Source organism: Streptococcus sp. 2022WUSS083, assembly GCF_044427155.1.
In the GTDB taxonomy this organism is placed as follows: domain Bacteria; phylum Bacillota; class Bacilli; order Lactobacillales; family Streptococcaceae; genus Streptococcus; species Streptococcus hashimotonensis.
In genome coordinates this window covers 115344-173014 of the sequence record NZ_JAOTGK010000003.1, presented here as the reverse complement: position 1 = coordinate 173014, position 57671 = coordinate 115344, and the positions used below count along the sequence as shown (strand labels likewise).

The 57671-nt window shown below is 40.5% G+C and carries 61 protein-coding genes and 1 other annotated feature (1 of these 62 only partly in view); of the genes, 12 read left to right on the top strand and 49 right to left on the bottom strand.

The window, feature by feature from the left end; all coding sequences use genetic code 11:
* The first annotated feature begins 29 nt into the window (after positions 1–29).
* The 4 genes from ODU41_RS04855 to xerS all read left to right on the top strand — a co-directional run bounded on the left by ODU41_RS04855 (position 30) and on the right by xerS (position 3267).
* Entirely contained in the window at positions 30–698 is a 669-nt protein-coding gene (locus ODU41_RS04855; RefSeq protein ID WP_105179813.1) for a SatD family protein, read from the top strand.
* Between the two features lie 3 nt (positions 699–701).
* Complete coding sequence (locus ODU41_RS04850) at positions 702–1442, top strand: DUF3307 domain-containing protein (RefSeq protein ID WP_024385217.1); 741 nt, start codon at positions 702–704, stop codon at positions 1440–1442.
* A 65-nt stretch (positions 1443–1507) separates the two neighbouring features.
* Entirely contained in the window at positions 1508–2029 is a 522-nt protein-coding gene (locus ODU41_RS04845) for an AAA family ATPase (protein ID WP_398578718.1), read from the top strand.
* Positions 2030–2196: 167 nt separating this feature from the next.
* On the top strand, positions 2197–3267 hold the full coding sequence (gene xerS / locus ODU41_RS04840; protein ID WP_398578717.1) for a tyrosine recombinase XerS: 1071 nt from the start codon (positions 2197–2199) through the stop codon (positions 3265–3267).
* A gap of 63 nt (positions 3268–3330) precedes the next feature.
* On the opposite strand, the gene ODU41_RS04835 is transcribed toward xerS, so the two are convergent.
* From ODU41_RS04835 to ODU41_RS04715, 25 genes are all read right to left on the bottom strand, one after another.
* Entirely contained in the window at positions 3331–4839 is a 1509-nt protein-coding gene (locus ODU41_RS04835) for a phosphomannomutase/phosphoglucomutase (protein WP_398578716.1), read from the bottom strand.
* Between the two features lie 75 nt (positions 4840–4914).
* Entirely contained in the window at positions 4915–5856 is a 942-nt protein-coding gene (locus tag ODU41_RS04830) for a sensor histidine kinase (RefSeq protein WP_257384414.1), read from the bottom strand.
* Entirely contained in the window at positions 5853–6518 is a 666-nt protein-coding gene (locus tag ODU41_RS04825; RefSeq protein ID WP_170241218.1) for a response regulator transcription factor, read from the bottom strand. Before ODU41_RS04825 ends, ODU41_RS04830 begins: the two co-directional genes overlap by 4 nt.
* A gap of 41 nt (positions 6519–6559) precedes the next feature.
* On the bottom strand, positions 6560–6826 hold the full coding sequence (locus ODU41_RS04820; RefSeq protein WP_024418294.1) for a type II toxin-antitoxin system RelE/ParE family toxin: 267 nt from the start codon (positions 6824–6826) through the stop codon (positions 6560–6562).
* Positions 6816–7055, bottom strand: a complete 240-nt coding sequence (gene relB / locus ODU41_RS04815) for a type II toxin-antitoxin system RelB family antitoxin (protein ID WP_024394016.1) — start codon at positions 7053–7055, stop codon at positions 6816–6818. The genes ODU41_RS04820 and relB overlap by 11 nt, the downstream gene beginning before the upstream one ends.
* A 91-nt stretch (positions 7056–7146) precedes the next feature.
* A complete protein-coding gene (locus ODU41_RS04810; RefSeq protein WP_398578715.1) occupies positions 7147–9153 on the bottom strand; it encodes an ABC transporter permease in 2007 nt (668 codons plus the stop codon).
* On the bottom strand, positions 9154–9906 hold the full coding sequence (locus ODU41_RS04805; protein WP_024410062.1) for an ABC transporter ATP-binding protein: 753 nt from the start codon (positions 9904–9906) through the stop codon (positions 9154–9156).
* 135 nt (positions 9907–10041) lie between these two features.
* Positions 10042–10776 (bottom strand): ABC transporter permease, encoded by a 735-nt coding sequence (locus ODU41_RS04800; protein WP_011922410.1) that lies wholly within the window; start codon positions 10774–10776, stop codon positions 10042–10044.
* A 1-nt stretch (position 10777) separates the two neighbouring features.
* Positions 10778–11524 (bottom strand): ABC transporter permease, encoded by a 747-nt coding sequence (locus ODU41_RS04795; protein ID WP_011922411.1) that lies wholly within the window; start codon positions 11522–11524, stop codon positions 10778–10780.
* A 1-nt stretch (position 11525) separates the two neighbouring features.
* Complete coding sequence (locus tag ODU41_RS04790; protein ID WP_011922412.1) at positions 11526–12428, bottom strand: ABC transporter ATP-binding protein; 903 nt, start codon at positions 12426–12428, stop codon at positions 11526–11528.
* 8 nt (positions 12429–12436) lie between these two features.
* On the bottom strand, positions 12437–12826 hold the full coding sequence (locus tag ODU41_RS04785; protein ID WP_394735542.1) for a NisI/SpaI family lantibiotic immunity lipoprotein: 390 nt from the start codon (positions 12824–12826) through the stop codon (positions 12437–12439).
* A gap of 12 nt (positions 12827–12838) precedes the next feature.
* Positions 12839–12979: a hypothetical protein gene (locus ODU41_RS04780; RefSeq protein WP_398578714.1), complete on the bottom strand. Its 141-nt coding sequence runs from the start codon at positions 12977–12979 to the stop codon at positions 12839–12841.
* A 98-nt stretch (positions 12980–13077) separates the two neighbouring features.
* Positions 13078–13812: a TraX family protein gene (locus tag ODU41_RS04775; RefSeq protein ID WP_105135339.1), complete on the bottom strand. Its 735-nt coding sequence runs from the start codon at positions 13810–13812 to the stop codon at positions 13078–13080.
* A gap of 12 nt (positions 13813–13824) precedes the next feature.
* Entirely contained in the window at positions 13825–13962 is a 138-nt protein-coding gene (locus tag ODU41_RS04770) for a hypothetical protein (protein WP_172015819.1), read from the bottom strand.
* A 138-nt stretch (positions 13963–14100) separates the two neighbouring features.
* Complete coding sequence (locus ODU41_RS04765; RefSeq protein ID WP_398578713.1) at positions 14101–15267, bottom strand: acetyl-CoA carboxylase biotin carboxylase subunit family protein; 1167 nt, start codon at positions 15265–15267, stop codon at positions 14101–14103.
* Positions 15268–15287: 20 nt separating this feature from the next.
* Entirely contained in the window at positions 15288–16034 is a 747-nt protein-coding gene (locus ODU41_RS04760) for an esterase family protein (protein ID WP_398578712.1), read from the bottom strand.
* 27 nt (positions 16035–16061) lie between these two features.
* Positions 16062–16886, bottom strand: coding sequence for an alpha/beta hydrolase (locus ODU41_RS04755; protein ID WP_398578711.1), 825 nt, complete (start codon positions 16884–16886; stop codon positions 16062–16064).
* A gap of 91 nt (positions 16887–16977) precedes the next feature.
* Positions 16978–18006, bottom strand: a complete 1029-nt coding sequence (locus ODU41_RS04750) for a DNA glycosylase AlkZ-like family protein (protein ID WP_398578710.1) — start codon at positions 18004–18006, stop codon at positions 16978–16980.
* Between the two features lie 77 nt (positions 18007–18083).
* The gene (trmFO, locus tag ODU41_RS04745; RefSeq protein ID WP_074391120.1) at positions 18084–19418 is read right to left on the bottom strand and encodes a methylenetetrahydrofolate--tRNA-(uracil(54)-C(5))-methyltransferase (FADH(2)-oxidizing) TrmFO; all 1335 of its coding nucleotides are present in this window, start codon (positions 19416–19418) and stop codon (positions 18084–18086) included.
* Between the two features lie 195 nt (positions 19419–19613).
* Positions 19614–20363: an HAD family hydrolase gene (locus ODU41_RS04740; RefSeq protein WP_257384420.1), complete on the bottom strand. Its 750-nt coding sequence runs from the start codon at positions 20361–20363 to the stop codon at positions 19614–19616.
* A gap of 124 nt (positions 20364–20487) precedes the next feature.
* Complete coding sequence (gene rplL, locus ODU41_RS04735) at positions 20488–20853, bottom strand: 50S ribosomal protein L7/L12 (protein WP_002936483.1); 366 nt, start codon at positions 20851–20853, stop codon at positions 20488–20490.
* Positions 20854–20918: 65 nt separating this feature from the next.
* Positions 20919–21413, bottom strand: a complete 495-nt coding sequence (gene rplJ, locus ODU41_RS04730) for a 50S ribosomal protein L10 (protein ID WP_002936486.1) — start codon at positions 21411–21413, stop codon at positions 20919–20921.
* A gap of 26 nt (positions 21414–21439) precedes the next feature.
* Positions 21440–21574 (bottom strand) — a sequence feature (ribosomal protein L10 leader region).
* Positions 21575–21980: 406 nt separating this feature from the next.
* Positions 21981–24074, bottom strand: a complete 2094-nt coding sequence (gene topA, locus ODU41_RS04725; RefSeq protein WP_105135470.1) for a type I DNA topoisomerase — start codon at positions 24072–24074, stop codon at positions 21981–21983.
* Positions 24075–24166: 92 nt separating this feature from the next.
* Positions 24167–25009, bottom strand: a complete 843-nt coding sequence (dprA, locus tag ODU41_RS04720) for a DNA-processing protein DprA (protein WP_398578709.1) — start codon at positions 25007–25009, stop codon at positions 24167–24169.
* A gap of 60 nt (positions 25010–25069) precedes the next feature.
* Positions 25070–25627 carry a sugar O-acetyltransferase gene (locus ODU41_RS04715; RefSeq protein WP_074391053.1) on the bottom strand — a complete coding sequence of 186 codons (558 nt, stop codon included), beginning with the start codon at positions 25625–25627 and terminating at the stop codon, positions 25070–25072.
* Positions 25628–25756: 129 nt separating this feature from the next.
* Between ODU41_RS04715 and ODU41_RS04710 the strand changes: the two genes are divergently transcribed.
* From ODU41_RS04710 to ODU41_RS04700, 3 genes are all read left to right on the top strand, one after another.
* Positions 25757–26068, top strand: coding sequence for a rhodanese-like domain-containing protein (locus ODU41_RS04710; RefSeq protein ID WP_074391054.1), 312 nt, complete (start codon positions 25757–25759; stop codon positions 26066–26068).
* Positions 26069–26164: 96 nt separating this feature from the next.
* Positions 26165–26716, top strand: a complete 552-nt coding sequence (locus tag ODU41_RS04705; RefSeq protein ID WP_398578708.1) for a DUF1836 domain-containing protein — start codon at positions 26165–26167, stop codon at positions 26714–26716.
* Positions 26706–27356 (top strand): hemolysin III family protein, encoded by a 651-nt coding sequence (locus ODU41_RS04700; protein WP_398578707.1) that lies wholly within the window; start codon positions 26706–26708, stop codon positions 27354–27356. The genes ODU41_RS04705 and ODU41_RS04700 overlap by 11 nt, the downstream gene beginning before the upstream one ends.
* Before the next feature lie 32 nt (positions 27357–27388).
* Here the strand turns inward: ODU41_RS04700 and ODU41_RS04695 are convergent, their stop codons facing one another.
* The 14 genes from ODU41_RS04695 to ODU41_RS04630 all read right to left on the bottom strand — a co-directional run bounded on the left by ODU41_RS04695 (position 27389) and on the right by ODU41_RS04630 (position 40627).
* Complete coding sequence (locus tag ODU41_RS04695; protein ID WP_398578706.1) at positions 27389–28399, bottom strand: YdcF family protein; 1011 nt, start codon at positions 28397–28399, stop codon at positions 27389–27391.
* A 2-nt stretch (positions 28400–28401) separates the two neighbouring features.
* Positions 28402–29175 carry a ribonuclease HII gene (locus ODU41_RS04690; protein ID WP_398578705.1) on the bottom strand — a complete coding sequence of 258 codons (774 nt, stop codon included), beginning with the start codon at positions 29173–29175 and terminating at the stop codon, positions 28402–28404.
* Positions 29162–30013: a ribosome biogenesis GTPase YlqF gene (gene ylqF / locus ODU41_RS04685; protein ID WP_398578704.1), complete on the bottom strand. Its 852-nt coding sequence runs from the start codon at positions 30011–30013 to the stop codon at positions 29162–29164. Before ylqF ends, ODU41_RS04690 begins: the two co-directional genes overlap by 14 nt.
* A gap of 99 nt (positions 30014–30112) precedes the next feature.
* A complete protein-coding gene (locus ODU41_RS04680) occupies positions 30113–30601 on the bottom strand; it encodes a YkgJ family cysteine cluster protein (protein ID WP_002936504.1) in 489 nt (162 codons plus the stop codon).
* Between the two features lie 333 nt (positions 30602–30934).
* Positions 30935–31609: a nucleoside triphosphate pyrophosphatase gene (locus ODU41_RS04675; protein ID WP_074391058.1), complete on the bottom strand. Its 675-nt coding sequence runs from the start codon at positions 31607–31609 to the stop codon at positions 30935–30937.
* 51 nt (positions 31610–31660) lie between these two features.
* Complete coding sequence (gene nt5e / locus ODU41_RS04670; protein WP_032532402.1) at positions 31661–33775, bottom strand: cell surface ecto-5'-nucleotidase Nt5e; 2115 nt, start codon at positions 33773–33775, stop codon at positions 31661–31663.
* A gap of 130 nt (positions 33776–33905) precedes the next feature.
* Positions 33906–35177 (bottom strand): dihydroorotase, encoded by a 1272-nt coding sequence (locus tag ODU41_RS04665; RefSeq protein WP_074391059.1) that lies wholly within the window; start codon positions 35175–35177, stop codon positions 33906–33908.
* A 39-nt stretch (positions 35178–35216) separates the two neighbouring features.
* Entirely contained in the window at positions 35217–35870 is a 654-nt protein-coding gene (locus ODU41_RS04660; protein ID WP_044677273.1) for a uracil-DNA glycosylase, read from the bottom strand.
* A gap of 9 nt (positions 35871–35879) precedes the next feature.
* Entirely contained in the window at positions 35880–36806 is a 927-nt protein-coding gene (locus tag ODU41_RS04655; RefSeq protein ID WP_398578703.1) for a glycosyltransferase family 2 protein, read from the bottom strand.
* A 108-nt stretch (positions 36807–36914) separates the two neighbouring features.
* Positions 36915–37547: an orotate phosphoribosyltransferase gene (gene pyrE, locus ODU41_RS04650; protein WP_014637891.1), complete on the bottom strand. Its 633-nt coding sequence runs from the start codon at positions 37545–37547 to the stop codon at positions 36915–36917.
* A gap of 137 nt (positions 37548–37684) precedes the next feature.
* Positions 37685–38011 (bottom strand): inorganic diphosphatase, encoded by a 327-nt coding sequence (locus ODU41_RS04645; RefSeq protein WP_015646807.1) that lies wholly within the window; start codon positions 38009–38011, stop codon positions 37685–37687.
* Positions 38004–38699: an orotidine-5'-phosphate decarboxylase gene (pyrF, locus tag ODU41_RS04640; protein WP_398578702.1), complete on the bottom strand. Its 696-nt coding sequence runs from the start codon at positions 38697–38699 to the stop codon at positions 38004–38006. Before pyrF ends, ODU41_RS04645 begins: the two co-directional genes overlap by 8 nt.
* A 164-nt stretch (positions 38700–38863) precedes the next feature.
* On the bottom strand, positions 38864–39805 hold the full coding sequence (locus ODU41_RS04635) for a dihydroorotate dehydrogenase (RefSeq protein WP_170239698.1): 942 nt from the start codon (positions 39803–39805) through the stop codon (positions 38864–38866).
* Positions 39806–39814: 9 nt separating this feature from the next.
* Entirely contained in the window at positions 39815–40627 is an 813-nt protein-coding gene (locus ODU41_RS04630; protein WP_212752470.1) for a dihydroorotate dehydrogenase electron transfer subunit, read from the bottom strand.
* 174 nt (positions 40628–40801) lie between these two features.
* Between ODU41_RS04630 and ODU41_RS04625 the strand changes: the two genes are divergently transcribed.
* The 5 genes from ODU41_RS04625 (at position 40802) to glgB (ending at position 47497) form a co-directional block, all read left to right on the top strand.
* Entirely contained in the window at positions 40802–41713 is a 912-nt protein-coding gene (locus tag ODU41_RS04625) for a LysR family transcriptional regulator (RefSeq protein ID WP_012775137.1), read from the top strand.
* Between the two features lie 163 nt (positions 41714–41876).
* On the top strand, positions 41877–43004 hold the full coding sequence (locus ODU41_RS04620) for a glucose-1-phosphate adenylyltransferase (RefSeq protein ID WP_024390031.1): 1128 nt from the start codon (positions 41877–41879) through the stop codon (positions 43002–43004).
* 12 nt (positions 43005–43016) lie between these two features.
* Entirely contained in the window at positions 43017–44132 is a 1116-nt protein-coding gene (gene glgD, locus ODU41_RS04615; protein ID WP_011922501.1) for a glucose-1-phosphate adenylyltransferase subunit GlgD, read from the top strand.
* A gap of 8 nt (positions 44133–44140) precedes the next feature.
* Positions 44141–45586, top strand: a complete 1446-nt coding sequence (gene glgA / locus ODU41_RS04610; RefSeq protein WP_044681675.1) for a glycogen synthase GlgA — start codon at positions 44141–44143, stop codon at positions 45584–45586.
* A 72-nt stretch (positions 45587–45658) separates the two neighbouring features.
* Positions 45659–47497, top strand: a complete 1839-nt coding sequence (gene glgB, locus ODU41_RS04605) for a 1,4-alpha-glucan branching protein GlgB (protein ID WP_044683246.1) — start codon at positions 45659–45661, stop codon at positions 47495–47497.
* A gap of 126 nt (positions 47498–47623) precedes the next feature.
* Here glgB and ODU41_RS04600 read toward each other — a convergent pair whose 3' ends face one another.
* From ODU41_RS04600 to ODU41_RS04555, 10 genes are all read right to left on the bottom strand, one after another.
* Positions 47624–48424 carry a transporter substrate-binding domain-containing protein gene (locus ODU41_RS04600; protein ID WP_014637883.1) on the bottom strand — a complete coding sequence of 267 codons (801 nt, stop codon included), beginning with the start codon at positions 48422–48424 and terminating at the stop codon, positions 47624–47626.
* A 171-nt stretch (positions 48425–48595) separates the two neighbouring features.
* Positions 48596–49405: a transporter substrate-binding domain-containing protein gene (locus ODU41_RS04595; protein ID WP_079267863.1), complete on the bottom strand. Its 810-nt coding sequence runs from the start codon at positions 49403–49405 to the stop codon at positions 48596–48598.
* Between the two features lie 579 nt (positions 49406–49984).
* Complete coding sequence (gene nifJ / locus ODU41_RS04590; protein ID WP_398578701.1) at positions 49985–53614, bottom strand: pyruvate:ferredoxin (flavodoxin) oxidoreductase; 3630 nt, start codon at positions 53612–53614, stop codon at positions 49985–49987.
* A gap of 82 nt (positions 53615–53696) precedes the next feature.
* Positions 53697–53975, bottom strand: a complete 279-nt coding sequence (eutM, locus tag ODU41_RS04585; RefSeq protein ID WP_024400635.1) for an ethanolamine utilization microcompartment protein EutM — start codon at positions 53973–53975, stop codon at positions 53697–53699.
* Between the two features lie 34 nt (positions 53976–54009).
* Positions 54010–54282, bottom strand: coding sequence for an ethanolamine utilization microcompartment protein EutM (gene eutM, locus ODU41_RS04580; RefSeq protein ID WP_029171727.1), 273 nt, complete (start codon positions 54280–54282; stop codon positions 54010–54012).
* 35 nt (positions 54283–54317) lie between these two features.
* Complete coding sequence (locus ODU41_RS04575; protein WP_024390038.1) at positions 54318–54590, bottom strand: BMC domain-containing protein; 273 nt, start codon at positions 54588–54590, stop codon at positions 54318–54320.
* Positions 54591–54604: 14 nt separating this feature from the next.
* Positions 54605–55297 carry a phosphate propanoyltransferase gene (gene pduL, locus ODU41_RS04570; RefSeq protein WP_024390039.1) on the bottom strand — a complete coding sequence of 231 codons (693 nt, stop codon included), beginning with the start codon at positions 55295–55297 and terminating at the stop codon, positions 54605–54607.
* An 11-nt stretch (positions 55298–55308) separates the two neighbouring features.
* On the bottom strand, positions 55309–56946 hold the full coding sequence (locus ODU41_RS04565; protein WP_398578700.1) for an acetaldehyde dehydrogenase (acetylating): 1638 nt from the start codon (positions 56944–56946) through the stop codon (positions 55309–55311).
* Positions 56947–56966: 20 nt separating this feature from the next.
* On the bottom strand, positions 56967–57593 hold the full coding sequence (locus ODU41_RS04560) for a BMC domain-containing protein (protein ID WP_398578699.1): 627 nt from the start codon (positions 57591–57593) through the stop codon (positions 56967–56969).
* Positions 57594–57611: 18 nt separating this feature from the next.
* Positions 57612–57671, bottom strand: the end of a protein-coding gene (locus ODU41_RS04555) for a cupin domain-containing protein (protein ID WP_398578698.1). 573 nt of this gene lie beyond the right edge of the window; 60 of the gene's 633 nt are visible here — the last part of the coding sequence; its start codon lies beyond the right edge, outside the window; it ends in the stop codon at positions 57612–57614.

Sequence of the window (57671 nt, the reverse complement as noted above, 5' to 3'; positions counted from 1 at the left end):
GAAATATAATAGAAATCAGAGGACAAGTTATGAATTATATCGCAATAATAGGAGATATTGTCAATTCAAAACAAACTTCCAACCGCTCTAGTATTCAAGAGCGGCTAAAACAGCAGCTGAATAGAATCAATCATTCCTTCGCTCAGGACTTCGCATCGCCATTTACCATTACAAAGGGAGATGAGTTTCAAGCCTTATGCAAGCCTAACCCTTATATTTTTTTGATGATTGACCAAATCCAATTAGCCTTTCGTGATGAGGTGGAGATTCGATTTGGAATTGGTTTGGGTGAGATTCTGACAGCTATCGATCCCAAGCTAAGTATTGGAGCAGATGGTCCAGCTTATTGGGAAGCACGCAAGGCTATTGACTTCATTCATGACAACCATGACTATGGCACCAGCAAAATTGCATTTTCATCTGAATACAAGCAAATCGATCGTGTGATTAACCCCTTGCTAACTTCTAGTGATTTCATCAAAGCTGCCTGGAATCGTTCGCAAACGGATCTGTTTGAGACCTTAATCTCCAGAAAAATCTATCAAGAAGATTTCACACAAAAACCAATTGCTGAGAAAATGAAACTCAGTCAAAGCGCCTTTACCAAACGTTTGAAATCCAGCGGAATCAAACTCTACCTGCGTAATCGTCAAACTGCCATGAATTTGATTCTCCAGCTCAGTCAGAAAGAAGGATAAAGCATGTCATTTTCAGTTATTTCTAGCTATCTTATTCAACATCCAGTTTTAACCGCCTTGCTTATTGCCCACTTTTTAAGTGATTTCACCTTCCAAAGTCAAGCACTGGCGGATGCTAAAAAACTGCATTTGAAAGCTCTTTTCATGCACCTTTTCATTGTTTCTCTCCCTCTTCTTATTCTAGCCTTACTTACCCCCGTTCAAAACGGAGATTTATTTTTTCAAGTTTGGCTGAGCCATCTTGCAATTGACTATGTCAAATATTTTCTCAACAAACACCATTGGATAAAGGACTCCTGGGAAGCTGGAGCATTCCTAGCTGATCAATTGCTACATATCATCTCAATCATCATTCTTTATCACACTATCGGTGTTAATGTCGCTTCACACTCACTCTGGATTGAACCAAATTATCTCCTCCTGCAAATCCTTTTTATACTCCTAATCAGCAAACCCGTCAATATTCTTTTCAAACTCTACTTTAGCAAATATCAGGTAGCGGAAGGAGAAGAAGAGCAGACTGTCACAGGTGCAGGAGCCTTGATTGGACAATTGGAGCGCCTCATAATGGGGATTTTTCTACTTCTGGGGCAATACACAGCTATCGGACTGGTATTCACAGCAAAATCCATCGCACGCTATGATAAAATATCCAAAAGCCAAGCCTTTGCTGAATACTATTTAATTGGTTCGCTATTTAGTATCATTAGTGTCCTAGTATTGTACGTTTTACTGATTTTATAAAACAAAAAAATTTACATAATTTATTTTGTGTAAACTTTTTTTGTAAAAATAGAAAGGAATACCATATGATTATTTGGTTAAATGGCCCATTCGGTGTCGGAAAGACTACTTTAGCAAATATATTACACAAACGAATAGAAAACTCATATCTCTATGATCCCGAGTTACTAGGCGATTTCTTACAACATCAATTACCTAAGACTGTATGTCCTGAAGATTTTCAAGATTATTCCGTTTGGCGACGGAGTACTTATAAAATAGTATTTGATTTAGCGACTAAAACCGATAAGATTATTATTATTCCCATGACAATCTATAAGAAAGAATATTATCAGGAGATTACTCAGCAATTGATACAGGATAAGATTCCTTTGGAACATTATATTTTGTTAGCTGACAAAACAACCATTTTGGAACGTTTAGATAATCGAGTCAATGAAGACAACATCTGGGCCAAGAGACATCTTGATGTTTGTTTAAAAGCTTTTGAAAGTCACATTCCGGGGCAAAGGTTAAACACAGACAGTTTGAAGCCAGAAGAGGTTGCGGAGGAAATTCTAATGCTAAGTGAGTTTACCAAGAAATAATGTAGACTTTTGGGATTTTGGGTGTGAAAAAAATTTCCAGTTATCTCTCTATCTTTGGTTATATTAAAAATATCCCTACACACATCTTTCCGAAAAACTATAATTTTCTTGAAACTTATATAAGGTTATGCTATACTACTCATATAACTAAAAATCAGGAGAAATACATGCGTCGTGAGTTATTATTGGAAAAAATTGATCAACTAAAAGAAATTATGCCTTGGTATGTTCTAGAATATTATCAGTCAAAATTGGCTGTACCTTACAGTTTTACAACCTTGTACGAATATCTAAAGGAATATCGTCGATTCTTTGAGTGGTTACAAGATTCGGATTTGGTATCTGTGGAACGGATTGCTGACATTCCGTTGGATATTCTGGAACATTTGACAAAAAAAGATATGGAAGCTTTCATTCTTTATCTGCGGGAGCGTCCCTTACTGAACGCCAATACCACGCAGAATGGTGTGTCGCAGACCACCATTAACCGTACTCTGTCAGCACTTTCTAGTCTCTTCAAGTATTTAACCGAAGAAGTGGAAAATGAGCAGGGCGAACCCTACTTCTACCGCAATGTCATGAAAAAGGTATCTACTAAGAAGAAGAAGGAAACCTTGGCAGCGCGGGCTGAGAACATCAAGCAAAAGCTATTTTTGGGAGATGAAACGATGGGGTTTTTGGACTATGTAGATAAGGAATACCAGGTCAAGCTATCCAAGCGTGCCCTCTCCTCCTTCCAGAAAAACAAGGAGCGGGATTTGGCGATTCTGGCGCTTCTCTTGGCTTCTGGCGTCCGTCTGTCAGAAGCGGTGAATTTGGATCTTCGAGATGTAAACCTCAAGATGATGATGATTGAGGTAACACGTAAAGGTGGCAAGCGGGACTCGGTCAATGTGGCTGGGTTTGCTAAGCCCTATCTGGAAGCCTATATGAGCATCCGTCAGCAACGCTACAAGGCTGAAAAAACGGATACAGCCTTCTTCCTGTCCGAATACCGTGGTCTACCCAATCGTATCGATGCTTCTTCTATTGAAAAAATGGTTGCCAAGTACTCTGCGGACTTCAAGATACGCGTAACCCCCCACAAACTCCGTCATACATTGGCAACACGGCTCTACGACGCCACCAAGTCGCAAGTTCTGGTCAGTCACCAACTGGGCCATGCCAATACCCAGGTCACCGATCTCTATACCCATATCGTCAACGATGAGCAGAAAAATGCTCTTGATCAGTTGTGATGTTGCGTAAATTTAATTATGTAAACCAACAAAGGAGTAAGCTCAAACTTACTCCTTTTTCCATTAAATCAATTCTTTCAATTTTTTCTGATTGACTGCTGGGTACTGGTCCAAAAAGGCTGAGAGGGTGCGTAAAACGGCAGGAATATAGCCTATCTGGTCATTCTCCACCTGCAAGACCAAGAGTGGCTCGTGGAGGCTCATTCGGAGCAAGAACCAGCCGTCCCCATAAGGATCGGTCAGGTCAAACCGCACTCCTTCTTCGTTTTCTGGGTTAAAAGCAAAGCCTTCGAGGCTGGTTTGGCGGAGGTCAGCAATGACCTGTTCACCAAGTGCTCGATAATCTGCGGCTTCCAGTTTGAACCGCACTTCTTGGGTTTCCAGCGGTTGTTTAAGCTGGGCAATCAAGTCGTCTAAGGACTTGCCTTCCGCTTGCAGTTTGGGTAAGAGCATAAGAATCTTAGCCGCTACATAGGTCCCGTCATCGAGGAAGTAATTTTCCTTAAAGGCAGCGTGTCCTGAGGTTTCGATAGCCAACTGGCAATCAACTCCTTCTTGATTAGCTAAAATAGCACGGTTAATCACATTGCGATAGCCTGAAATATAGCGAATTTGTTTGCCACCCAGGCTTTCGATAAAGACTTTAAGGTGTTCAGTTGTTGGAGAATTAGTCACAATGCTGGTTCCTGGATGTTCAGCTAGGATAATCTGGCTAAGCACGGCAATCAGGTTATTACGGTTGAGAATTTGACCGGACTTGGTGACCAGGGCGGCACGGTCAACGTCGGTATCAAAGATAATACCAAGATCTGCACCTTGCTTCAAGACAGCCTGACGAATGCTTTCCATTGCTTCCTTGTTGTCTGGGTTTGGAATATGGTTTGGAAAGGTGCCGTCTGGGTCTAGGAATTGTGAGCCTGTGGTATCTGCTCCTAGCTCTGCCAACACTTTCTCAGCAAAGAATCCGCTCGCACCGTTTCCAGCATCGATGATGATATTAAGACCTGTCAGTGGTTTTTCTTGTCCACCACAGGCGGTACGAATTTTACCAACCAAGTCTTGGGCATAAGGCGTCATCAGGTCTGCACTGGTGATACTTCCAAGGGAAGAAGCTGGCAACTCTTCACTGTGTGCGAGGATGAAGTCAATATCTTCATGTTCTGCTCCGCCATTTTCCGAAAAAATCTTAATACCGTTGAAGTAATAGGGCAGGTGGCTGGCAGTAATCATGACACCAGCGTGGCACTTGAACTGAGGATACTGGGTGCTCATGAAGAGAGCTGGCGTGGTGGCCATGCCAAAGTCAATCAGCTGAACGCCCAGACGAACAGCTTCTTCTGTAAAGGCTGAAACCAAATCTGGACCGCTGAGGCGGCTGTCTCGACCGATACCAATCTTGAGCTGTCCTTCTTGATAGGCTTGAGCCAGTTCTGGCTTCTGAGTTAGCCAATGAATCAGGCCACGGACGATTTCCTTGGTGGCTTGTGGAGTGAGATTGACAGCATATTCGTCTGTTGCAATCGCAATACCGCGAATATCCGATCCATTTTGCAAGGCGTGATGATGGGACATAGTGACCTCCTAATTCAAACTAAATTTAGTATATCATATTTTCGAAGCGGTTTCAAAATGAAAAAAGCACAGCTTCTACTGTACTTTAGTGATGCTTACAGTTGTCCCAACTTCCAGTTGACTTTCCATGGAAATAGCTAGTTCCAACTGATTCAAGACCCGCTTGGTCAGATACAATCCAAATCCTGTCGCTTTTTGGTGTTCTCGGCCATTAAAACCTGTAAATCCCTCGTCAAACAGGCGAGGAAGGTCTTCTGCCAGAATCCCAATTCCCGTATCAGTAACGGAAATTCCCTCATTCAATTCAATGGCCACCTTACCACCATTCTTATTGTACTTGAGGGCGTTGTCAATAATCTGTGACAAGGCAAAACTAAGCCACTTTCTGTCGGTTTTCAGTAGCCAATTTCCATTGATGGTCACCGAAATGTCTTTTTGCAAGAACTGATTGCGGTATTTTTTGACCAAATCGACCACTACTTCTCTTACTTCCACCTGCTCAAATCGAAAATCGCTGGCATGGTTGGTCAGTTTGAGGTAATTGAGGAGATTGGCCATGTAATTATCCAAGCGCAAAAGCTGGTAATTGACATCCTGCTGGTTGAGATTGTCAGTCTGGCTCATCAAAGACAGGGCAGCCAGAGGCACTTTCATCTGGTGGGACCACATTTTGACCATAGCTTGCAGGTCTTCCTCTCGTGACTTATAGACCAAAAGCTGCTCCCGCGTCGACTCCTTCTCTAACTCAATCAAGTTGAGATAGGCAAGGTCCACAGGCTTATTCAGCAGGGGCAGAGCTTCTTCATGGATATAGTCTTCCAAGGCTCTCATGCGGTTGCGAAACTTCCAGAACAGGCCTACTGTAAGTAGGATGATAAGGGTTAGGGACAATAGCAGAGCGTTTTGCAAGAATTCGGTGGGCAGTTGATAGAGAAAGAAAAGCAAGATAAAACTAGTAGCCAGAACAATGTAGGAGAAGTAAAAACTCCGGTATTCGCGGATAAATTTTGCTATCATTTGACCAAGTACCCCACGCCACGAACAGTATGAATACGTTCAAAACCGACCTCGCTCACCTTCTTACGCAATCTGGTCATGTTGACATTGAGTGTATTCTGGTCAATAAATTCTTCATTTTCCCAGAGTTTTTCCAAGAGTTCATCCTTGCTGACAATCTGCCCTTGTCGTTCTAGTAAAGCTGATAAAATCTTGGTTTCCGTAGGAGACAATTGAACCTGTTCCGATTCGTTTGAAAATCGCCCGTCCAAACTAAGTTGAAACTGGTCAATAGACAAATCGCTCGATTTGCTGAATTGATTAACCCGACGCAGAAAGGCACCGATTTTGGCATCCAAAATCCCCAGAGAAAACGGCTTAGACACAAAATCATCACCACCCATGTTCATAGCCATAACCGCATTCATCTCATCATCGCTAGAGGAGATAAAGATAATGGGCATGGTCATGGTTTTACGGATTTCTGTCGTCCAGTAAAAGCCGTTGTAATAAGGCAGGCTAATGTCCATCAGCACCAAGTCTGGTTTAATTTCAGCAACTTCCTGACTGACAGCTCGGAAATTCTGCACACTTTCTACCTGATAAGATTTGCCCAGATGCTGCTTCAAGAGCTGGACAATCATCTCATCATCTTCAACAATATAAATCTTCTCTTTTTTCATCTTCTTCATTCTGCAAAAGCCAGGACACAGGTCTTGGCTTTTTATTTATATACTTCTTTTCGATGCCCGACTTCAAGGGCTGTTACGATCAATTTATCATCCTCAATGCTGACGATGACCCGATAATTGCCAATACGGTACCGCCATTGGCCAGAACGATTGGCAGTCAAAGCTTTTCCGTATTGTCTGGGGTTGTCACACCCGTCAATATGCTTATAAAGATACCGCAAAATCAAACTTGCAGCAGTTTTATCCAACTTTCGAATTTGCTTTTGGGCCTTAGCAGACAAAATAACCTTATAACTCAATGCCCAACTCCTCAGCCATTTGTTCTAATGTTATCGGCTCAATGCCGTTCGCCAAGTCTGCCTCGTATTCAGCTAGAGCGATATCTGCCACACGCGCATCGTACTCATCTTCAAGGGCTTCAAGGGTTTTGGTCCGAATGAGTTCTGACAAACTCACACCTTCAAACTTTGCCATAGCCTGCATAAAGAGCTTGTCCTGCTCAGAAACTTTCAATGTAATAGCTGCCATTTTCTCACCTCTTCTGTTATTCCTTTGGTATTACCATTGTAACACCATTTCCCTGAAAATGCAAGAAATCTCGCACAAGGCGAGACTTCTTCTACCGTTCAATAATGCGGTAATAGGTGCGACTAGTCCACTTGTAAATGACAAAGTAAATCAGAGCGACTGCCAGTAGGGTAATTCCGCTGACGGTATAAATCATAAGCGAAGAGGTGACACCAAGGGTCAATAGCATTTGCTTAAGCATAACAAGAGAAATCACGAAATGCAAGGTCGCCATAGCTAGTGGCATAAAGAAGACCGTAAGTGTTTGCGAGTTAATGGTCTTTTTGACTGCTGTTGCACTCATGCCCACTTCTTGTAGAATCTTGTAGGATTTCTTGTCCTCATGCCCTTCCGAATACTGCTTGTAGTAGATAATCAAGGCTGCACCCAGTAGGAAACTAATTCCCAGCAAGAAACCTGTAAAGAGGAAACCGCCTCTAAAGCCCATCAGTAAATTGTTGAAATCGGATTTTTGCATAGCATATCCTAGGAATTCTCCGTTTGCATCGTTGATATTATAAGAGTCCCCAGTTTGCTCACCAATTGAAGTAACCTCTTCATCAGTCAAGTCGGTAAAGACACGGTAGTCCAGGCTAACCTGATAGCCTTGCGGATTATTGGACTCATAATACTCACGAACAGTATTCAATACAGTGTCATCACTGACTACCATAACGGCAGCATTGAGCGTATTGGTGATGTCTGGGAAAATAGCCTGGTCAAGATTGGCTACATTCTCAAAGGTATGATCGCCCAAAACAAGCTTCTTCAGCAATGGTTTTTCACTCGGACGCATAAAGGCAACTTGATTGGCAGCCAGCTCTGGCAGGTCATTGCCCAACTTCCTGAAATCATCTTGGGTGATGAAGTAGGTAAAGGCCATCTTGCTAAAGTTTGGATTGGCAATAGTCTCTGGACTAATGACAATCTCTTTATTGGCAATAGTCTCTGGACTAATGACAATCTCTTTCCCACCATCATAGACCAGACCAGCTTGGTAGGTCAGGTAGGACAGACTATCTTCCGCTTTTTCTGGAAAATGGCTGAGCACCGATTGCTGATAGGCACTTTCACCCTGACTTCTATCCGCAACTTTGTAGGTAATAGATGTTTCCTTTGGATAAAGACCACTTGTCATGCTTGACATGCCAGTATAAAGTGAAGTCGTTGTTGCAATGGTCACAAAGGCCATGACCGCAAGTAGCGTAATATTAGCCAAACCCTTTGCGTGCTGCTTCATCCGAAAAATCATCTGCGAAGTCGTAATGAAATGCTCTGGCGTATAGAAATACCGCTTGTTTTTTCGACGAGCCTTCAAATACCAAGTCATAAAGCTGATGTAGAACAGATAGGTCCCCGCAATAACAAAGAGCACAGCGATAAAGAACCGAAAGATAAGAGCTACACCTTCTGCTTTAGATGAAAGTGATAGGTAGTATCCAATACCCAGTCCCACTACACCAAGAGCAGCTAGAAGAACATTGCCTTTTGGCTCCTTCTCCCCTTTCTCACTAGCTCGGAACAAAATCAGCGGACTGGTCTTACCAATGGTCCGAATGGCTAGCAATTCCAAGAGAAAGAAGATACCAGCAAAGAGAAAGGCGGTCATGACAAAGGCCAAAGGGGCTATTCCAAAATGCAAATCACTATAATGTGTTATATTGACAAAAATCAAGTAGAGAACATTTGCAAACACACCAGCTAAGACAGAACCAAGAACCACAACCAGTAAGAATATCATCATCAATTCTAGGCTGGCTATCAAGGCTACTTTTTTCTTGTTCATCCCCAGCATGTTATAGAGACCAAATTCCCTCGCCCGTTGTTGCATAAGGAAATTAAAGCTGTATATTTCCATAATCAGTGAGAAAATGGTCAGAACAACAACACCAAGACCGATAGAAATGGCACCTGAGCCCATGGTCTTCATAACTGGACTCAGCATGAGCAAGAACATAGAACAAATCAAGGTAAAGAGGACCAGACTGGCTAAAACAAAGGGAGCAAAAACACCCATGGATTTTCGGATATTTTGCCCAGCAAGTTTGAGGTAAAACATCTACTCACCCCCTAAAAGTGCAGACATATTGAGCGAAATTTCCTTGGCAAAGTCTTGATTGCTCTTGCCTGCCTTGTATAGTTGATGGAAAATGCGACCGTCCTTGATAAAGAGAACCCGTTTGGCATGGCTGGCTGCGTTGGCTGAGTGGGTCACCATGAGAATGGTTTGTCCATCTAGGTTGATGTCCTCAAACAAATTCAGCAAGTCTTCCGAATTGCGGTAATCTAGGGCAGCTGTCGGTTCGTCCGCTAGGACAATCTGTGGCTGGGTAATCAAACTACGAGCAATGGCCACGCGCTGCTTTTGTCCACCAGAAAGTTCAAAGGGACGTTTTTTCAGCAAATCTTGAATGCGTAATTTTGGAGCTAAAGCTTTCAAACGTTTTTCCATTTCCTCATGGCTGGTACGTGCCAATACCAGAGGTAAAAAGATATTGTCTTGGATGGACAGGGTGTCCAAGAGATTAAAATCTTGGAAGACAAAGCCAAGATTACGCAAGCGAAAATCGGCCAGCTCGCTCTCCTTGATTTTGGTAATATCTTGATTGTTCAAAAGAACAGAGCCACGAGTTGGCTTGTCCAAGGTTGCTAGAATATTGAGCAAAGTCGTCTTACCTGAACCACTTTCCCCCATGATAGCGATAAACTCGCCCTCTTCTACCTTAAAATCCACATCTTGCAAGGCACGAGTTTCCTCTTTTGAAAAGCGCGTACGGTAAACTTTTTCTAAATGATTGATTTCTAATAACATACAAACTCCTAATTGTTTTCTTTAGCAAAATTAACTTGATTTAGTATAGCTAATTTTCTTTGGTACTAAATCCCATGAAATTGAGTTTCTAATTATCAGCTTTATAAAAGAAATACATGAAATTGTAAAAGGTTTTTATTTACTATTTTCCAAATTCTTGATAGTTAACTGATAAAAAATAAAACTAAACACAATATTCACTGTAATAAATAAGATAAACTCTAAAAATGTCATATCTTGCAATGCCCTACTCCGTAATCCAATCATCGGTTGAGAGTAAGGGAAAAATTTCGTAAAACTTTCATTGATAAAAATTAATACAAAATTAAGCATACTACCAATGGTAGCAACACCGACTCCCTTACTGAAATTTCGAGTTTTTACAGTGATATAGGATTGGAGTGTAATAATTGGAAAGGAAGACAAAAGCGATAAAGCAATCCATTTAACATGTGTGGCTAAACTAAGGTCAAATGAAATGCCGTCAATTTTTGCCGCAACTATAAAAATCAGCAGCAATAAGAGTTGAATTGGAAGAATAAGAAGAAAACTGCTCATTAATTTTCCTAAATATAATTTCCTCATAGAAACTTGATTAGCCTTTAGCATGTCAAGAGTTTTTCGCTCAAATTCAGGAACTAATAAGAGACCTGCAATAATGGCTAACATAGGAGGATAAAGTAAGGTACTATTGTAAAAGGTCAGTTGTCCCCACAGAACCAAAGATTGAGTTCCGTCGATTAAAACATCACGATTAGCAAAATAGATACCCAATCCTATCATACTAGAGAAACTCAAAAAGGCAATCCCAATGACTAATAATTGAATTTTCCTTGTTTTTGTCCACTCAGCTAAGAAGTAATCTTTCATCTTAGTTCCCTTTCTTTCTTAATATTAGAACCGCCAAAAGGTAGAGTATCAAGCAGTAAATGGCATAACAGACGATTTTCTCAAGCAACTGACTATCTAAATTATAGGTAATTGTGCCGTCACCCAGAAATTGATATTTATAAGGCGCAAGACTTCCTGAACCAGTGATTGGGTTAAGTAAACTGGTAAAACCATAACTTTTTGGGTTTAAGATAATTCCTAGAAAACCACCTAAAAGTCCTAGTGCTAGCAGAATCCCCTGCTTTTCAAGAATCATGGCCAAGGTCAGATAAAGACAAATCAATGAAAATATTGCAAGTATCTGCCCAATAAACTGAATACCAATAATCTGCAAAGAAATAGAGATTCCTGCCTGTGTTCCGAAAAGATAAATAATCATAATTTCGATAGCAGACATAATAACAAAGGAAACCAGCATAAAAAAGAATTTATCACGAAAAATGGCTGTTAGGCTTTGACCATTAGCTATTTGTAGTTTAAAGGTCTGCCCTTCATGTTCATTCCCTACAATTCGACTAGCAAACACACAAACTGCAATCGGGAACATAAGTAGATTGACATTCTGATTACTAAACAAGGTTCCAGCCATTCTTAACTCTGGATGTGAAGAGAAAGCAGAGATAAAAGTTGCAATATTCCAAAGTGTGGCAACCAACATCAAAATAATGACAATTGAAATAGATTTTGTTCGTCTACTTTTTAGCCATTCAATGTAAACACCATTCATCTTACGCCTCCTTTGTTAGATTTAGGAAAATATCTTCAAGAGTTTCACTTTCTCTAACCACTCGGAATATTCGGTATCCATTTTCTATTAAATAGCTCACCAGATCTGCTAACCGATCGTTATCCAAATCCCTTAAAGTTACTTGACTTTCGGATGCACTCAAAATTTCTACCGTTCCAAGTTCAACTAAGGTCTGAACAATATTTTTCTGTGAAAAATCACCGCCAATTTCAATCCAAGTATTTGACTTAATAGCTTCAATTTCTCCCTCATAGACAAGACGACCATGATTGATAATCCCAACTCGATCTGCAATGTGTTCAATTTCCGGAAGAATGTGACTGGAAATAAAGACAGTCAGACCTTTTTCTTTGGCTAATTGAACAATTAATTCACGAATTTCATGAATACCAGCTGGATCAAGACCATTTGTGGGCTCATCTAATAATAAGATTTTCGGCTTTTTCACTAAAGCAAATGCTAAGGCAAGTCGCTGTTTCATACCAAGAGAATAGGCCTTAACTAATTTTTTTCGATTTTTTTCATCAGCTAATCCAACGAGCTCCAATGTTGGCCGGATATTATTTTTATCAAATCCCACCATTTTTTGAAACACTAATAAATTTTCATATCCAGTTAAATTAGGATAATAGGACGGTTCTTCTATCATAGATCCAATCTGATTTAGGTATTTTTTGTCATTTCGAATGTCTTTTTTATTAATAAAAATTTCACCTGAAGTCGGAGTGACAAGTGATAGAATCATTTTCATCGTAGTTGTCTTACCTGCACCATTTGGTCCAAGAAAGCCGTAGATTTCTCCTTCTCGTACAGTAATCTTTTCAATATCAACAGTGGTAACGTCTTTGTAAACTTTTTTTAAATGATTGATTTCTAATAACATATAAACTCCTAATTGATTTCTTGAGTAAAATCAACATTCTCAAGTACACTTTGATAGTCGATTCGGTCTGATTCAGCAACATTTTCTTCTAAATCTACCTTATAGTAACCATCCTGGACACCGATGGCCCATTCCTTGTTAGTGGTTACATAGAGAGTATTCAAGGATACCGTCTTTTTCACTGCCCCTTCTTCTTTGACAACAGGCCATTCCATAAACTGAACTTCTGTTCCTTGAATACTATCTTCGGCAACTTCCTGTTTGCTAACGGCATAGTCTTTTCCTTTGTAATGAAAGGTCTGATAGCCCTCATCAAAGCTAAGGCTTGCTGAAGAGGAAGAACAAGCAGTTAGCATTATACTGCCCAAAGCCAGCAAGCCAAATGCTTTCTTTTTCATAGTTTCCTCCCTCTAGTATGCCATAAATCGCATACTTTGCAAATCATGGGCGAGCTCCTCTAAAAATTCTGCTTGTTCCATGAGTTCAGCCTTTTCTTTTTCTGAGAATACCACCTCTTCCATTTTCTTTGCTTGTAAAAATTTAAATGACATATAATTTCCTTCTTTCTCTTTCTTATGAGTCTATTATAGAAAATATTCCTCCTGTGCTCTCTTACAATTCTGATTAAAAAACTTACAAGATTGTAAGGTTAGATAAAGTAGGCAATGGTTGCCAGTAGCCACAAGTGTAGCGGATAGAAAATGTAAAAGAAATAGCGTGAAAATGCTGTCCGGGGCCCTGCTTGTCCATTATAATGACTTAGAATTGGCAAGACCAAGATAAATAACCAGTCAGCATTGTAGAGCATCATCTGGACAGTCATTTCAATACTTTCATAAGGCTGATAGGACAAAAATAGCAAGAATAGGGCAAATAACCCGTAGAACAAGTTGCGTTTGAATAGTGACTTACGACCTAAATAGGTGATGAGGATGAAGGGCAAGACCACATAGCCACCTTCTGTTAAAAAGGCACCTAAGATGGTCAACAGTCCAACCGATAGGACTTGAAGGATTTGTTGCTTTCTAGTGTGTTCAGCAAAATTTCTAAGACAAACCAACATGGTTAGACCAACAGCTAATGTCAAAAAGATATTGTTACCGATGTAAATATCTTTTGATTGGTAAAGACTGTTTATCAAAACATTTCCAGTGGCCATCAGCCCTGCTGCACCATATAGTCGCAAAAGATAGTTTTTGACATTTCTCGTATGAAGATAGCCTTCAACCAACATGTAGGCAAAGAAGACTGCGACGCATCGAGTGACCATGTGAAAGACCATACTAAGTTGGTCTGGGATAAAATCTGGTATGATTTTCAGATGATCCAAAACCATTATGCCAGCCATAGCGAGTTTCAGTTGATATGCATTGTACGATTTCACCACTTAAACCTCCTAGTACATCCAGTTACGTTGAAAGAGTTCGTGTTCTAATTCGAATAGTAATTCAGCTTGTTTTTCCTGTTTTTCTTGTCGTTTACTTTCTTGTGTTTTACCAAAAATGTGTTTTGCTTGTAAAAATTTGAATGACATAAACTTTCCTTCTCTCTGTTTCTTATGAGTCTATTATAGAAAATAGTTCTGCCTTGTTCCCTTACAGTTCTGACGCAAAAACTTACAAGATTGTAAGAAAAGAAAAAAGACACCATTTCTGGCATCTTTCAATTCATTCTATTTTGTTAAACCAATGTAGGCAATCATTTCATCCAACTCTTCCTTGCTCTCTGTCACAAGGAGGTAGGCATCATTTCCTTGCAATTCTGCAAAGGCATCTGGCATGCGTTTGACGGTTTTAATCTTACCAGCGAATTTCTGATGAATGTCATCTGCAGAGTGAACATAGTCAGTTGTATCACGACGAGTTGCTACCAAGCAGTATTGTGGTTCAAATCTACGTTCCTCAACTGTACCACCTGTTGCAACATTGGCATAATCACGGAAAAGATCAATGGAATGGGCGTAGTTATAGGCTTCAACTGTGAAACCACCTGCCATACGGTTATTGTATTCAATGGCGATATAATCGTCACCTTCCTTGAAAAATTCAATATGGAAAAAACGCTCTCTCATACCAAAAGCCTTGATAATAGCTCTGCCATATTCCACCAACTTAGGATCTAGTTCTTTTTCGATAAAGTAGGCATTGTCCTTCTTGGTTTGCATCAATTCAAATGGAGTATGAACATAGGTTAAGCCTGTTTCAAAAACAACATTGCCTTCGTGGTCCAGCAAGCCATCATAGGTAGTAATAATGCTTGAATTGACAAATTTTTCTAAGAAATAGATGGTGCTTCTATCCCAAGTGTCAACAAATCGATCAAAATCTTCTTTATTTTCGATTTTGAAAGTTCCAGATGCACCGACACCATTGTCAGGTTTGGCAATCATGGGGAACCCAACATTCTTCAAAGCTCTACCAAAGTCACGTTCTGTTTTGACAACAACACCAGGAACGACTGGAACTCCAGCTTTTTTGAAATATTTTTTCATCTCTGACTTAAATTTAGTCTTTTTCAGGTGTTTTGGTTTGGCTCCAAAGATATTAAATTGTTCACGGAGGGCCGCATCATTTTCCAACCAATGCTCATTGTGGGATTCTACACGGTCAATTGGTCCATGTTTGTAAATCAAGAAGGCCGCTGCACGCTTGACTTCATCGATATTTTCCAAATCTTCCACACGGAAATATTCTGTTAAGGCATTTCGAAGTTCTTCTGGTAATTGATCGTAGGGCTCTTGTCCAATACCTAGAACGGTAACTCCTTCTTTTTTAGCCAATTCAATGGTAAATGGTTGAAAATTTTCTGGATAAAAGGGGGAAATAACGAGATAATTCATAGGCAGTCCTTTCTAATTTTTTAAAGTCCGATGGAGTGAAGGAAGAAAGGCATTTGTTTTCTCCACCAAACCCAATCATGCGCCACATCCGTACCCCAGGTATCGAACCAAGCTGGGATATTTTTCTCTTCAAAGGCACGCTTGAGCTTGTAAAATGAATCCAATCCATCTTGCTCCCAATCGCCCAAACCTGTGCAGACAATGATATCTGCTTGGCGGTATTTATCAATAAACCAGCCATCGTTTTGGTTCCAGATGTAGTCTGCTGGTGAATTTTGATAAACAGCATCATCATGACCATAGTCATGGTTATTATTAAAGAAACGAGCATCATAGATACCTGAAAGGGCGATGACTTTTGTAAATACATCTGGATGCTGGAGGAAGAAGTTCAGCGCGTGGTAGGCCCCCATTGAGCAACCAGTTGTCATCATACCATCAAACCAGCCAGTTTTATGTTTAATAAATGGAATCGCTTCTTCAATCACATAGCGTTCATAGGCGCGGTGAGCTTCAGCTTTATCATGAATAGACTTCCAGTCCGCCAACCAGCTTTCCTTATCGTGACTGGTTAGGGTGAAAAATTGAACATGACCAGCCTCGATAGAGCCACGACAAGCTTCAATCATTCCAAAATCTGCGTATTCATTGTACGAACCGCCTGATGAAGCGAAAACAACCACAGGAATACCTGCGTGACCATATCGGTTGACATTCATTTCACGACCGAGATTACCTGACCAGTGACTTAAAAATTCTACGTGCATCTTTTTTCTCCTAACTAATTCTTTACATTACCATTTTTCGCTTAAAAAGCGCAAGCAATCTGGCAAATAAGCTGCCCAAGCTTCCTCATTATGAATGGCACCGGAAACAACTTCCAAGGCAATATTGTCCAAATCAACCCCACCTGCTATCAATTGACGATAGTATGTCAGTGAAGAGTTGATATAGGATTGTTTGATATTTCCTGCCATCAAGGTTTTATCTGTATCATCTGCTTCTTCTGTCCCAACGTAAATATAAACACGTTGGTCCTTATCCAAGGCTTGACGCTCAATATAGCGGTCAAAAGCATCTTGATGGAGCCAGTTAGCTGATGAAAATACTCCTAGACAGCCAATTTGGTCCTGATAGGCTAGCCCCATAAACTGAGTGATGTTGCCACCAAGTGACGAGCCAATCATGGCTGTGTGGGCCTTGTCAGACTTAGTACGGTATTCTTGATCGATAAAGGGCTTCAGCACATCCATGACAAATTCGGCATACAAGGTTCCCTTACCACCGAACTGCACCCCAGGAATCCCCATCTCACTAAACTTCCAAGCAGCGTATTCATGCATGCGATCAGCACCATCGTTATCAATAGCCACTACGATCATTTTTGCAATGTCTGGATTACGCTTAATAGTTGGGATGACTTTCCATGAATGACCTGAAAAAGCTTCCTTACTGTAGAGTACATTTTGCCCATCGTGGAAATAAACAACGGGATAGGTCTCTTCTGTATTTTCAGCATATCCTTTCGGCAATAAAACACGGACACGGCGTTTTCTAGCAGTAAAGGGCACTTCCAATTCGTGCGTTTTCATATCTAGATAAAAGTAGGATTTGTTCATAGACATCTCTTTCTAAACAGCGTTTTTAGTATTATACCACAGATTTTCTGAAATATTCAGAAAATTTAGTTTTTTTATTTCATTATTCTGGTTATCCGAACAATTTTTGCTCAGTTTTTAAGCGTTCCTCGTAGACTCGACGGTAACGTTCCAGTTCTTTCAGTTCACGACTGGTCAGATTTTCAAATATAGCCAATTCAATCCTGTCCTTATCACGTCGCCAGGTCGCAACCAGTCGTCCCTTGTAGAAAACAACGGGTTTGACAATGCCTGTCAGCGTATATATCTGGCGGATAAACTTGGGATCAAAGAAAGGATTGGCTTTCTTTTCATAGCCTAGTAAAAGTTGGTCAAAACCTGCCACGAAGAGGCAATCAGGCAATTCAGCTTCTTCTAATTCTCCAAGATAAAAGCGTTCTTCTCCTGCTACCTCAACGGTTTTTAAATCTAATTGCTTCATCCATTTTAGGACCGTAAATTTATTTTCCTTGAAATAATAACGAGCATCCGCTAAACTGACTGGCCCAAAACCTGCAAAATACCGTCGAGCGATTTCCAGCTCTGCTTTTTCCCGCGAAAGTGGCTGAAAGTCTGTCAGGCGATGAAAACGTTTGGCACCGTACTCTTGATAGACTTCCCCACGCTCGACCATGTAGCGAAAAAGGCCGCCCCAGGCATTAAAGACCTGCTTCTCCTCCTCCTGCGTCATCTTTTCCGAACGGCAAAGGGCCTTGAGTTCCTCGCGGGTCATAGGACCTTGCTCAAGTGCTTCTAAAATCAGCTGGTGGTACTTCTGCTTTGTCTGCGGGCTAAACCCATCTCGTCCTTCTGTCCTCAGGTAGTCGGTGCTGGCCAGCCGCCCCTCGTGGATATAGAGAGGAATTTCTGACTTGAGATAGGCATGAACCGTTCGCCGAATGGACCACTGGCGTGTCAACTCCTCCTGCCATCTACCCTCATGAAAATCATCCACTGACATACGGTTCCGAAATCCGAAATGAACATAAGGCTGGAACTGAGCCTGCAAGCCATTGAGATTTTGGCAAATCTGCTGGACGGACTGAGATGCCAGTAAGCCCTGTTTCTTCAAGATAATTCCCTTCCAAGTATCGTGGTGCATCGTATTTCTCCTCCGCTTTTCTAACCCTAGTATATCACAAAAGACACCCGAAGGTGTCTGATGATAGTCTAAATATCTTAGTAACCCAAAAACTCTTCCAAGTCCTTGAGGGAACGCTCTGCTATTGCCTCATAACGCTCCTTCTTGTCGCGGATACGCGGTCCGTCCAGCTCCTTGATGATACCAAAGTTGACATTCATAGGCTGGAAGTGCTTGCTTTCGGTGTGGGTGATGTAGAATGGCAGAGCTCCGATGGCTGTGGTCTGTGGGAAGATGACTGGCTCTTCGCCACGGAAACGGCGAACAGCGTTGATTCCAGCCACCAAGCCAGAGGCAGCAGACTCGACATAGCCTTCTACTCCTGTCATTTGACCTGCAAAGAAAAGATTAGGATTTTTCTTGGTCGCAAAGGTCTGTTCCAATAAGTTTGGCGAATCCATGTAGGAATTGCGGTGCATAACGCCGTAGCGGACAAACTCAGCATTTTCAAGTCCTGGAATCATCTGGAAGACCCGCTTCTGCTCCCCCCACTTGAGATGGGTCTGGAAGCCAACAATATTGTAAAGGCTACCTGCTGCGTTATCCTGACGGAGCTGGACAACTGCGTACGGTGTCTTGTATTCGCCGTCACGAGGTCCCTTGTAGTCTTCTGGGTATTCCAGACCAACTGGCTTCATTGGGCCATAGAGCATGGTTTTGATGCCACGTTTGGCCATGACCTCAATGGGCATACAGCCTTCAAAGTATTTTTCTTTTTCAAAGGAGTTAAGCGGTGCTTCTTCGGCTGAAATCAAGGCCTCATAGAAAGCGGTGAACTGCTCCTTGTTCATCGGTGCATTGAGATAGGCAGCCTCTCCCTTGTCGTAACGGGACTTGAGATAAACCAAGTCCATGTTAATGGTCGAGCTGTCCACAATCGGTGCTGCCGCATCGTAGAAGTAAAAACCGTCGCCACCGTTGAGGGCGTGAATCTTCTCCGCCAAGGCGTCAGACGTCAAAGGCCCCGTCGCGATAACTGTAATAGCATCTTCAGGAATCTCTGTAATCTCGCCACGAATGACCTCAATTAGCGGGTGGTTGTGAATCTCATCTGTGACTGCTTGAGAGAAATTTTCACGGTCCATGGCCATAGCACCGCCAGCAGGCACACGGTGAGCCTCACCAGCTCGCATTATAATGGAATCCAAACGACGCATTTCTTCCTTGAGCAGACCAACAGCGTTGGTCAAACTATCGCCGCGGAATGAGTTGGAACAAACCAACTCAGCAAACTTGTCCGTCTTGTGCTGAGGGGTCGGTTTGACACCTCGCATCTCGTAAAGTTTGACAGGAATGCCACGTTTGGCAATCTGATAAGCAGCTTCTGAGCCAGCCAAGCCAGCTCCGATAACATTAATGTGGGTTTGAGACATGAAACTAATACCTCTAGCCAGAAGATCTGACTACTGTTTGGGAATACCCCAAAACAGAACCTTTCTAAATTTTATACCTATCTAGTATACCAGAAAATGGCTAGAAAAGACAAAACTACCTTCATTGAAATGAAAGTAGCTCCGATTTTTTACATAATATATTTTATGTATATCATTTGCTATTCTATAGCTTATTTACAATAGCTCCGCTATATCTCCAACAACCTCAAAGTTCCAACCAAGTCTCCTATAAGAGTCGATTTCTTCCTGACTATACGGGAAAGTATTCAGCAAAATGGAATCCATTCCCAATTCATGAGCAATAGCTATATCGGATGTCAAATCATTACCAATCATAACCGTTTCCTCAACATCAAGATTATTTTCCTCTAAAACCAGTTGAAGAAATGCTGGTTCAGGCTTCTTCATCTTAAAGTCGGAAGAGATATAAATTTTTTCCATCAAATCAGCACAACCTGTCTGTTCAATTTCTGCCTGAGTAAAAATTCGTTGAGCATTGGAGAGAATAAATAATCGCACTTCTCTATCCTTTAATGTCTGTAGACTAGTTAGAGTATTTTCATAAGCCTCTAACTTTTCACGTGAAAGTACGCGGAAAATCGCGGCTACTACTTGTCCAAAAGTCTCTAAATCAGTCGGTTTATTGGTACTTTGGTTTTCATTTGGTACATCCGTTAATAGACGAATGAAGATTGTTTCTAAATCAATTTCGACATACTGATAACTCACTGTTTCCGCGAGAGATCTCTCCGCCTCTTCTACAAAACGATGATAGGCATTTTTCAACTGGCGCGGCCGATAGGAACAACCAAAAGCATTGTAAATCTGTGTTAGCTGATTCCAGACCTCTAGTTTATTTTCATCTGTACGAATATCAACCAATGTACCATAAAAATCGAAGATATAGTTTTTGTAACTTTTCATGTCTTTCTCCTAATCTTTAGACAGCATTTTTTATATTATACCCCACAACGAAAACGTTTGCAACAATAGAACGAAAAAACCTACCACATTAAGTGATAGGTTTTTATTTTGATTGGAAACTCTATTATTTAAGAGTAACTGAAGCGCCTGCTTCTTCCAATTTAGCTTTGATTTCTTCAGCTTCTGCAGTTGCAACGCCTTCTTTAACCATAGCTGGTGCACCGTCAACAAGCTCTTTAGCTTCTTTAAGACCAAGACCAGTGATTTCACGTACAACTTTGATAACGCCAACTTTTTTGTCGCCAGCAGATGTCAATTCAACGTCGAATGAATCTTTAGCTTCTTCAGCAGCACCACCAGCTGCAGCAACAGCTACAGGAGCAGCTGCAGTTACACCAAATTCTTCTTCGATAGCTTTAACAAGGTCGTTAAGCTCAAGGATAGTAGCTTCTTTAATTTCAGCAATAATGTTTTCAATGTTCAATGCCATTGTGATTTTCCTCCAATTTAGGTTTTTAAATAGTTTGTAGCACTAAGCAGCTACGCTCTGACGCATTAAGCTGCGTCTTCTTTTTCTGCAACAGCTTTGACAGCGTATGCAACGTTGCGAACTGGCGCTTGAAGTACAGAAAGCAACATAGAAAGCATGCCTTCGCGGTTTGGCAATGTAGCAAGTGCTTCGATTTCTTCTTTAGAAGAAACTTTACCTTCTACAGCTCCACCTTTGATTTCAAGAGCATCAGCAGTTTTCGCGAAATCGTAAATTGTTTTAGCTGGAGCAACTGCATCATTTGAGAATGCAACTGCAGATGGACCTACAAACAATTCTGCAAGCCCTTCAAGACCAGCTTGCTCAGCAGCACGACGCAAGATTGAGTTTTTGATAACTTTGTACTCAACTTCTGCACCACGCAAGTTACGACGAAGAACTGTATCTTGTTCTACTGTCAAACCACGAGCGTCTACAACAACGATAGATGTTGCAGCTTTCATTTGCTCAGCAACGGCATTTACTAATTCCGCTTTTTTAGCGATAATAGCTTCACTCATTTTTTTACCTCCGTTTTTATTTTGGGCTAGGCACAAAAAAATCGCACCTAAACCTAGACACGAAAGTACAAATACGTTTATCTCAATAATCGTTTTGTGCCTCGGTAGGATGTTTATGAGTCCAGCTCCCCTACTGTCTTAGGTCAGTTTTTTCAAACCTCAATTATCATAACACAGTATTTTCAATAATGCAAGACTTTTATCCTATTTTTTTAAACATTTTTTCAAACATTTTTTCAAACTGGTATTGCCGTTTAGTTCGCTTCAGTTGTAGAGGTCAGACTTGGAATGTGAAACACGAGTTGCTGTGATTTGCTTCGCAAATCCTATCTCCAACCTTTTTAGCTCGATTTTTTCATTTCTAAACTCAGGCTGAAACAGTTCACTGAACAATTTTACTCCACCGGCCTGTTAAACCCAATCAACCACTGCTCTGAGATGTTGACACTAACCTTGAGAAGTGATGATGGACTTTTTACCCAGCTTCTCGCTTGTCGAAGTAAGCTAAGATAAACTAACATGACTATAAAAAACAACTGCCATTCCCTTGAGAATAGCAGTTTAATCTTATTTAATCTTGTCTTCTTCGTAGTCACCATTTGGACAGACAACTTGTTTACCACCACCACGAACTTTTTTCTCAACGAGATAGTGGTCGCATTTCGGACAAGAACGTCCGACTGGCTTGTCCCAAGAAGTAAATTCACACTCTGGGTAGCGATCGCAACCATAGAAAAGACGATTGCGTTTGCTCTTGCGTTCAATCACCTGACCTTTTTGGCAAACCGGACAAGTCACACCGATTTCTTTAGTGATTTGCTTGGTATTGCGGCAATCAGGGAAATTGCTACATGCATAGAATTTTCCAAAGCGACCTAACTTGATGACCATTTCATGACCACAAACATCACAGTCAAAGCCAGCTGGTTCATCCTTAATTTGGATTTTTTCCATCTGTTCTTCTGCCTTAGATAATTCTACCTTGAATGGCTGATAGAAACCGTCAATGACCTTCTGCCACTGCTCTTTCCCGATTTCTACATCATCCAATTTTTGTTCCATATCGGCTGTAAATTTGACATTGACAATATCTGGGAAGAACTCAACAATCAGCTTATTAACGATTTCTCCGAGTTCAGTTGGTTCGAATCGCTTAGCCGCAAGCTTAACATAGTAACGTTTTTGAATGGTTTCAATTGTTGGTGCATAGGTTGACGGGCGACCTACACCATTCTCTTCTAATGTTTTAATTAAGGTTGCTTCAGAGTAGCGAGCTGGTGGCTGAGTAAAGTGTTGTTCTGGATTTGTTGACGCGCGTACCACCGTGTCACCTTGTTCCATATCTGGCAACATTTTATTTTTATCAGCGTCGTTATAGACCGCCATATAACCATCGAATTTTACTTGGCTACCATTAGCAGCAAAGACAATACCATTTTGACCCAAACGAACACTCATGGTATCAAAAACTGCTGCAGCCATCTGACTTGCGACAAAACGATTCCAAATCAGTGTATATAGTCGTAATTGGTCCTTGTCCAGATATTTTGCAATTGATTCAGGTGTTAAGTTAACATTTGATGGACGAATGGCTTCGTGGGCATCTTGTGCACCACTGGCATTTTTTACTTTGTTACCATGCTTTGAATAGGTAGCACCAAAACGCTCCGTGATAAAGTCAGCAGCTTGTGCTTGTGCAACAGGGCTAATACGTGTTGAATCCGTACGCATATAGGTGATCAAACCTTGGGTACCACCTGCGCCAAGACTGACACCCTCATAAAGTTGTTGGGCAACCATCATGGTTTTACGAGTACGGAAATTGATTTTATTAGCCGCATCCATCTGCATAGTAGAAGTTGTGTAAGGCAGAGGTGCATTTCGTTTGCGTTCCTTACGCTCAACCTGTTCTACTAAGAAATCATCTCCATCAAGTCGGGCAAGAATTTCTTTAACCTGCTCATTGTTTTCAATTTTAGTTTTCTTTCCATCTATACCGTAGAATGAAGCCTGGAATTTCTTGCTCCCCTTTTTGAAGGTTGCATCAATTGTCCAATATTCTTCTGGTTTGAAATTGCTGATTTCATTTTCACGGTCGATTATTAATTTGAGAGCAACCGATTGAACACGTCCTGCTGACAGACCTTTTTTGACTTTCTTCCATAAAATAGGTGAGATAGAGTATCCTACAATACGGTCTAAGACGCGTCGAGCTTGTTGGGCATCTACCAAGTCTAGGTTAATAGCACGTGGCTCCTGAAAGGCATTTTTTACTGCATCTTTTGTAATTTCATTAAAGACAACACGGTTTTTATCGTTTGCGTCCAATCCCAAAATGTGAGCCAAATGCCAAGAAATTGCTTCTCCTTCGCGGTCCGGGTCACTCGCGAGAAAGACTTGCTTAGCACTTTTTGCTTCTTTTTTCAAAGAATTGATGAGCGGTCCTTTTCCACGGATGTTGATGTACTCAGGTGCATAGTTGTTATCAAAGTCAATAGACATACTAGATTTCTTCAAATCTCGAATATGCCCGACTGAAGCAACGACCTTATAATTTTTACCAAGATATTTTTCGATTGTTTTTGCCTTAGCAGGCGACTCTACAATAACGAGATTTTTCTTGGTTGTTGTTTTTTTCTTACTAACTGTTTTTGTAGCCATTCTTATACCTTACAAATATTTTTAACCTCACAAAGAATATACTATTTTTCAGTCAGTGTCAAGATATTTATTTTCCTATAGGAAGACTTGTTTTAAAATTGATACTCAGAAATGATGTCCAAGCCTGATGTAACGCACTTTGCTCCCTCTTGAATCAGATGATGACAACCATCTGATTTTCCGTCCATAATGGAACCTGGAATAGCATAGACTTCTCTTCCTTCTTCCAAGGCACGTTCGCAGGTAATCAAGCTGCCAGACCGCATTTTTGCCTCGCAGACTACCAATCCTTCCACCAAACCAGCTATAATGCGATTGCGTTCTGGAAAATGGTATTTGAGTGGCTGAGCACCAGCTTCATACTCTGTCAGCACCAAATGGTGTTTTCCGATGTAGGTCTGTAATTCTCTATTTTCTTTGGGATAAATATTATCTAAACCTGTTCCAATTACAGCAATGGTTTGTCCACCATTTTTCAGGCTAGCAATATGAGCAGCTGTATCAATTCCTCTTGCCAAACCACTAACAATGACAAAACGATTGCTCAATTCTTTGATAATTTTCTGAACAGATTGGATACCATTTTTACTGGCATTTCGTGTACCAACAACTGCCAGCTTTGATTTTTCTAGCAATTCTAAATCCCCTTGATAAAACAAAAGTACAGGTGGATTGAAAATCTGTTTGAGCGCCAAAGGATAGATGTCATCTAAAATTGAAAATGATGGATACTTATTAAATTCCTCGCGACAGGCTTTTGTATCTAGCTTCTTATAATTTTCCATAAATAGCACTGGATTTTTACATTCAGACACTACAGCGACATTTCGCAAGGTCAATTTTTTACCGTGTTTTTCTTGATAGGCCAAAACTTTATTCACATTAAGATTGGTCAAACCTGCTTTTTTCCATTTAAACAATTCAAAATTATTCATTTTCTTCACCTCATTCTTATTGTTCGTAATGGAAAGAAAAAATTCTCCCAAATGGAAGAATTATTTTTGAGGTATTTCTTTGATAACACGCGCAGGATTTCCCGCTAAAACGACATTATCACCAAAAGACTTGGTTACAACAGAACCAGCACCAACAACGATATTGTCCCCCAAGGTCACGCCTGGTAAGATTGTCACACCACCACCAGCCCAGAAATTATCACCAATGGTAATAGGAGCCCCGTATTCCAAGCCAGAATTGCGTTCGTCAGGGTCCAAGGGATGCAAGGGAGTCAACAATTGCACATTGGGACCAAGCATGGCATTTTTCCCAATTCGTATCGGACAGACATCAAGCATAGTACAGTTGAAATTAGCATAAAAATCCTCTCCGACATGGATGTTACTTCCGTAATCACAGTAGAAATTTGGCTCCATGTAAATCCGCTCTCCTGTAGCTCCAAACCAGTTTTTCAAGATTTGAGAACGTATAGAGCCATCTAATTCATTATTGAAGTCCTGCATCTTTTGGCGAGCCAGCGTTCTCATTTGTCTAAGTTCTGGATCTGCTGCCATATAAAATTGCCCAGCTATCATCTTTTCTTTTTCAGTCAGCATACATCTGCTCCTTTTTTTCTTCTTAATACATATCTTAGGTTTTATTAATCTAAAAGTCAATCCTTCTTGACAAGTCCAGCTAAGATTTGGTATTGTTCTTATTAATTTAAACCAACGAAAGAGGGAATCATGCAAGAAAAACATGAACAAACTATAACTTTGACTGCTGCAGAATTGCTTGGGTTGATACAAACTGAATCGGTGCAATTACTAGACGTTCGTGACCCAGAAGAATATTCAGCTGGTCATATTGATGGTGCTATTAATTGTCCTATGGATAAGATTGCCGCATTGGATGGACCAGTCGACCAACACTATCTACTCATCTGTAAAAGTGGAAAACGTAGCAAGCTGGCCAGAGAAATCATGTCATCTAAGGGATATAAGGCAAATGATATTGCAGGTGGCATGGATGCTTGGGACGGATTGATTGTGAAATAAGGGTATTTCGGAAAGGAAGTACCCTTTTTCTTTACTTTATTTTTTAAAAATTATATAATCTAGTTATCGATACTAGATAAAAGGAAGTAGATAATCATGAAACAAACTATTCCCTACTGGCATGAATTACCTGATTTAGATTTATATTTGGACCAAGTTCTGCTCTATGTTAATCAAGTAGTCAATTCTCAGGAAAGCCTTGAACAGAAGAGTTTATACTCAATGAAAATCAACAGTAGCCTAGGAAACGAAGCTGATGATAGAACTGGGGTTCATCAAGGCAAGTTGACAACGGATAATGTTGATTTTCGAAGAGTATTAACAGCTGCCATGATTAATAACTACGTCAAGCACAAGCAACTCGAAAAACCAGTTAAGAAAAAATACCAGAAGCAGCAAGTGGCGCGCTTGATTGCCCTCACTATCTTAAAAAATGTCTTTTCCATTCAAGAAATCAGTCAGACCTTACATCTTCTTCTCCAATCGAGCAATTCAGAAACCTTATATAATCATTTTGTTGACTGCATGCGAAACGAGGAGAGCGATGAAACGCCTGAAATCATTCGTTATGCCTGCCAGTCTGTTAAACTATATTACAAAACCCGTCAACTCACTATGGAGTTAGAAAGGAGTCACCATGAATCCTAGTTTGAAATTAAGTCTAAAACTTTCCTTTTGTGAAGAAGTCGCAAATAGTGTCACACATGCTGTTGGGGCCTTGCTTATGCTGATTTTACTCCCTATTACTGCTATTCATTCTTTTCAAGACTACAACGTGACAGCGGTAGTCGGCATGTCCATTTTTGTCATCAGCCTTTTCCTCATGTTCCTATCCTCTTCCATCTACCACTCCATGCCCTATGCTTCTACTCACAAATACATCCTGAGGATTATTGACCATAGCATGATTTACATTGCCATCGCTGGAAGCTATACACCTGTTGCCCTTTCCTTGGTCGGTGGTTGGCTGGGTTATCTGATTGTAGGTTTGCAATGGGGATTGACTATTTTCGGTATACTCTATAAAATTTTTGCTAAAAAAATAAACGAAAAATTCAGCCTCTTCCTCTATCTTTTCATGGGCTGGTTGGTTGTCTTTATCTTGCCAGCCATTTTGCAAAAGACAGGACTTGTTTTCGGAATTTTGATGCTGGCTGGTGGATTATCTTATACTATTGGAGCCCTATTCTACGCCAAGAAAAAGCCCTACTTCCACATGATTTGGCATCTCTTTATCCTACTAGCTTCGGCACTGCAATACATCGCCATTGTCTACTTTATGTTATAAGAAAACAGCTTCTAGTCACCTAGAGGCTGTTTTTAATGCATTAAACTGATGATCACTCCGATCAGGTAAAGGGCTGACACGATGCTCAAAAAGACCAAATGCGCCTTTCGGCTCATGACTACATAGCCTACAAATTCCCGAATAAAGGCATTGAGGCTAAAGTAAAATCTGGTTTTTGCGCCGTAGCCGATACATTTGATTTTCAATTGTCGTGCCAATAGCAGAGCTCTGAAAACATGATAGTAATTAGTTACAAGTGCAAATCGACTGCCAGGTTTCATCAGGGCATAGGAAAATTTCAAATTTTCTTCTGTGTTGGTCGATTGGTTTTCGATGAGAATATCTTCAGCAGGCACTCCTTTCTCCAAGGCATAATTTGCCATAGCTTGACCTTCAGCTATGAGTTCATCAGGACCTTGTCCGCCTGACATGATGAGCTTACTGCCAGGCTGCTTCTGATAAATCGCTATGCCTTTGTCAATCCGCGAAGCCAAAAGTGGCGTTACCTTGTCACCAATCAAGCCAGCACCTAAGACCACTACATAATCAAGCTTGCCTGGGAAAAGATTGACCAAATTGACAAAGCTAGACGTGGTATAGAGCATGCTGATGATAATTGCATAAGACACTAAAAATCCAACATAGACAAACACCATGTTTAACAAACTAATACCAGACAGGGATTGAACCACAAAGGGAGCGATGAAGAGATAGAAAGTCAGGGCGACTGCCAGTCCCATGGATAGGAAATTATGGAAGAGAACCCCTTCTCTCTTCAAAATCTGAAAACCATTTAGATAAAGTGTGAAAAGCAAGACAAATGGACCACTTAACAAGGCTAAAAAGAGCACCATAGCCACTGCTATAGCCAGCAAGCGCAAGATTTCATTGTTTTCGAGAATGCCTGTTGAGATAATCCATGCTAAGGCCCAGACCAGGATGTTCAAAGCAAACAGTGAGATAAAAATCGACCGCCGCTCCCAGAAATAGACGAGAGCAAACAGACCGATAGCCGCTAAAAATAACCAGAAAAAGACTGTCAAGACTAGTTTCTCCCTGCTACCATAGACTTAATGGGCTCAAAGGTCTTACGGTGAATAGGCGTGATGCCTAACTTGTTCAAGCCTTCCAAATGCTCTGCCGTTCCATAGCCAGCATTCTTGGCAAAACCATAGCCAGCAAACTCCTTGTCATAGTCCGCCATCATCTTATCCCGCGTCACCTTTGCTACGATAGAGGCCGCTGCGATAGACAGGCTATTGGCATCTCCCTTGATGATGGAGGTTTGCGGAATTTTCGTGTCCAACTTCATAGCATCGATGAGCAGGTGGTCAGGTTTCTTGCTTAATTTCTCCAAAGCCTCTAACATGGCTAACTTGGTCGCCTCGTAGATGTTGACCTGATCGATGACAGCTGCATCTTTTATTCCCACACCGACTGCCACCGCCCGCTCCATGACTTCTTGGTAGATGACTTCATGCTTGGACTTGGGGATTTTCTTGGAGTCGTTGAGGTAGCGGATTTTGCACCCTTTAGGCAAGATAACCGCCGCAGCCACCACAGGACCTGCTAGAGGCCCTCGGCCGACTTCGTCGATACCAGCGATGAACTCCACCCCATTATCATAAAGGGCTCTTTCGTAAGATAGCATAGCTTCTAAGCGGGCATCTTCTGCTGCTTCTTTTTCCAGCTCCTTACGGCGTTTCTTGATGGCAGCCTGGACCCCTGCTCGATCATCCCGAGCTAAGTCTGCCCAGACAGGACTTTCCAGACTGTCCACCTGAGCCAGCAGAGCAGTCACTTCCTTAATCGTTGCCATCTAAGTCACTCACCCTATCTAATGTATAAGTACCCAAGCGACCGTCCCGAACGTCCTTGACAAAGAGGTTGTAAAAACGGTCATAATCATCACGGTAACCTAGTTTTCTTGTCCAGTCCATGATGAGTTCAGGCGTTTCCATCTCCAAATCCATGCCCTTGAATCGCTCTTGGAGGCGTTCTGGGTAATTGGCTTTGAAGTAGTCCAAACCAAAAATGGTCACTTCATCCATAGGCAAGAGTTGATCCTTGATAGCTCCTGTCAGAGCCAACTTGAGCCCGACTTCTTGGTCCTCAAATTTAGGCCAGAGAATACCTGGTGTATCAAGGATTTCAAGATCTTTATTGGACTTGAGCCACTGTTGTCCCTTGGTCACACCTGGTTTGTTGCCGACGACGGCGATTTTCTTACCTGCCAGACGGTTCATGAGGGTGGATTTGCCTGCGTTTGGAATACCGATAATCATGGTCCGCAAGGTTTCTTTTTGAATACCTCTCTCGCGGAGGCGTTCAATCTTCTCTTTCATCAGACTCTTGGCTGCGTCGGTCACCTTTTTCACCGTCGCTTGTTCCTTTGAGTTGATGGCAAGGGTACGGATGCCCTGACCTTCAAAGTAGCTCTGCCATTCTTTTGTACGAACAGGGTCAGCCAAATCGACCTTGTTGAGAATCATGAGCTTGGGCTTGTCGCCGACAATCTTAGTCAACATGGGGTTTTGGCTGGATAGGGGCAGACGGGCATCGACCAAAATGGTCACGAAATCAACGTGCTTGATGTTCTCCTGCACCTGCCTGCGAGCTTTTGACATGTGGCCCGGAAACCATTGAATTGTTGCCATGGGGTCCTCCTAAATATGATTCATTGAAAAAAGCCGTAAAAACGGCTTGTTTTTTTATTATTATAGCAGAAAATCAATATTTTGTCTTTCTTGTTCCTCTTAAATTCTCTCCCGTAACTTTTCGACAAAGAGATAGGCTGCGGGACAAATCAGAGTATTTTTTATTGTTAAATTGTTGATTTGATAAATCTTCTTGCGGTCAGTATGCGGAAATTCTCGACAGGCTTTGGGACGAGCATCATAGATACTACATAGATTATCGCCTCCAAGGAAGGGACAGGGCATGGATTGAAATACCTTATCTCCGTCCTCATCCACACGCAAGTACATGTCCTCAAAAACTGGAAGTTTCATGCGCAAATGCTTAGCAATTCGGGTAATATCTGCTTCTGTAAAGAGCGGTCCCAACGTTTTACAACAGTTGGCACACTCTGTACAGTCGATTTCAGAAAATACTTCGGCATGAATATCTTGAACAATTCTATCCAAATTTTTAGGTGCTTTTTTCTTCAAATTTGCTAGAAATTTTCGATGTTCTCCTTGCTTCTGCTGGGCCAATTGCTTGTATCTTTCAATGTCGACGGTCATAAACTCTCCTTTTCGACCATTATTATACCACAAACTAGCTATTAAGCTCTGCTATTTTTCAAAATGCTGAGCTAAATTATAGCATCACTTAATAAGGTTAGTGTCAACATCTCAGCGCAGTGGTTGATTGGGTTTAACAGTCCAGTGGACTGTTAAAGGTTGGAGATAAGATTTGCGAAGCAAATCTCAGCAATTCGCGTTTCACACTCCAAATCTGACCGTTACGACTGTTGCGAACAAAGTTCGCTCTATCTCCAACCTCAAACTGTCTCCCAGACAGTTTGAGCTGTGCGGGGGTGGGAGTGAAACAGTCTGGGAATAGACTGTTTCAGCTCAACAACTAGAAATAAAGACTTGTTTGACGAACTCTTTTTTCCCACTCCCAAAAATCCTGCGGGAAACTTCGGCTACAGGTAGACCAATAATGGTGTGAACATCCCCAGAAATACCTGCTACAAAGCGTGGGTCAAGCTCCTGAATACCGTAGGCACCGGCCTTATCCAGCGGCTGCTTTTCACGGATATAGGACTGAATCGCTTCTTCCAAGGCTGGATAATAGTCCACAAAATCAATCTGTGCAACCGTATAAAAAACATCCAGTGAGTGACTTGTCCGTAGGCAGACAGATGTTACAACGTGATGGCTCTTTCCAAAATAGGAACGTAACATGGTTTCAGCTTCTGTCAAATCTTGAGGTTTGTTAAAAATTTTCCCATCTGACACGACGATTGTATCCGCAGAAATGTAGAGATGGCCAGTTACCAAATCCATGTCCGATTTGGCTTTGGAAATTTCACAACAGGTTTTTGCAGCTCGAGTGAGAAAATCATCTGTAGCGAATTGTTTCATAAAATGTTCCTCGATACCACGCTCATCCACTTCAACTGATGCGATTTGTGGTTGTAAAAATCCCAATAATTGTTTACGACGTGGGGAGTTGCTAAGCAGAACATAAGAACTAATCTGCTCACGATCCCCCTCTTTTTGATATTGAAATACAGTTTGCATGTTTCCTCCAGTCAAAAACAGAGTCCGAAGACCCTGTTTTCAGATGATTGATTAATTTTCTTTTCTACGACCTACTGCCATGGCCAGTCCTGCAAGACCTAAACCAAACAGGCTGAGCGTCAGATTCATCTGATCACCAGTATTTGGCAAGACTCCTGCTTTTGTAGTTTTTACTGGACTTGCTACTTCTGGTTTTTTATCTCCTACTTTCGGAGAATCAACTGGGACCTTCTTGTCCGTTGCTGAAGTATTTTGTACTTGATTAGATGGTGAATCCGTATTTTCAGCTGGAACAGTTTCTGGATTTGAGGCTGGATTTTCTGGATCAGTATCCAATAAAATTTCGATAAAGTCTGGGTAGCCATCTTCATCCGTATCAATGCTTGAATTTACAGGAATGATACGTGAATATGGGTTGACAACCTCATAAGCTGATAAGTCAGCTGTCTTTAGGTATTCAGCAAAGACGCTGTCCATCGAAGGACCTTCTTCACGTGCTCCGCCAAGCATTGTGTAGCCATCACCACCAGCAGCAAGGAAGTCATTTGTTGCTAAATAGTACGTTTTTTCAAGATCCAAGGCGTCATATTCGCCAGTCTCTGGATTAAGAATACCGATAAGAAGAACACGTTCTTCTACAGGAAGCGTTGGATCGTAGAATACATTTGCTCCTGAAATGTGTAGGAATCCACCACTTGCTTCAAAGAGCGGCATACCATTTTCATCTAAAAGCATCTCGCCAGTTTCTGGATTCACTTGCAATGTAGATGATAAAGACTTGGTAAACATATCATAAATTTGTTGACCAGTCACAGTGATTTGAGAAACAATGTTACCAAATGGCAAGACTGCAATAATATCACCTTTTGTAACAGGCTGATCTTTAGCAATTGTTGCACGTAGACCACCACCGTTAGTCACAGCAAGGCTAGTTTTGTTTGAAAATCCTGTTTGACCATAGGCATAGATTGCATCTGTCACTGCATTCCCCAAGTTGGTTTCACGAACACGCACGTTTGAGCGGTCTCCGTTTAATTCCACTGGGTTATTTTCAATAACTACTTGAGCATTTTCAGCTTCATATTTTGCTTTAATTTCATCAACCAAGGCTGCGATTTTAGCATTTGGCGTCACATTTTTAGTATCCGCGGCAGAAATCAAACTAGCTTCACCCAATAATTTATCGGATTTCAAGGTTACTTTACCGATATTGTTCAAGTAAGAGCCTGTTTGATTATAAGTAACATTATCTCCATAGGTAGTCGCTTCTACCGTGTGGGAATGACCGTCGATAACAATAACACGTTTACCAGCTAATTTACTATTTTTAGAAAGTGCTTCAGCAAGAGTTGAGCCTCTCCATTCAACAGGCGTTGTAGAATCGACACCTAGGTGAGCTAGAATGATATAGTTCTTGTAAACACGATTATCTGCTAGAGCACGTGCTTCCACTTCGTCAATCACTTTATTGACTTCTGTGACTGGGTCGGTAAATGTTACTCCCTCAACATTTTTCGGATGGGTTTTTGTTGCAGTTTCAGGTGTTGTTACACCGATAACTACAAATTCATCACCTACAACAGTTGGAGTTTTATCGACGATAGTTGAAGCTTCAAAAACACGAGCGCCATTAACGTAAGTGTTAGCACTCAATAGCGGGAAGTTCAAAGTTTCCTTGTACTTGATTGCTTGATCCATCCCAAAGTCAAATTCATGGTTACCAACAGCCATTGCATCATAGCCGACTTGGTTCATGATATTGGCGCGGTCTTCACCTTTTGTAGAGTTGGAAATTGGAAGTCCTTGGAAGGCATCACCAGCATCTACTACAATTGTATTCTCTACTTTGGCACGTTCTTCTTCAATGACTGCCGCAGCCTTAGCGTCACCGATGACATTCTTTTCTTCAAGAATGCGACCGTGAACGTCGTTTGTGTGGATAATGACTGCCTCTACTGTTTCTTCTGCAGCAGGGACAACAGTTTCCTCCGTTGCTACGTTTTCAACTGACGTTGCTGGTACCGTAGCAGTTGCATCAGTCGTTGCTGGCTGATTGGTTGTGGTAGCTGCAGTCGTTGTCTCAGCAGCTTGTACTTGTTGAGCTAAAACAAATGGAGCCAACAAGAGTGTGGACATTACAGGCAACAAGATTTTTTTCTTTTTCATAAATAGACCTTTCTTCGGCATTTTTTATATCTCTATTATACACTTTTTAACAAAAAACAAAAACTTTAAAATCGCTCACATGCCAAAAAGGTTCGAAATAAGCGAATTAGCTATCTAATCCGCTCATTTCCTATTTACCAAATACTATTTGTCCATTTGCAATGGTGTAAAGGACCTGTCCTTTCAGACTATCACCAACAAACGGAGAATTAGCAGACTTCGAGGCAAAATCCGCTGTGACCAACCGATTTGCATTTGGGTCAAAAATAACAAGATCAGCTGGGCCATTTTCAACAAGATAGCCAGCATCAAGACCATAGAGCTTGGCTGGATTAATTGTCATTTTCTCCAGCAATTGCACGAGTGTCAGATGCCCTTCTTCTACCAAGTGAGTCAGGCCAAGCGAAAGCGAGGTTTCCAAGCCTGTCATTCCTGATGGGGCCTTTGTGAGATCTTCTACATTTTTTTCATCCGCGTGATGAGGAGCATGGTCCGTCGCAATGACAGAGATAACACCAGATTTCAACCCATCAATCACAGCCAAGCGATCACTTTCTAATCGTAGTGGAGGGTTCATCTTAGCATTGGCACCTTTTGTTAGAAGTAAGTCCTCAGTTCGTGAAAAATGTTGGGGTGCTACTTCTGCCGTGACGTTTGCTCCGAGACCTTGAACAAATTCAACCACCTTGACCGACTCGGCTTTGGATAGATGCTGGATATGAACACGCGCACCCGTTTCATAGGCAATCATGACATCGCGAGCGACCATGCTGTATTCTGCTACGCCTGTTGCTCCACAAACATGAAAATGTTTTTCAGCTACTTGCTCGTTGAGTCCCAAAACGCCATTCAGGTCAGGGTCTTCTTCATGCAGGCTGATGAGACAGCCCTGCTCTTTGGCTAATTTCATAGCTTTTCTAACCACGCAAGCATTTGTCAAAGGAATACCGTCGTCCGAAAAGGCCACCGCTCCAGCTTCTAGCAAAGCAGGAAAATCGGTCAGGTTTTGCCCATCGAAATGATCTGTAATGGTTGCCACACTATAAATGTGAATAGCTTCTTTTTTAGCGGAATCCAATACTTCTTTTAAGGTTTCAACATTTGAAATCGTCGGACTAGTATTAGCCATCATGACAACAGAAGTAAAACCACCCGCTGCTGCAGAAAGAGCTCCTGTATGAATATCTTCTTTATGGGTCTGACCAGGCTCCCGAAAATGCACATGAACATCAACCAAACCAGGAGCAACGACTAATCCTGTCGCATCAATCACTTCTTGCTCAACATCTTCTGAAATCGACTCCGCGATCTTAACAATCTTACTTCCGTCCATCAAGATGTCGCAAACCTTGTCTAAACCGGATTGCGGATCCAATACTCGACCATTTTTCACTAATAACATTCATATTCTCCTTTGTAGTACCAAAGCCATTACCATCTATTATCGCAGCCAATCAATTCCTGTTCTGCCTTGTGAAGTCAAGTAGGCATTTGCTTGTGAGAAGGGCTTGCTTCCAAAGAAACCTCGATAGGCTGAAAGAGGGCTTGGATGAGCAGATTCGATAACCAGATGTTTTGGGTTGGTTATCAACGCTTTTTTCTTGCGAGCATAAGCACCCCAAAGAATATAGACAACAGGCTGGTCTAAGCTATTGACCACCTTAATAACAGCGTCCGTAAAAGGCTCCCAGATTTGCCCTGCATGTCCATTTGCCTGACCTGCTGGCACAGTTAAACAAGCATTGAGCAAAAGCACACCTTGTTCCGCCCATGCTGTCAAATCATGATCTTGTTTGGCGCCAATATCATCCGTCAATTCTTTTAAGATGTTTTGAAGAGATGGCGGAGCTGGTACCGAGTTCGGAACAGAAAATGACAAGCCCTGTGCCTGACCAGGTCCGTGATAGGGATCCTGTCCCAAAATAACTACTTTAACCTCTTCCAAATCCGTTGTTTGAATGGCAGCAAATACCTTCTCACGAGGCGGATAAACGGTTCCAACAGCATAAACATGATCTAAAAACTGATTAATTTTACCAAAATAATGCTCTGGCAACTGTGCCTTTATCAATTCGTGCCAAGCTGAATGTTCCATAAACTGCTCCTAGTTTGAACTTTTCTCTTTAACAATATAAATCGGACGTTTCTTCGTTTCCAAGAAAACTTTTGCCAAATATTTACCGAGAATACCAATGGTCATCAACTGCAGACCTCCCAAAAATAGGATGATACAAATAGTCGACGGCCAGCCAATTGTAGGATCTCCGAACACCAAGGTTTTGAGAACCACAAAAACCATTAGAACTAGCGACAACAGGAAGGTGAAAAAACCTGTATAGGAGGCAATATTCAAAGGTGTATCTGAAAAATTGATGATTCCTTCAATAGAATAAGAAAGCAATTTCCAGAAGGACCAACTAGTTTCGCCAGCGACCCTCTCAACATTTTCATATGGCAAGTATTCTGTTTCGAATCCTACCCAAGCAAAAATTCCTTTTGAAAAGCGATTGTATTCAGACACAGATAGAATGGCATCTACCATGTGACGACGCATGAGACGGAAATCACGGGCACCGTCTACTACCTCGACCTGGCTGATTTTATTCATCAATTTGTAGAATAATTTTGCAAAAAAGCTACGAATCGGTGGTTCACCATCACGACTGACACGACGGGTTCCAACGCAATCTAAATCTGGATTTCCATCCAACATAGCCTTCATTTCCATCAACATTTCAGGTGGATCTTGTAAATCAACATCCATAACAGTCACTAGCTCACCTTGCGCAGCTTGTAGACCTGCATAGAGAGCAGCTTCTTTCCCGAAATTCCTTGAAAAGGAAAGATAGCGAACAGCTCGGTCTTGACCAGACAATTGGCGTAAAACCGTTAATGTCCCATCCTTTGAACCATCATTGACAAAAATATACTCAAATTGTTCCCCCATCTCCTTACGAACTTTCTCCATAGCATCGTAAAAATAGGGAATTGCCTCTTCTTCATTAAAACAAGGCACGATAACTGAAATCATGTTCTTCTCCTCATACGGTCAATTATTGTATTCTCAAAATACGTTAGAGACTATTATACCATTTTACAGGATAAGTTCCCAGAAATCGTGCGTGAGCTCGTTTTAAATCTAGTCTTCTTGCCAAGTTTCTTGATTTTGACGGAACTTTTTAAGCAGATTCAAACCATCTGCATTGATATATCCCTGTACTTTTGCGACCTTGATTAACTCTGAATAATTGCTAAGCGTCACCAACTTCACGCCAGCATTATCAAAATTACGATCTGCCTTTGGCAATTCATAGGTAAAGATTGCCACAACACCAATAACGTCAGCGCCTTCACGCTCAGCTGCTGCTACGGCATCTAGAACAGATCCTCCAGTAGAAATCAGGTCTTCAACGACAACCATTTTTTGTCCCTTGACGATGCGACCCTCTAATTGATTCCCTGCACCATGGTCTTTGGGTTTGCTACGGATATAAGCAAATGGCAAATTCATCCGATCTGCAATGATAGCACCATGAGGAATACCTGCTGTGGCAGTTCCGGCAATCACCTCAACCTCAGGAAATTCTTCTTCAATGCGTTGGACAAAGCCATCTTCAATCAAATTTCGAGTTTCAGGATAAGATAGTGTAATACGATTATCTGTATAGATAGGGGATTTGATACCTGATGCCCATGTAAATGGCTTTTCTGGACGCAGATGAACTGCCTTAATATCCAATAAGTGTGATGCGATTTCTGTTGCTAGTGTCATAATAGACCTCCTTCTAAATGCGTACCATTCCAACATGACCATCCCGCCGAATAGCCTGTCACTCCTAAAGTATTGGTTCAATCTATGAACCCTACAAAAAACTATATTTATCCCCGTTGAATTCCTACAGACTTCTCCTAGTCCACCATTTCAATCCATGAATCAAAATACTGTTCAATGAAATTGGTTTTCTCTTTTATTTCTGTCACGGTAAGTTTTTCATCAAGGCCTGTCAGAACCCACTTATCCTCAACATCATCTCTGCGATGAATAATCGCGACCAATTTCCCCTCGAAAGCTGTCAAGGGCTGCCGAACAGCTTTGGAAATGATGTAAACATCTTGCTCTTCACCATCTCCAGCCAATAGATTTGGAACATAGCCGTAATTGATTGGATACTGGTTGCCAAATTTATCAATATACCCGAGAGGTCTATCGATTATAATCTGATAAATCTTATCCACGATTCCACTCCTCTTTAATAGACAAATAGGTCTGGTAAGGATGTTCTGATTTTGTAATCGGGCGACCTACCACAATGTAATCACTACCGATTCGAGTAGCATCTGCTGGTGTCATAACTCGTTTTTGATCACCTACTTCACCACCAGTCGGACGAATCCCTGGCGTCAGGCACACAAAATCAGAACTTGTAGCATCTTTAATCAAAACCACCTCATGCGCTGAACAAACCACCCCATCAAGACCAGCTTCTTGTGCTCTTTGAGCATAGTGAACAACTGCTTCCTGCAAACTAGTCTGTATATTCTGGTCCGTTCTCATCTGCTCCTCTGAGGTAGAGGTCAACTGAGTGACCGCTATTAAAACAGCATCCTCACCCAATCCCCTTCGTGCTGCCCGCATCATCTCAACACCACCAGCAGCGTGAACGTTGGTCATATCCACACCGAGTTTTGCCAAGACTTTCATAGCAGACTCGACGGTATTAGGAATATCATGCAGTTTCAAATCTAGAAAAATACTGTGACCGCAGCCTTTCAAATAATTGATAATACCTGGTCCCTCCGCATAATACAACTCCATTCCAACCTTTACATAGAGTTTCTCATCTGGTGGGAACTGTTCCAAAAAAGACTGGACTTCTTCTTTACCTGCAAAGTCAAGGGCAATAATTGGTCTTGTTTCTTTCATAAAATCCTTTCATTTACACAAAAATCCCTGCCAAATCGGTCAGGGATGTGCACGAATTCAGCTTGAAAATCACCTTTCAAGCATATTACATGACACCTTCCTAGCCTCTCTGGACTTAGTTAAAGGAGATATTTTCTTTATATTACTCTTTTATTTTACCTTTGTCAACGCTTACCCAAGCTATGTCTAATTTCTCGGCGTAAACCTTCCAAACTATCAATACCATAAACTTCCATGCGTTTTGGCAAGTCTTGAATAATCTTTGGACAAGCAAATGGGTCTGTAAAGTTGGCTGTTCCTACCCCTACAGCTGAAGCTCCTGCAACCATCATCTCTATAGCCTTGTCCGCCGTATCCACACCACCCATACCAATAATCGGTAAATCAGTCATCTGAGCAACCTGACGAATGAGTTTGAGAGCAACCGGAAAAACTGCTGGACCTGACATTCCTCCTGTACCATTTGCCAAGATTGGTTGTCGAGTTTTGAGATTGAATCGCATACCAACCAAGGTATTTATCATCGTCAAGCCAGTCGCTCCAGCATCCTCAGCAGCCTTGGCCAACAGGGTTATGTCTGCCACACTTGGTGTCAGCTTAACGTAAACAGGTACAGATGAGGCTTCGACTGCTGCTTTTACTGCTTGATAGGCTAATTCTGGTACCTGACCAATTAGCAAACCATTGTTGCCATGGTCCACATTGGGACAGGAAATGTTCAGCTCGATAGCTTTTACGTTTGGAGCCTTTGAAATTTTCCCTGATACATAGGCATATTCCTCATTGGAAAAGCCAGCTACATTGGCAATGATGGGCAAATCTGGGAAATGTTTCTCTAACCATGGTAATTTTTCGGATAAGACCGCCTCAACACCCGGATTTTGAAGTCCAATGGCATTGAGCATACCTGCTGGTGTCTCGGCTACACGGGGAGTCGCATTGCCATAACGAGGATGACGGGTAGTCGCCTTAATCATAATGGATCCAAGCTGGTTAAGGTCATAATAATCTGCATACTCCTGACCAAAACCGAAGCAACCAGAGGCTGGAATGATGGGATTTTTCAAGTCCAAGCCTGGTAAGGAAATCGCTAATCGTTTTGTCATTTCAACCTCCTATAAAATCAGACTACCAGTTGCAAAGACTGGACCTTCCTTGCAGACACGCTTGTTCTCGTGTTCTTGTCCCTCTTTGGGTTTGACAACACAGGCATAGCACGCCCCCATCCCGCAAGCCATCCTAGCCTCCAGTGAAATGTAGGCATGAGGATGTTCCTGAAAGCGTTGATCAACATAGTTCATCATAGCTGGCGCCCCACATGAGTAAATGGCTGCAAACTCGTTTGTCAGCTCTTCAACGACCGTTGCGACATTCCCCTTACGCCCATAGGAACCATCATCCGTTGTGACATAAACTTGACCATACTTAGCTAATTCCTCTTCCAAAATGACGACTTCTTTGGTGGCAAAGCCAATGACTGACGTGACATTGACACCACGGAGCGCAGCCTGTTTGGCCACTTCCACCAAGGGAGGAACACCGATTCCTCCGCCAATGAGGAGAATGCGGTCACCTGCTTTAAGAAAGTCTACTTCAAATCCTTTCCCAAGCGGTCCCATAACATCCAAATACTGCCCAACAGTCATTTTCGAAAAGACTTCCGTCCCTTGACCTTCCACTCGGTAAATAATCCGACATTGAGACTTATTCCGATCAATCTCGGAAATAGAAATCGGTCTCCGCAAGAGCATGGAATCATCCGGCACACGAATATGGATAAATTGCCCCATTTTCATATCTTGGACCATATCACCCTGCAAGGTCATAGCAAAAATTCGTGGTGCTAGTTGGACTTGGTCCACCAGTAACATCTGTTCTTTTAAAATCATCTTTTCTCCTATTCTATATAACAATGACACAGAAAACAAGAAAGTCGATATAGAGAAAAAACCTTGCTGGCTAGCAAGGTTACACGAAAAGAAGGCAGTATTTGCCCTATTTATCACGTTCCCTTCTTCGCCTCTCTGGACTCAGTTAAAGGATATATTTTCAGCATTATACATTTTTTAGAATAATTTGTCAAATCATGTTACAATAGAGGTATGAGAATCCAACAATTATACTATATTATCAAAATTGCAGAAACAGGCAGTATGAATGAGGCTGCCAAACAACTCTTCATTACCCAACCCAGCCTTTCCAACGCTGTAAGAGACCTGGAAAAAGAAATGAAAATTAAAATCTTTTTCCGTAATTCTAAGGGCATTACCCTGACAAAGGATGGCATGGAGTTTCTTTCCTACGCTCGTCAAATTGTTGAGCAGACCGAACTATTGGAAGATCGCTATAAAAATCCTAATGCAAAACGCCAACTCTTCAGCGTATCTTCCCAACACTATGCCTTTGTGGTTAACGCCTTTGTCTCGCTTTTGAAAGAAACTGAGATGGAGGATTACGAACTATTCCTACGTGAAACACGGACCTGGGAAATCATTGATGACGTTAAGAATTTCCGCTCAGAAATCGGAGTGCTTTTCCTCAACCATTTCAACCGTGATGTCCTGCTGAAACTTTTGGATGACAATCGACTATCCTATACAACTCTCTTCACTGCCAAACCACATGTATTTGTCAGCAAAACCAATCCTTTGGCACAAAGAAAGTCAATCACTCTCGATGATTTGGTAGATTTCCCCTATCTCAGCTACGAGCAAGGTATTCACAACTCCTTCTACTTTGCAGAAGAAATTCTAGCCCAGGAACACCATAAAAAATCGATTGTCGTATCTGACCGTGCCACACTCTTCAATCTCTTAATCGGTCTAGATGGCTATACAATCGCAACAGGTATCCTTAATTCAAATCTTAACGGAGATAATATTGTATCAATTCCTCTAGAATTTGATGATGAAATCGAATTGGTCTATATTCAACACGAAAAGGCATTGCTGTCCGACATGGGAGAAAAATTCATCAATTACCTACTTGAAGAGGTAAAATTTGACCAAAAATAAATACAATTTTATATAGACAAACAAAATACAATATGTTATGATACATTTATGAAAGACGTTGAAAAGAAAAATGAAAATAATTCACTTTTCTTTGAGGAAACGCTTTCATTTTTTTATACTCTATGCTATAATACATGTATCATATATATTAAGGAGTGGTTAGATGGCTCAAAATAAAATGTTAGCTATGATTCTTGCTGGTGGACGTGGAACACGTCTAGAAGGGTTGACAAAAAAAGTCGCCAAACCAGCGGTCGCATTTGGCGGAAAGTACCGCATTATTGACTTTCCTCTCAGTAACTGTGCCAACTCAGGTATTGATATTGTCGGAGTTTTGACTCAGTATGAGCCTGTTCTCTTGAACTCATACGTTGCACAGTCTCAACGTTGGGGGCTTGATGTACAAGGATCTGGCGTCTTTGTATTACCACCGAGTGAAAAAATCGAAGGTTTCGGACTTTACAAAGGTACAGCCGACGCTATTACACAGAACATTGATTTCATTGATCTTCACGATCCAGAGTACGTATTGATTTTGTCTGGTGACCACATCTATAAGATGAACTACGACAAACTCCTTGATACACATATTCAGAAAAAAGCAGATGCCACGATTGCGGTTATCGAAGTTCCGATCAAAGAAGCTTCACGTTTTGGTATTATGAATACGGACGAAGATTACCGTATTGAAGAATTTGAAGAAAAACCAGAAAATCCTAAGAGCAATTTAGCATCAATGGGTATCTATATCTTCACTTGGAGGACCTTGAAAAAGTACCTTCAAGAAGATGACAAATTGGATACTTCATCTCACGATTTTGGGCACGACATCATTCCGAAATACTTAGAAGATGGCCGCACTCTCATTGCCCATCCATTCCGTGGTTATTGGAAAGACGTAGGTACCGTTAACAGCCTCTGGGAATCCAATATGGACTTGATTGATCACGCTGGAGATTTGGACCTTTCTGACCGCTCATGGAGAATCTATTCAGAAGACAAGGGCTCACCTGCTCAGGTAATCGGTGCAACTGCAACGGTTAAATCTGCCTATATTGATAAAGGGGCAATCATCGATGGTACTGTAGAACATTCTGTTATTTCAACAGATGTGCAAGTCAACCAAAATGCCGTAGTAAAAAATTCTGTCATCCTACCTGGTGCTATTATCGGCGAAGGTGTTGAGCTTGACTACGTCATCGTCGCTGAAAATATTAAAATTGCTGACGGAGTTAAACTCACAGGAGACATCGACCATATCCTCTTAATCGACAAGAATGTAACCAAGTAAGAAAGGACTGCTATGCTAAGAAATACTCTCGGAATTGTAAATATTGAAGGAAACAACGTACATTTTGGTGACGTGATGAAGCACCGTGGCGTACAAGCTTTCGGTTTCTTAGGTCGTTATCGCCTAATTGACTTTGCTCTATCCAATATGTCAAACTCTGGAATTACAGAATTCCAAGTATACATGCCTGCCGAAATGCGTTCAACAATTCAGCACGTTGGTACAGGGAAACACTATAATATCAACAGCAAACGCGGTACCCTTCGCTTGCTCAATAGCGCAACAGACCCAAATAGTGTCTATCGTCACGATATTAATGCCTTCACAGAAAACATCCACTACATCGAAAATTCTACAAAAGATTATGTGCTAGTTGCTCCATCTTACTTCATCTATAGCCAGGATTTTTCAAAAGTCATGGATGACCATATCGCAACGGATGCTGATATTACCGTTCTTTATAAAAACGTTTCAGATGCTAAAGAAAATTTCATCGGCTGCCAAACTCTCAAATTTGGTGAAGACCGTCGTGTCGTAGCTTTTGAGGAAAACCATGGTAAATATAAAAACCGTCCCGTTTCCCTTGAAGCCTACATTATGAAACGGACTACATTTATCGACTTGATTAAACGTGCTAACAAGGTGTCATCTCTCTACTGGTTAAAAGATATTTTACGTGATACAGTTGACCAGTATAAGATTATGGGCTATGCACATCGTGATTATGTCGCATGTATCAATACGACTGCTTCCTACTTCAATACTCAAATTGAATTGATCGACCAAGATACCCGCAAACTCCTCTTCAAACATGATTGGCCAATCCATACCCAAACAAGTGATAGCTCACCATGTTTGTATGGTCCATTGGCAGAGGTCAAACGTAGCCTAATTTCAAACGGAGCGAACATCAATGGTCAAGTCGAAAATTCAGTCATTGACCGCGATGTTATCATCGAAGAAGGCGTTGTTATCAAAAACTCAATCATTCTCAATGGCGTGACAATCAAAAGTGGGGCAAATATTGAAAATGCAATTATCGATAAAGCAACTAAAATTATTCACCCAATTGACATCAAGGGAAGCGAAACTTCGCCTTCATACTTGAAACCACACCAAATCATTTAGGAGCTAACATGACAAAAAAATCTGTTCTCTTTGTAGCATCCGAGGGGCTTCCGTTCATCAAGACTGGCGGATTGGCTGATGTTATTGGCTCTTTGCCAAAAGAATTGGTAAAACAGGGTTTAGATGTCCGAGTCGTTCTACCACTCTACAAAAAAATTGCAGTAAACAATCACTCTGATTTCGATTACGTATCAAGTTTTGATGTGCGGGCTGGCGACATCCAATCTATGGCAAATGTTTACAGTCAGGTTGTTGATGGAGTAACATTCTATTTTATTGAGCACCGCGATTTCTTTGAACGCGATGAACTATATGGATATGACGATGATGCCATGCGTTTTGGCTATTTCCAACATGCTACATGTCGTCTGTTGGAAGCACTTCATTTCTTCCCGGATGTCATGCACACACATGACTGGCACACTGCTGCACTTCCATTCCTTTGCCGTACTTTCTATAGCTACCGCGAAGAATTCCGTAATATCAAGCATGTATTCACTATTCATAACTTGGCTTTTCAGGGAATTTTCCATAAACAAGCGCTTTGGTCAGCGCTTGGCATGGACTATAGCTACTATTTGGATGGTATTGCACGTTTTCATGATGAATGTATCAGCTTCATGAAGCTTGGTATCCTATATGCTGACAAGGTTACTACAGTTTCTGAAACTTATGCTCGCGAAATCCTAACGGAAGAATTCGGCGAAAACATGCAACATGTACTAGAGTTGCGCAAATATGACTTGGTTGGCATTATCAATGGTATCGACTATGATAGTTGGGATAGTCAAACAGACCAGTACCTTGTGAGAAATTATAGTCTTGAAACGATTGAAAGTAAAAAGGCTAATAAACTGGCCCTGCAAGCACAATTTGCCCTTCCACAAGATGAGAATGTCCTATTGATAGGTATCGTCTCTCGCTTGACATGGCAAAAAGGGTTCTATCTCTTGACCGAGGTACTTGGCCATCTTCTTCAAGCCCATGTCCAATTTGTTATCTTAGGCAATGGTGAGGAAGACATTGAAAATGCCTTTAATCACTTTAAACACGCCTATCCTGATAAATTTGCATTCTACCGTGGTTACAATGAACCACTTGCCCACCAAATTTATGCAGCAAGCGATCTCTTCCTCATGCCTTCTATGTTTGAACCATGCGGCATTAGCCAGTTGATTTCAATGCATTACGGAACACTCCCTCTAGTGCGTGAAACAGGTGGCTTGGTTGATACTGTAGCACCATACAATATGTCTACCAAAGAAGGAACTGGTTTTAGCTTTGGAGGGCGTGACGCTTACAATATGCGACAAGTCTATGATTTAGCCCTTCAAACCTACTATGATCGTCCCGATGACTGGCATGCCATGGTTGAACAAGCTATGAAGCGTGATTTTAGTTGGACAGCTTCGGCAGAGAAATACATCTGGCTCTACCGTGAAATTAGTGGTTAGGAAATAAGATGAAAAAATAAACTGAATCGGAGTGGGACCCTAGTCCACTCCTTTTCGGCAATGGAGATTGCTATGACAGAATTTACTGACCTAGATTTATATTATATGAATGCTGGTGAGCATACCACTCTTTACGAAAAAATGGGTGCTCATATTATAAAAGAAGGAAACAAAATTATCGGAACCCAATTTCGTGTCTATGCCCCAAATGCCAGAGAAGTATTCTTAGTTGGCAACTTTAATGAGTGGCAACGCAGTCACTCTATGGAGCGTGAAATTGATGGTGTGTTTCAACTTTATGTAGACGGATTAAAATCCCTTGAAGATTATAAATATCTGATTATCACACACGATGGGCGTGAAATATATAAGGCTGACCCTTATGCATTTTTCAGCCAAGTTCGTCCAGACACTGCCTCTACAACCTACAATTCGCGTTATAAATTCAAAGATGACCTCTGGATGTATAATCGTGTTAACTATGATTTTAAAGAACAGCCAGTATCCATCTACGAGGTGCACTTAGGTTCGTGGAAGCAAAAATTTGCTAATAAAAATGAAGGAGGAGCTCCAGTAGAAGCTTTCAATAGTTATAAGGAAATTACTCCACTTCTCATCGAACATATCAGGGAAAATAACTACACACATATTGAATTATTGCCAATTACCGAGCATCCTCTCGATGCGTCTTGGGGCTATCAGGTAACAGGCTACTACAGTCCAACTAGTCGCTATGGCAAGCCAGATGAACTTAAGTATTTAGTTGACCAATGTCACCAAGCAGGAATCGGAGTGATTCTTGACTGGGTACCACTTCATTTCTGTAAAGATGCTCATGGGCTCTACCAATTTGATGGTAGTTGGCTATACGAATACTCCTACGAACAAGATCGTGAAAACCACCAGTGGGGGACTGCTAATTTTGACCTTGGAAAAGGACTGACTCGTTCTTTCCTTCTTTCTAATTTAAAATACTGGTTGGAATATTTCCATTTTGATGGCATCCGTGTTGATGCACTATCTTATCTTCTCTATTGGTGTGGTGAAACAGATGAAGATAAGATAAATCATGCCGCTATTGACTTTATCAAACGTGTCAATGCCATGGTCCATACCGACTATAAGGGAGTCCTGATGATTGCTGAAGACTCTTCAAGCTTCCCTAAAGTCACACATCCTCTAGAAGATGGCGGTATTGGATTTGATATGAAATGGGATCTGGGCTGGATGAATGATACACTAAAATTCGTGGAACGCCCTGCTATTTATCGAAAATATCACTCAAATGAAATCACTTTTGGTATGTACTATAACCAAAACGAGCAATTCTTACTACCACTTTCGCACGACGAAGTTGTTCATGGGAAGCATTCCATTATCGAGAAGATGAATGGCGACTACGAAGATAAGTTCCATCTGGCTCGAGTCTACTACAGCTTTTACTTTGCCCATCCTGGAAAGAAATTACTCTTCATGGGAAATGAATGGGGGCATATCCGTGAATGGCACGAATATACAGAAATGGACTGGGGACTGCTACAATTTCCAATCCACCATTCTTTCTATCAAATGATGAAAACATTATCTACTTTCTACAAAGAACATGATGCTTTCTGGAAATATGACTACCAAGCCTATGAAAAAGGATTTAATTGGGTAAAAATAGATGAAGAAGCAAGCCTGTATGCTTTTTCTCGCACTAGCGATGAGCAAGAAATCTTAACTATTCATAACTTTAATGATCAAGAACTATTTGATGTACACTTGGATTTGCCCGCTGACAGCGAATATAAACTTGTCTTCTCATCTAATGCTATTCCAATGGACACATTTAGCCTCTATCCCGATGAAAATGGAGCTAGAATTACTGTACCACGTTTGACCAGTTTTTATCTAGAGCGTGTGAAATAATTATCTATAAAGAATGGAGTATTGAACCGACCCCAATTTTCTGTCTAACTTTTGGGGTGTGGCTCACTTATTCCATTCTTTTTGCATGCAAAAACAACCACCGTTTCCGATGATTGTTCCTTTCTCTTATTCAACACTTGTATATGTTGCAGCTTTCTCAAGGAAAGTATCAAACTCACCACTTGCTTTTACTTCTGCGATAACCTTGTCTATCGCAGTTTTTAGTTCTGTACTACCTTTTGGCAAAGCAATGACTTTCGAATTCTCATCAATCGTTGGAAATTCAACGGATGCAACGGCTAAATCTGAATTCTGTGAAACATAACCAGCAGCAACTGGAGAATCCATTAAAATAGCATCAACTTTTCCTGATTTGAGCTCATTTACAGCTTCACCCATCAAGGTTAAAGAAATTAGGTTAGCTTGACTAATGTTTTCTTGTGCGTAGGCTTCCTGTGTTGAACCCTTTTGTACCGCGAGAGTTTTCCCGCTCATAGCATCAATTGAAGTGAGTGAATTAGCGCTATCTTTTTTGATAAGTAATACATCAGAAATTTGATAGTAACTTTCAGAGAAATCAAAAACTTTTGCACGCTCTTCCGAATAAGATAGACCAGCAATTGCAATATCAGCTTTACCATTTTGAACGCTAGACAATACATTGTCAAAACTCATTGCTGAAACTTCAAGCTTGACCCCAAGTTCGTCGGCTATTTTTTGAGCCAACATAATATCTGCACCAACAACTTCATTCTTTCCATCAACTAGTGCCTGAAACTCGAATGGAGCATAGTCTGGACTAGTTGCCACTACCAATGTACCTTTTTCTTTAATTTTATCTAATGCGGATTGTGATGACGTCGAAGAACAAGCTGCCAATGTCAGTCCAGCTAAAACTGTTGCTGCTAATGCCAAGATTTTTTTCATATTTCCTAAATACCTTCTCTTTATTTTAATAAAATACTTATTCTAAAAAACAGAAGCTTATTGATTTTCATTGTATTTTCTTGCAGTTTTTCAGAATCTATTCTCATTTTAATTTATTTTTATACATTTGTCAAGAAAATATTATTTTTATTCAATTTAATTGTATAAAATTTAATTGTTAGCAATGGATAATTCATAGGCTTCTTGAACAAATTGATCCATCTGTCCAGATTCCACTAGTTTTGTAATGACAGAGTCAACTTTTTCCTTTAAAGCTGTACTTCCTTTTGGCAAGGCAATAGCATAGGCATCTGAATAGCTACTTTTTATCTCAGTATCTAAAATAACCAAGTCATCATTTTTGGCAACATAAGCTTTCGCAATCGGCTCTTCAAAAATAACTGCTTCTACCTTCTGTGATTTTAATTGATTAATCAGCTCTCCGTTCGAAGCTAGAGCAATAACCGTGGAAGACGGAAGCTGTTCTTTAATAATTTGTTCTTGAATAGAACCTTTTTGTGCTCCTATATTTGCCTCAGCTAGAGAATCAAGCGATGTATATTGTGCAAGATCCTCTTTATTTATAATAACTTTATTGGTTGAGGTGTAGTAAGGAATGGAAAAATCATACACTTTTGCACGCTCTTCAGTGGCTGAAATTCCTGAAATGGCAATATCCGATTGCCCTGACTGGACATTGTTCAAAACATTATCAAAACTCATCGCTGAAAATTCGACTTCTACACCCAATTCTTGACCAATGGCTTTTGCAAGCTCAATGTCAGCTCCAACGATTGTATCTTTGCCATCAACCAGTGTTCTAAACTCAAATGGTGGAAATTCTGGATTCAATGCAACAATTAGTTTTCCCTTTTCCTGAACATTCTTCAAAGAAGTATCTTCTTGAGTAGCATTTCCACTACAAGCACTTAGACCTACTGTTGCCAACAAAACCAAGCCTGTCATAATATATTTTTTCATCAGCATATTCTCCTTTAAAATAATCATGTGCATACTTATACCGTTTTTTATATAAAACATCGGACTTTCATTGTAGTGAAATGCATATTTTTTCTCCTTTTTTGAAAGATAAAAACATTTTATGTCATTTTTATACGTTTGTCAACTTATTTGTTGTATTTTTATTCAAATGTTTTTACCTTATATAAAATTTAATAAATATTTTCAATTCATCATGTTTTATAATCCCCTAGCTAACATATAACTACACACAAAAATCAAATGCAATCGAATAAAAAGTTATGCTTAAGCAGACATATTTCTTAACAGTGCGTGATATACATAAAATATTCAATCAGCTCTAAAGGAATATTAATATCGTTTATAATTAACTATAAATAAAAGACAAGGACATTAACGGGAATATTCTTGCCTTTTATTTATAGTTTTATTGTAATGAGTAGTCTGTTATTAATAGAAACTAACCTTGATAATACTAATAATTGAATATAAGAATCAATAAGTCTAAAAACAGAAAAAGCGAGTCTTAGCTTTGGACTCTATCAGAAGAGTTGTCTGATAATCTATAGTTATAATTAATTAGAAATATAGATTGTTAATAATTGATTCCAATGACGATGTCGTCGGTAATTCCTGTTTCTGTACTTCATTTTTTCTTTGTCTTTTTATGTATTGTTCAAAATCTCCAGACATACTTGCGTAAGTTGTAAAACGCCGCTTTGCTTGATTCACAGTTTTTTCAAATAATTTATTAGCTTCAATAGGATTCACTCTCTGTAACAAAGCAAAGCGTTCTTGTTTCATCATAAATGATGTCATTTTATCAAAATTTGGTCGCTTATAATCCAAAATCATTGGATTTTTCCCTTCAATATCTAGCAATGGATTATACCGATATAATGACCAGTATCCAGATTCCACAGCCTCTCTTGCTTCTTGCAGTGTCTCCTTCATTCCTCCAACTAATCGATGAGCAATACAAGGAACATAGGCAATTACAATAGATGGACCAGGGTATCGTTCTGCCTCTTCAAAAGCTTTGATAACTTGAACCGGATTAGCACCACTTGCCACTTGGGCGACATAGACATTGCCATATGTCATAGCCATCATCCCCAAATCTTTCTTTACACCTTTATTTCCAGAAGCTGAAAATTTAGCAATCGCTGCAGTTGGTGTACTTTTTGAAATATGCCCACCTGTATTTGAGTAAACTTCGTTATCCAGAACCAAAATATTAATATCTGCACCACTTGCAAGAACATGATCTAATCCACCATAACCAATATCGTAAGCCCAACCATCACCACCAATAATCCATTGTGATGGTTTTACAAATAAATCTCGCTGTTCATATACTCGTCGTAATAATGGTTTTGATTCATCAAGCTCACACTCTAATAAATTAAGCAATTTTGCACTACGTGCAATTGTACCATTGCTATTATTAATATTCTTAATCCAATCATCAATCAAGTTACATAACAAAGGACTTGCTTCAGTTTTACCTCTCTGCATTATTTCAATTAGAGCGCTTCTTCTTGTTTGGTTAGCAATTAACATACCGTAACCAAACTCTGCATTGTCCTCCAACAATGAATTGCTCCAAGCAGGACCTTGCCCTAACTCATTGGTGGTAAATGGAGTTGCTGCTACCATTCCTCCCCATATTGATGAACACCCTGTAGCATTAGCAATCATCATTCTACTGCCAAATAGCTGTGTCAATAATTTTATATATGGAGTCTCCCCACATCCCGAACAAGCACCTGAAAATTCTAAAAGAGGTTTCTCAAATTGTGTATATTCTACAGTACCAATTTTAGCAGGATTTTCTTTAGCTCGCAAAGTCATTGAAAATGCCCAGTTAATCGCTTCTTCTTTTAAATGCTGTGAATTGTCCCCGATGAGTTCAACCATACTTAGAGCCTTGCCTTTCACTGGGCAAGCCTTAACACAAAGCTCACATCCTGTACAATTTTCAACTGATACTTGAACACGATATTTTAGTCCGTCTTTCCCCTTATAATCCCTTACAATATAACCTTCTGGCGCCTCTTCTAATTCATCTTCCTCAAGTAGAAAAGGACGAATTGCGGCATGCGGGCAAACAAATGAGCATTGGTTACACTGTACACAGTACTCTGAATGCCACTGTGGCACCTCCCATGATGTACTTCTTTTTTCTTTGGCAGCAGTCCCCAGCGGTATATCGCCCGCAACCATGCCATTATTAATTAAGTCTCCAACAGTTATTTTGCTTCCTTCTTGACGATTAAGTGGTTCTTGAATAGCAGAAATATATTTAGAGGTATGTTCTGATGGTGCAATATTTTTCGGAGAACAGTGCTTCCATTCCTTAGGTATTTCTATTTTTTTTATGGAAGAAATGGTTGCCTGTAAAAGTTGTATGTTACTTTCTACTACCGCTTCAGATTTCTGCTTATAATTGAGGAGGACTTCCCTTTTCATTGCCTCAAAAGCCCTCTCTATTGACATCAGATTAGTTAATTTAAAAAATGCTGCCAGCATACATGTGCCAACCTTACCGGGTATTCCTACTTCTTGCGTTAACCTATAAGCGTTTATTATATAAAACTGAATATCATTTTCTGCCATATATTGCTTAATTTTACTAGGAAGTAAGTTACTCAATTTTTCACTGGGCCATGTCGTATTTAATAAGAAGATACCTTTGGGTTTCAACCCTTTCAGTAAATCAATTTTTCTTAAATACCCAGGCATTGCAACTCCGACAAAATCTGCTTGCTGAACAGCATAAGAGGAACGAATTGGGGCACTTCCAAAACGAAGATTAGAAGTCGTGATACCATTCTGTTTCCTGGAATCGTAATAAAATGTTCCCTGAACGTTATAATCAACTTCTTCACTAATGATTTTAATAATTGATTTGCTAGAACTAACTGATCCATCACCACCAAAGCCCCAAATTTTTGCTTGAAATGTATCTTCCGAGGTCAAGTCCTTTGTAGAATTTACTGAAAGAGATAAATTAGTCACATCGTCAATAATACCTATCGTAAATGGATTTTTAGGTTCTTTCTTTTCTAATTCTTCAAAAACAGCAATAATTTGATCAGGAGTCGTTTCTTTCGACCCCAAACCATACCTACCACCGATAACTTTCAAAAATCGCTGACCCTGGTATAGAGCACTCTGTACATCTACAAAAAGAGGTTCACCTAGTGCTCCAGATTCCTTTGTCCGATCCAATACCGCTACAGTTTGAACAGTTTTGGGGATTTTTCCTAAAAATTCAGACTTTGGAAATGGGCGATAAAGATAAATTTGAACAAAACCAACTTTTTTACCCTTTGCTATTAGATAATCAATTGTTTGACAAATAGTCGGTGCTACTGATCCCATTGCAACAATAATATGTTCAGCTTCAGGGTGACCATAATAACTAACCAAATCATAATCTGTCCCTCGTAATTGATTAATTTTTTCCATGTACTTCTTGACAACGTACGGTAGAATTTGATAGTGGCGATTCACCGTTTCTCTTTGTTGGAAAAACAAGTCTGGCCCTTGGTTAGTCCCAGATACCGTTGGTGAATTAGGATTCATCCCTCTATTTCGGAAAATTTCCAGAGCCTCTTCATTCAGCAAGGTTTTTATCTCATTGTATTCTAAAACTGTAATTTTTTGCATTTCATGGCTTGTTGAAAAACCATCAAAAAAATTTACAAATGGTAGACTAGCTTCTAAGGCTGCCAAATGAGCAACTATGGATAAGTCCATTACTTCTTGAACAGTCCCTTCAGCCAACATTGCAAATCCTGACTGTCTCACAGCCATAACATCACTATGGTCTCCAAAAATACTTAACGCATTTGTAGTGACAGATCTTGCTGCAACATGAAAAACAGTCGGTAGTAACTCTCCAGCAATTTTATACATATTGGGCAACATCAATAATAAACCTTGAGACGATGTAAAGGTTGATGTAAGAGCACCCGTTTTTAGTGAACCATGTACAAAACCTGCTACTCCAGCCTCAGACTGCATTTCAATTACGTTGACTGTTTGACCAAATAAATTCTTTCTTCCACTAACTTGCCAAATATCAATCCATTCTCCCATAGTAGAACTCGGAGTAATAGGATAAATACCTGCAATATCACTAAATGCATATGCTGTGTAGGCCGCTGCCTTATTGCCATCCATTATTTCTTGATAGGACATCCTTACTTCTCCTTTGTTCAATATTGATAAATTCATGCTTAGAAAAGCTCACCCAAAACTAGATGAGCTTTCTATTAAATTTTTAATTTCCTTTTGGTAGAATGGTTTCCACTTCTGTATGCGGACGTGGAATGACATGGACAGATACAAGTTCTCCTACTCGTTGTGCTGCAGCTGCTCCTGCATCGGTTGCTGCCTTAACAGCTCCTACATCACCACGTACTAAAACAGTAACCAAACCTCCTCCAACGTGCTCTTTTCCTATCAAAGTAACGTTGGCTGCTTTTACCATTGCGTCTGCTGCTTCAATAGATCCAATCAATCCTTTTGTTTCAATCATACCTAATGCTTCTGATGCCATTGTCGTGCTCCTTTTAAAAATTTAATTAATTATTCTAATGGGGTAAAATAGTTTCCACTTCTGCATGCGGACGTGGAATGACATGAACAGATACAAGTTCTCCTACTCGTTGTGCGGCAGCTGCTCCAGCATCAGTTGCTGCCTTAACAGCTCCTACATCGCCGCGTACTAAAACAGTAACCAAACCTCCTCCAACGTGTTCTTTTCCTATCAAAGTAACGTTGGCTGCTTTTACCATTGCGTCTGCTGCTTCAATAGACCCAATCAATCCCTTTGTTTCAATCATACCTAATGCTTCTGATGCCATTGTCGTGCTCCTTTTTAAAAATTTAATTAATTATTCTAATGCGGTAAAATAGTTTCCACTTCTACATGCGGACGTGGAATGACATGGACAGATACAAGTTCTCCTACTCGTTGTGCTGCAGCTGCTCCTGCATCGGTTGCTGCCTTAACAGCTCCTACATCACCACGTACCAAAACAGTAACCAAACCTCCTCCAACGTGCTCTTTTCCTATCAAAGTAACGTTGGCTGCTTTTACCATTGCGTCTGCTGCTTCAATAGATCCAATCAATCCTTTGGTTTCAATCATACCTAATGCTTCTGATGCCATTTTATATCCCTCCTTTATTTAATAAGACGTAATTTATTATTTCCTGTAACGCCGAGTGCATTTGCTTCTTCTATATCTAAATGACACTCTAATGTGAAGTTCTCACTAACTCGTACCACAACTTGTTTAAGAATACCACCACGTTCACCAGGAAGCTCCAATGAGACTATTTGCCTATCTTCAACTCCGAAATGTTTTGCATCACTCGGGTTCATATGGATATGACGCTTAGCCACAATACAGCCTCGCTCAATTTGAACAGCCCCTTTTGGACCAATTATGATACAGCCAGGAGTATCTACAATATCTCCCGATAAGCGCAACGGTGCGTTAATTCCCAATTTGAAACAATCGCTTTTTAATAATTCAATTTGCGTATTACTTCGGCAAGGTCCTAATATCCTAACTTTTTCAATGATTCCCTTCGGACCCACAAGTGTTACACATTCTTGATAAGCACATTGCCCTTTTTGCGATAAATCTTTCAATTTATGAAACACATAGTCTTGACCAAATAATTCAACTGCATGTTCCTGCGATAAGTGAATATGACGATTTGACACACCCAACGGAATAACATTTCTACCAAAAACGTCTACTTTTTTTGAATTTTCCTCTACATTAGGAATTGATTTTCTACAATCAGACTCTTTGCCATCTAAGTAATCAATCACTTTATAAAAGAGGCTCTCTAAATCTTCACTCACTATCTTCCCCCCTATCTCTTTTTCAATGCAGAGAGAATTTCTCTAACTATTGCTTCATTGTCAATATTTTCGACTATTGACTCATCTGCCAATGTTTCTTGACGCCTTTCAAAAGCTACTTGAATATCTTGCGGCGTTTGATTCAATGTATCCTTAGTAGGTTTGCTTGTCGGCGTACAATGAACACTAGCCGAACATACTGCATCAACTGTTGCCTCTGACTTTGATAAAATTGTCTGTTTTGGAAGTGCTTGAAAACGATGATCATTCGTGACAATTTGTGTGACATCCCTTACACCATATGCTACGGTCTTGATATTAATCAAATGTTCAGGAGTTAAATTATCTGAAACTGAGCTACCACCATCTGTACCACAACCCAGTGTAAAGGCAATTGGTAATCCAGTTGATATACCTGTTCCTCCTTGGCTACCACCTGTGTTAATTAGAATACGAGAAGCAGGCTTACTTGAAAAGCGGAAAATCATATCTGGATCACCTGTATGTAAGCTCATAGTATGACCAATACCATTTTGTAATAGCTTAATACTGAGCGCACAAGCTTCCTCCCAATCTTTCACCACATAAAAACCTAATACTGTAGTCAATTTTTCAAAAGATAGCGGGTTTCCTTGGCCTACACCAACTTGTGGACCTACTAAAATCTTTGTATCAGATGGAACCGAAATGCCTGCCGCTTCCGCTATATTAATCGCTGACTGACCAACAAATTTAGGATTCATCGCTGGATTACAACCATGTGAATTCCCTCTGAAAAGTATTTGACAAACCTTATCGGTTTCTTCTTTCGTCATTAAATAGCAACCTTGTGCTTTCAATTCTTGAAGTACTTGATCTTTATTGGCTTCTTCACAAATAATAGCTTGCTCAGAAGCACAAATAGTACCATTATCAAAAGTTTTAGATGCTACTATATTTGAAATAGCTTTTTTTACATCTGCTGTTTTTTCAATATAGGCGGGAGAGTTACCAGCTCCGACACCAATTGCGGGTTTGCCACTACTATAGGCGGCTTTTACCATTCCTGGTCCACCTGTTGCAATAATAAGCGCAATATCTTTTGAATGCATCAATTCATTTGTAGACTCCAATGTTGGATTCATAACGCAACCTACTATTGATTCCGGTGCTCCAGCTTCAACTGCAGCTTTTCTCACTAACTCGGCTGCCGCCACACTACAACGTTTTGCAGAAGGATGAGGAGCAAATACAATAGCGTTTCGAGCCTTTATTGAAACCATGGACTTATAGATTATCGTAGAAGTTGGGTTAGTTGAAGGAGTAATTCCTAATATTAATCCCATTGGTTCTGCTACTTTGAAAATTTTATTTTTCTCATCAAACTGAAGAATGCCTGAGGTTTGATATTCCTTTATTTCATCGTACAACAAAGTAGAGGCTGCATAATTTTTAAAAGCTTTATCTTCCAATTTACCAAACCCTGTCTCCTCTACGGCTAAATCTGCCAAATAATAAGCATTGGTTTCAACTGCCTTCACAATATTTTTTAAAATAGCGTCAATCTGTTCATCCGAAAAATATGCAATTTGATTAGCAGCTTCTTTACCGTTTCTCACAAGATCACGCGCTTCTTGTATAGAGCAAAGATCTACATCCAGTGTTTTCATATTTCGGGCACCTCCTAGAATTATTCTTTATCATTTTTCAGCTGACGAGAATACTTATCCACCAATAATTCAATCATCTTTCTTCTTATCATTTTGGATAATTCTTCTTCTGTAACATAAATATTATTATTGACAATCAAAGCACGAAGTTCTGCCGCCTTCTTTTTTTCCAATTGTCTTTTGTATTCTTCTACTGACAGTACTGCCTTTTCTTCAATAGTTTCCGCATTTTTTTCGTCCGTCCCAACACTAACTGTCACCTCAGTGTCAACCATTCTATCTGCTGGTTCTATGTATTCCGAAATTTCTTTACGTTCTTCCGTTGAATTGTTGGCAGAAAGGATGTCATCTTGAAGATCTGCAATTGACTCGTTTTTCTTTTTTACAAAAGGTACTAGTTGTGCATCTGGCCTAGGAATGACATGTGAACCATACAGCAATTTCACTCCCAAGCGCTGAACAGCACTTGCTCCAGCTGCCACAGCTGTTTTTATAGCGCCAACATCACCTTCCACAGTAATTGTAACCAAACCGCCACGAACTTTTTCTAATTTCAGTAGCGAAATATTTGCAACTTTTAGCATAACATCTGTTGCTTCAATGGCTCCGATAAATCCATATGTTTCTATCAAACCTAATGCCTTCATTATTTTTTACCTCCTGAACTACATTAAATCTGCCCAGTTCGATGGATAAGTAGTATAAAATAATTTCGCATTATCAGG

Coding starts and splice junctions, on each gene's coding strand:
- ODU41_RS04635 (WP_170239698.1), bottom strand. CDS start 39,805: ATGACAAAACGATTAGCGATTTCCTTACCAGGCTTGGACTTGAAAAAT.
- ODU41_RS04710 (WP_074391054.1), top strand. CDS start 25,757: ATGCAAGAAAAACATGAACAAACTATAACTTTGACTGCTGCAGAATTG.
- ODU41_RS04660 (WP_044677273.1), bottom strand. CDS start 35,870: ATGGAACATTCAGCTTGGCACGAATTGATAAAGGCACAGTTGCCAGAG.
- ODU41_RS04690 (WP_398578705.1), bottom strand. CDS start 29,175: ATGGCAACGATTAAGGAAGTGACTGCTCTGCTGGCTCAGGTGGACAGT.
- ODU41_RS04655 (WP_398578703.1), bottom strand. CDS start 36,806: ATGATTTCAGTTATCGTGCCTTGTTTTAATGAAGAAGAGGCAATTCCC.
- ODU41_RS04680 (WP_002936504.1), bottom strand. CDS start 30,601: ATGACCGTCGACATTGAAAGATACAAGCAATTGGCCCAGCAGAAGCAA.
- ODU41_RS04855 (WP_105179813.1), top strand. CDS start 30: ATGAATTATATCGCAATAATAGGAGATATTGTCAATTCAAAACAAACT.
- pyrE (WP_014637891.1), bottom strand. CDS start 37,547: ATGACACTAGCAACAGAAATCGCATCACACTTATTGGATATTAAGGCA.
- ODU41_RS04765 (WP_398578713.1), bottom strand. CDS start 15,267: ATGAATTATCTCGTTATTTCCCCCTTTTATCCAGAAAATTTTCAACCA.
- topA (WP_105135470.1), bottom strand. CDS start 24,074: ATGGCTACAAAAACAGTTAGTAAGAAAAAAACAACAACCAAGAAAAAT.
- nifJ (WP_398578701.1), bottom strand. CDS start 53,614: ATGTCCTATCAAGAAATAATGGATGGCAATAAGGCAGCGGCCTACACA.
- ODU41_RS04740 (WP_257384420.1), bottom strand. CDS start 20,363: ATGAAAAGTTACAAAAACTATATCTTCGATTTTTATGGTACATTGGTT.
- glgD (WP_011922501.1), top strand. CDS start 43,017: ATGCTAAGAAATACTCTCGGAATTGTAAATATTGAAGGAAACAACGTA.
- ODU41_RS04755 (WP_398578711.1), bottom strand. CDS start 16,886: ATGAACAAATCCTACTTTTATCTAGATATGAAAACGCACGAATTGGAA.
- ODU41_RS04700 (WP_398578707.1), top strand. CDS start 26,706: ATGAATCCTAGTTTGAAATTAAGTCTAAAACTTTCCTTTTGTGAAGAA.
- dprA (WP_398578709.1), bottom strand. CDS start 25,009: ATGAATAATTTTGAATTGTTTAAATGGAAAAAAGCAGGTTTGACCAAT.
- ODU41_RS04785 (WP_394735542.1), bottom strand. CDS start 12,826: ATGAAAAAGAAAGCATTTGGCTTGCTGGCTTTGGGCAGTATAATGCTA.
- trmFO (WP_074391120.1), bottom strand. CDS start 19,418: ATGTCTCAAACCCACATTAATGTTATCGGAGCTGGCTTGGCTGGCTCA.
- ODU41_RS04800 (WP_011922410.1), bottom strand. CDS start 10,776: ATGAAAGATTACTTCTTAGCTGAGTGGACAAAAACAAGGAAAATTCAA.
- ODU41_RS04620 (WP_024390031.1), top strand. CDS start 41,877: ATGGCTCAAAATAAAATGTTAGCTATGATTCTTGCTGGTGGACGTGGA.
- rplL (WP_002936483.1), bottom strand. CDS start 20,853: ATGGCATTGAACATTGAAAACATTATTGCTGAAATTAAAGAAGCTACT.
- xerS (WP_398578717.1), top strand. CDS start 2,197: ATGCGTCGTGAGTTATTATTGGAAAAAATTGATCAACTAAAAGAAATT.
- nt5e (WP_032532402.1), bottom strand. CDS start 33,775: ATGAAAAAGAAAAAAATCTTGTTGCCTGTAATGTCCACACTCTTGTTG.
- ODU41_RS04830 (WP_257384414.1), bottom strand. CDS start 5,856: ATGATAGCAAAATTTATCCGCGAATACCGGAGTTTTTACTTCTCCTAC.
- ODU41_RS04795 (WP_011922411.1), bottom strand. CDS start 11,524: ATGAATGGTGTTTACATTGAATGGCTAAAAAGTAGACGAACAAAATCT.
- ylqF (WP_398578704.1), bottom strand. CDS start 30,013: ATGGCAACAATTCAATGGTTTCCGGGCCACATGTCAAAAGCTCGCAGG.
- ODU41_RS04760 (WP_398578712.1), bottom strand. CDS start 16,034: ATGCACGTAGAATTTTTAAGTCACTGGTCAGGTAATCTCGGTCGTGAA.
- glgA (WP_044681675.1), top strand. CDS start 44,141: ATGACAAAAAAATCTGTTCTCTTTGTAGCATCCGAGGGGCTTCCGTTC.
- ODU41_RS04750 (WP_398578710.1), bottom strand. CDS start 18,006: ATGCACCACGATACTTGGAAGGGAATTATCTTGAAGAAACAGGGCTTA.
- ODU41_RS04625 (WP_012775137.1), top strand. CDS start 40,802: ATGAGAATCCAACAATTATACTATATTATCAAAATTGCAGAAACAGGC.
- ODU41_RS04835 (WP_398578716.1), bottom strand. CDS start 4,839: ATGTCCCATCATCACGCCTTGCAAAATGGATCGGATATTCGCGGTATT.
- ODU41_RS04575 (WP_024390038.1), bottom strand. CDS start 54,590: ATGGCATCAGAAGCATTAGGTATGATTGAAACCAAAGGATTGATTGGA.
- ODU41_RS04790 (WP_011922412.1), bottom strand. CDS start 12,428: ATGTTATTAGAAATCAATCATTTAAAAAAAGTTTACAAAGACGTTACC.
- ODU41_RS04600 (WP_014637883.1), bottom strand. CDS start 48,424: ATGAAAAAAATCTTGGCATTAGCAGCAACAGTTTTAGCTGGACTGACA.
- ODU41_RS04780 (WP_398578714.1), bottom strand. CDS start 12,979: ATGTCATTTAAATTTTTACAAGCAAAGAAAATGGAAGAGGTGGTATTC.
- ODU41_RS04850 (WP_024385217.1), top strand. CDS start 702: ATGTCATTTTCAGTTATTTCTAGCTATCTTATTCAACATCCAGTTTTA.
- rplJ (WP_002936486.1), bottom strand. CDS start 21,413: ATGAGTGAAGCTATTATCGCTAAAAAAGCGGAATTAGTAAATGCCGTT.
- eutM (WP_029171727.1), bottom strand. CDS start 54,282: ATGGCATCAGAAGCATTAGGTATGATTGAAACAAAGGGATTGATTGGG.
- ODU41_RS04770 (WP_172015819.1), bottom strand. CDS start 13,962: ATGTCATTCAAATTTTTACAAGCAAAACACATTTTTGGTAAAACACAA.
- pyrF (WP_398578702.1), bottom strand. CDS start 38,699: ATGAAAGAAACAAGACCAATTATTGCCCTTGACTTTGCAGGTAAAGAA.
- ODU41_RS04560 (WP_398578699.1), bottom strand. CDS start 57,593: ATGAAGGCATTAGGTTTGATAGAAACATATGGATTTATCGGAGCCATT.
- ODU41_RS04715 (WP_074391053.1), bottom strand. CDS start 25,627: ATGCTGACTGAAAAAGAAAAGATGATAGCTGGGCAATTTTATATGGCA.
- ODU41_RS04665 (WP_074391059.1), bottom strand. CDS start 35,177: ATGTTATTAGTGAAAAATGGTCGAGTATTGGATCCGCAATCCGGTTTA.
- relB (WP_024394016.1), bottom strand. CDS start 7,055: ATGGCAGCTATTACATTGAAAGTTTCTGAGCAGGACAAGCTCTTTATG.
- ODU41_RS04825 (WP_170241218.1), bottom strand. CDS start 6,518: ATGAAAAAAGAGAAGATTTATATTGTTGAAGATGATGAGATGATTGTC.
- ODU41_RS04705 (WP_398578708.1), top strand. CDS start 26,165: ATGAAACAAACTATTCCCTACTGGCATGAATTACCTGATTTAGATTTA.
- ODU41_RS04565 (WP_398578700.1), bottom strand. CDS start 56,946: ATGAAAACACTGGATGTAGATCTTTGCTCTATACAAGAAGCGCGTGAT.
- ODU41_RS04595 (WP_079267863.1), bottom strand. CDS start 49,405: ATGAAAAAATATATTATGACAGGCTTGGTTTTGTTGGCAACAGTAGGT.
- ODU41_RS04810 (WP_398578715.1), bottom strand. CDS start 9,153: ATGTTTTACCTCAAACTTGCTGGGCAAAATATCCGAAAATCCATGGGT.
- ODU41_RS04675 (WP_074391058.1), bottom strand. CDS start 31,609: ATGCAAACTGTATTTCAATATCAAAAAGAGGGGGATCGTGAGCAGATT.
- eutM (WP_024400635.1), bottom strand. CDS start 53,975: ATGGCATCAGAAGCATTAGGTATGATTGAAACAAAAGGATTGATTGGA.
- glgB (WP_044683246.1), top strand. CDS start 45,659: ATGACAGAATTTACTGACCTAGATTTATATTATATGAATGCTGGTGAG.
- ODU41_RS04845 (WP_398578718.1), top strand. CDS start 1,508: ATGATTATTTGGTTAAATGGCCCATTCGGTGTCGGAAAGACTACTTTA.
- ODU41_RS04805 (WP_024410062.1), bottom strand. CDS start 9,906: ATGTTATTAGAAATCAATCATTTAGAAAAAGTTTACCGTACGCGCTTT.